Genomic DNA, 55636 nt, shown 5'->3' on the forward strand with positions numbered 1-55636 from the left:
CCACACCCCCGCGGCGATGACGACGGTGCCGGCCTCGATGTCGCCGCCGCTCGTCCGCACCCGGGTGATGCGCCGACGCCCGTGGGGTGCCTCCTCGGTGTCGAGGCCGATCACCTCGACCGTGGGGACGACGGTCAGCTCACCGGTCGCGAGCGCCTGCTCGCGCATGATGGTGCCGGCCCGCAGCGAGTCGACGACCCCGACGCCGGGCGTCCAGAACGCGCCGATGAACTGGTCGGTCTCGATGAAGGGGACCTTCTCCTTCACGAAGTCCGGGTCCACCAGCTCGGCCTCGATCCCCCAGGCCTTGGCGCTCGACATCCGGCGACGCAGCTCCTCCATGCGCTCCTCGGTGCGGGCGATCTCGAAGCCGCCTGACTGGGTGAACACGCCCATCTCCTGGTACTGGCGCACCGAGTCGAGGGTGAGGTCGGTGATCTCGCGGGAGTGGTCCACGGTGAAGATGAAGTTGGACGCGTGACCCGTCGAGCCGCCCGGGTTGGGGAGCGCTCCCTTGTCGATCTGGACCACGTTGCGCCAGCCGAGTCGCGTCAGGTGGTGGACGAGGCTGTTGCCCACGATCCCCGCTCCGATGACGACGACGTCGGCGGTTGCCGGAACCTCTGCCATGGCCTACTCCTGTTGCGTAATGCGCAACGTGTTGCGCTATGTGCGTCCCCGTGAAATGTACGCCGTCGTCCCCGGCCGGTGTCAAGGAGCCGGGGACGACGGTGCGGGTCGGATCAGGCGCGGGCCTCGGGCTCCTCCGGCGCCTCCTCGATCGGGGCCGGGTCCGCGCCGAGGGTGGCCAGGGCCACCGTCTGGTGCTCGACCAGGTCGTACTTCTGCGCGTGCAGCACCGCCCGGCGTACGCGCGTGGGCAGCGTGGACTCGTAGGGCTCCTCGCGCAGGGACTTCATCAGGGACACGCACATCGCCACGATGACCAGCATGAACGGCCCGGCCACGATGATCACCAGGGTCTGCAGGGCGCTGAGCCCTCCGGACCACAGCAGGATCGATGCAACCGCTCCCTGGGCGACGCCCCAGAAGACGACCAGCCGGCGCATCGGATCCTCCTCACCGTGCTGGCTCAGCATCCCCATCACGATCGAGGCGGAGTCCGCGCCGGTGATGAAGAAGATCGCGATGAGGAACACCGCCAGGACCACGGTGACCGACGAGAGGGGGTACTCGCGGAGCATCGTGAACAGCGCGCTCTCGGTGCCCTCCGAGACCAGCACCGCCCCCAGGTCGTCGGCCCCGCTCAGCTGCACGTCGAACGCCGACCCGGCCATGATCGAGAACCACACGAACGACACCAGGCTCGGCACCGCGATCACGTAGACCACGAACTGGCGGATCGTGCGGCCCTTGGAGATCCGGGCGATGAACATGCCGACGAACGGCGTCCACGAGATCCACCAGGCCCAGTAGAAGATCGTCCAGCTGCTGATGAACGCGTCACCGCCGAAGGCCCCGGTGCGGAACGACATGGCCGGGAGGTGCGTGAGGTAGCCACCCAGCGACTCGGTGAAGGTGCTCATGATGAACACCGTCGGACCGACGACGAAGAGGAAGAACACCAGCAGCAGGGCGGCGATGGCGTTGGCGTTGGAGAGGAACTGGACCCCCTTCTCGACGCCGGTCACCGCGGAGGCCACGAAGCAGGCGGTCAGGACCGCGATGACCGCGACGGTGACCCAGTTGGACTCCCCCGAGCCGAACACGTCGTCCAGGCCGCCCGTGATCTGCAGCGCGCCGAGGCCCAGCGAGGTGGCGGAGCCGAAGAGGGTGGCGAAGATCGCGATCACGTCGATCGCCTTGCCCGGCCCCTGGCTGGCACGCCGGCCCAGCAGCGGCCCGAACGCGCCGGACACCAGGTTGCCCGATCCCTTGCGGTAGGCGAAGTAGCCGATGGCCAGTCCGATGACGGCGTACATCGACCACGGGTGCAGGCCCCAGTGGAAGAAGGCGTACTCCATGGCGGTGCGGGCGGCCTCGGGGGTGCCGGCGGCTGCGCGCCCGGGCGGGATGCTGCCCTCGTCGGTCGCGGTGAGGTAGGTCAGCGGCTCCGCGACGCCCCAGAACATGAGCCCGATGCCCATGCCGGTCGCGAACATCATCGACACCCACGAGAAGGTCGAGAACTCCGGCGTGGAGTCGTCGGGCCCGAGCTTGATGTTGCCGTAGCGCGTCGTCGCCAGGTAGACGGAGAAGATCAGGAACGCCGCGCTGACCAGGACGAACATCCAGCCGAAGCTCTCGGTGAGCCATTTGAGCACCTCGCCGGTGCCCGACGTCATGCCCTCGGAGTCCACCGCCCCCCAGAGCAGGAAGGCCGCCACCAGGGCCGCGGCGACCCCGAAGGTGACCTTGTCCAGCGGAAGGTGTCCATCGTGCCGAGGATGCTCGTCGCCGCGTCCCGGCGGTGCCTCACGGATGGTCTGCGCCATGTCGCACTCCTTTGCGCCAAGCCCGGGGGGTTGCGCCCTCCGCAACAAAAGTGCGGAGGACGCAACCACTGTGGCCTGTGATGCAGATCACGTCAAGACTCGCCGGGCTCAGGCGAGCCAGGCGTCGACCTTGTCCTTGTTCTCCTCGACCCACTTCTTGGCGGCGTCGTCCGGCGTCATACCGTCCTGGCCGATGTAGCTGGCGACCAGGTTCTGGTCCTCGTTGGTCCACTCGAAGTTCTTGACCAGGTCGACCGCCGGCGAGTCGGAGCCGGCGAACGTGGTCGAGATCAGCTTGTTGAGGTCGTACGGCGGGTAGTCGCACGCCACCTTGGCCGGATCGGCGTCGCAGCCCTTGGTGTAGGCCGGCAGCTCCACGTGCGCGATCTGCACCGGGTCCTTGACCCCCGGCGTGGCCTGGCCGTCGACCTCCGCGTACCACTGCGGCGTGTAGAAGTAGGCCAGCAGCGGGGTCTTGTTCTTCTCGGCGTTCTTGAAGCTCGTCAGCAGCGCAGCCTCGCTCCCGCCGACGACGACCTGGTAGTCCAGGTCGAGGTTGTTGACCAGGGCCTCGTCGTTGGTGACGTAGGACGGGTCGCCGTCGAGCAGCTGGCCCTTCCCACCGGACTCGGAGGTCTTGAACATGTCGGCGTACTTGTTGAGGTTCTCCCAGTTGGTGATGTCCGGGTACTCCTCGGCCATCCACTGCGGCACGAACCACCCGATCAGTCCCTGGTTGCCGGTGAGCCCGGCGTCCTCGACCGTGCCCTGCTCGTCGATGTACTTCTTGATCAGGTCGTCGTGGCCCCAGTTCTCCACGATCGTGTCGATGGAGCCGTCGGCCATGCCCTGCCAGCCGACCTCCTCCTTCACCTCGGGGTAGGTCACGTTGCACCCGAGCTCCGTCTGGGCGACGTACCCGATCACGTGGGCGTTGGCGACGTACCCGGTCCACGGGTTGATCGCGATCCGGAGGTCCCCACAGTCACTGCTGCTGGCTGCGGTGTCCTTGATGTCGCCGCCACCGCAGGCGGCGAGGCAGAGGCCCACGACCGCGGCAACAGCGACCAGCCGGGTTCGGCGTAGTCCTCGTCCCATGCGTCTTCCTTTCCTAGGCTCCGCGACCGCTCGCGAAGAAGTCTTGGTCATCGCCCGTACCTCGCCGCGGCGTAGCGCGCGATCCGGTCGAGCATCACGCCCATGGCCGTGATGGCGATGCCGGCCGCCAGGCCCTTGCCGAACAGCTGGTCCTGGGAGAAGCCGGACACCACGATGTAGCCGAGGCTGCCGCCGCCGACCATGCCGCCGATGACGACCATCGACAAGACGTAGAGGATGCCCTGGTTGGTCGCGAGCACCAGGGCCTCGCGGGCCATCGGCAGCTGGACCTTGGAGATCATCTGCCACGAGGTGCTGCCGCTCGCCCGGGCGGCCTCGACCGTCGTCGGCGCGACTCCGCGGATGCCGTCGGCGACGAGCTTGGTGGCGATCGGTACGGCGTAGGCCGTCGCCGCGACGATCGCGGTGAACCGGCTGGGGCCGAACAGGGCCAGGGCAGGCACCAGGTAGACGAACGGCGGGATGGTCTGGAAGGCGTCGAGGAACGGGCGGATGCCGACGTCGGCCCTGCGGTTGCGACCCATCGCGACGCCCAGCACCACGGCGATGACCATCACCAGCACCGTCGCGACGAGGGTCATGGTCAGCGTGATCATCGAGTCGTTCCACAGGCCGGTGGCGTAGATGACGCCGAGGCAGACGCCGGTGACGGCGGTCGGTCGCCACCCTCCGAGCAGGAAGGCCACCGCCAGCAGCACGAAGGCCATCAGCCACCACGGGGAGTCGGCCATCAGCGACTGGAGCGGATTGATGACGTAGTTGGACACCGCGTCCTTGAGCGCGATGGTGTACGAGCCGACCGCATCCACGACCGTCTCGTTGATGTCGTTGATGACCCTCGTCAGGTTCGGGCCCGACAGGTACTTCAGGACCGGCACGTCCTCGACGTTCGGGAACGCGGCGAGGTTGAGCCGTTGGCGCGACAGCCAGACGGCGACCGCCACCGGGACGAGCAGGAGCCCTTGGAGCAGCCAGCGCCCGGCCCGCGTCAGCCGAGGGCGGCGGGCACCCTTGCCCGCCGACTCGCTCGCCCACCGAGGCAGGCGCTCGATCATGACGCCGGTGAGCATGACGCCCGGGCCGCTGACCGAGGCCAGGCTGGACCTTCCCTGGGCCTCGGACCGCTCGCTGGCGGCGGTGGTGGTCCGGTCGAGCATGATGGCCATCAGCACGATCGCGAGCCCAGCCACCGAGGCGGCACCGACGTTCTGGATCTGCAGGGCGGCCACGACGTTCCTGCCGAGCCCGGGCCCGTTGACCAGGGCTGCGATGGTGGCCATCGACAGGGCGGCCATCGTGCACTGGTTGACGCCGACCACGATGGTGCGCCGCGCCATCGGCAGCTGCACCCGGCGCAGCATCTGCCCCTGGGTGAGGCCCATCGACCGGGCGGCCTCCACGGTGGTGTCCGAGACGGACCGGATCCCGTGCTCGGTGATCCTGACGACCGGAGGCAGCGCGTAGATGAAGGTCAGCACGACCGCGACTGCGGGACCGATGCCGAAGAACAGCGCCAGCGGGGCGAGGTAGCAGAAGGCGGGCATCGTCTGCATGACGTCGAGCACGGGCGTGACCGCTGCGGAGACCGCTCTGCGGCGCGCCATCGCGATGCCGAGCGGGATGCCGCTCAGCACGCAGAACACCACCGCGGTCAGCGTGATGATGAGGGTGTCCATGCTCTCGGGCCAGAGACCGACGACGCCGAAGAGGAACAGCGAGACGACCACGAGGAGGGTCGAACGGAGCCCGGCCACCACGAACACGAACCACGCCGCCAACGCGATGACGCCGAGCCAGCCGATCTCGGGGACCGGGCGGGGCACGGCGGGGATGCTGACCAGCTCCTGGAGGAACCGGATCAGCGAGTCGAGGAAGTCGCCGATGCTGCCGAGGACGCCCCCGAAGAACCAGTTGTCCTGGCCCTCGAGCTGGATCCAGTCCCGGACGTCGTTGAGCCACTTGTGGAAGTCGTTGGTGTCCTGGAACCCCAGGGCCAGGGTCTGCTGGCCCTTGAACGCCGCCCAGCCGACGAGCCAGATCGCCAGCACGCCGAGGAGCTTCGGACCGGTGTGACGCTCCTTGCCGGCCGCGACGTACGGCATCTGCTCCTTGGGCTCGACGCGTGTCGGACTCTCCGTGGTGGTCATGACACCGGCTCCTCCGCCACCACGACCCGGAGGATGTCCTCGTCGTCGACGACCCCGACGAGGCGGTCGCCGTCCATCACCCGGCAGGGGCCGTCATGGTCGAGCACGACCCGGGCGGCGTCCCGCACGACCTGGTTGACCGACAGGGCAGGACCCTCGAGCCCCTCGGTGCCGTCCGGCGGGCGCATCACCCACTTCAACGTCAGGACGTGTGAGCGGGGCACCTCGCTGGTGAAGTCGCGCACGTAGTCGTCGGCCGGGGCGCCGACCACCTCGTCCGGCGTCCCGATCTGGACGATCTCGCCGTCGCGCATGATCAGGATCCGGTCGCCGAGCTTCAGCGCCTCCGCGAGGTCGTGGGTGATGAACACCATCGTCTTGCCGACCTCCTCGTGGAGCCGGATCACCTCGTTCTGCATGTCGCGCCGGATCAACGGGTCGAGCGCAGAGAAGGGCTCGTCGAACATCATCACCGCGGGGTCGGCGGCCAGCGCGCGGGCGAGCCCGACCCGTTGCTGCATCCCGCCCGAGAGCTGGTCGGGGTAGTTGTTCTCGTAGCCGCTCAGCCCGACCAGGTCGACCATCTCCTGGGCCCGGTTGCGACGGTCGCCCTTGCCCTCGCCCCGCACCTCGAGTCCGAAGGCCACGTTGTCCACGACCTTGCGGTGGGGCAGCAGCCCGAAGTGCTGGAAGACCATCGAGACCTTGCGGCGGCGCGTGTCGAGCAGCGCCTTGTCCGACATCGCCGTGATGTCCTCGCCGTAGAGCTCGACGGTGCCGGCGGTCGGCTCGATCAGCCGGGTGAGCAGTCGCACCAGCGTGGACTTGCCCGAGCCGGAGAGCCCCATCACCACGAAGACCTCGCCCGGGGCGACGTCGAAGCTGACGTCGCGGATCCCGACGACGTGGCCGGTCTTCTCCTGCAGCTCCTTGCGGGAGAGGCGGGCGTCGGGGGTGTCGATGATCTTGTCGGCGCGGGGGCCGAAGATCTTCCACAGGTTGCGCACGGACAGGGCGACCTCGGAGCTGGTCTGCACTGCGGGCGATTGCGGTTCGGTGATGGCAGTCATGGCTTCTCCTCGTGCTCGGCGACGACGTTGCGTCGATCGCCCGGCGGGTACAGCGGTGTGCCGTCGCGCGCGTGCGCAACCCGGACGCTGGTGCCGAGGTCGGCGGACAGCCGATCGGCGAGCGCGCACCCGGCGGAGCCACCACCCACGATGACGACGTCGTACCGGTCTGCGCCCATGGTCGTCGCCTACTCCTCGGACCAGTGCTGCACGGCAGGGGAGCTGTCGTGCCGTACGTGCTCGGCCTCGCGACACGCGTCGAGCGGGGCCGCACCGCGCGCGCCCGCCCACGCCCCGTCCACGAAGAGATCCGGCACTGGTTCCCACCCTCGGCTGATTCTGTTGCGCATGTCGCAACCGGATGCTCCGAGCGCAACCAGCAGACACATCCGAGAATGATGGGACGACACCCGGTCGTCAAGGGTGACCGAACCAGCGTGACCTAGCGGTGACCCCAGCCCAACCGGTGCGAGACCTCGACAGCCGCCTCGGTGACGAGGCGGACGACCTCGTCGAGGCGTTCGGTCGGCAGTCGGAACGAGGGTCCCGAGACGCTCATCGAGGCGACCACGTCGCCGTGCGCGTTGCGGATCGGCGCGGCCACGGCGGTGAGCCCGACCTCGAGCTCGTCGACGGCCAGGGCGTAGCCCTGCGCGCGGACCCGGTCGAGCTCCTCGCGCAGCTCGGCACGGCGGGTGATCGTCTGAGGTGTGTACGCCGCGAGGGTGCCGAGCAACGTGTCCAGGACCGTGTCGAGCGACGCGTCGTCGAGCCCGCTCAGCAGCACCTTGCCGTTGCTCGTGGCGTGCAGCGGGATGTGCTGGCCCACCCAGTTGTGGGGCTGGAGGGCGGACGAGCCGGCGACCTGGTCGAGGTAGAGCGCCGAGCTCTCGGAGAGGACGGCGACGTTGACCGTCTCCCCGGTGTCCGAGGCCAGCTGGCGCGAGAGGGGGCGGGCCTCCTGGACGAGGTCGAGGCGCGCCGTGGTGGCGCCCGCGAGCCGCAGGACGCCGACCCCGAGGCGGTAGCGCCCGCGGTCGACGGTCTGCTCGACCAGCCGGTGGGCCTCCAACGTGGCGACCAGGCGGAACGCGGTGCTCTTGTGGACGCCCAGCTCGGCGGCGATCTCGGTGACCCCGGCCTCGCCGACGCGGGCCAGGACCTCCAGGATCGCGAGGGCCCGGTCGACGGACTGGACGCCCTGGCCAGTGACGGCCGAGGTGGTCTCGGGGGCCGCGCCCGCGACCTCCAGGTCGACCCGGCCGTCGACCTCGCCCGCGATCGGGGCAGCCTTGCTCATCCTCGGAGACTAGCGCACCTGCTGTTGCGTATCGCAGACTGCGTTCCGTCGAGCGCAACAACCGCGTCGACCCCCGACCCGCCCCGAGGAGCCCCGATGGTGCAGGCACCGAGCGACTACGTGCTCGTCCTCTCCTGCCCGGACCGGCCGGGCATCGTGCACGCCGTCTCCGGGTTCCTCGTCGAGCACGGCGGCAACATCGTGGAGAGCCAGCAGTTCGGGGACCGGTTGACCGACCGCTTCTTCATGCGCATCGACTTCGCGGTGGACGGCCCGGCCACCGCCGACTCGCTGCGCGACGCCTTCGCCGGCGTGGCCGGACGCTTCGACATGACCTTCGAGCTGTGGGGCTCCACGGCGCCGTACCGCACGCTCATCATGGTCTCCAAGCACCTGCACTGCCTCAACGACCTGCTCTTCCGGGCCAGCACCGGCGCCCTGCAGGTGGAGATCCCGGCCGTGGTGTCCAACCACCGCGACGCGGAGGCGCTGGTGCGCTCGTACGGCCTCGACTTCCACCACGTCCCGGTCACGCCCGACACCAAGGCCGACGCGGAGCAGCGCCTGATGGAGCTGGTGGACGCGACCGGGACGCACCTGGTCGTGCTGGCCCGCTACATGCAGGTCCTCTCCGACGACCTGTGCCGCCAGCTCTCCGGCCGGGCGATCAACATCCACCACTCGTTCCTGCCCAGCTTCAAGGGCGCCCGCCCCTACCACCAGGCCTTCGACCGGGGCGTCAAGCTCGTCGGCGCGACCGCCCACTACGTCACCGGGGACCTCGACGAGGGCCCGATCATCGAGCAGGACGTGATCCGCGTCGACCACACCCACGACCAGGACCAGCTGGTGGCCGCGGGGCGTGACGTCGAGGCGCAGGTGCTCTCGCGCGCGGTGCGCTGGCACGCGCAGTCGCGGGTCCTGCTCAACGGGGACCGCACCGTCGTCTTCCGCTGAGCGGCGGGCACCGACCGAAACCACCAGGCACCACCGAGGAGGACGACCACATGCTGTCGGACATCGAGATCGCCAACGCCGCCACCCTGCAGCCGATCCGGGACGTGGCTGCCCAGACCCTCGGGATCCCCGAGGAGCACCTCGTGCCCTACGGCCACCACAAGGCCAAGGTCGACCTCGCCTACCTCGCGTCGCTGGCCGACCGGCCCCTGGGACGGCTGGTCCTGGTGACGGCCCTCTCCCCCACCCCGCCCGGCGAGGGCAAGACCACCACGACCGTCGGCCTCACCGACGCCCTGCACGGGCTCGGCCACCGGACCGTCGCCTGCCTGCGCGAGCCGTCCATGGGCCCGGTGTTCGGCATGAAGGGCGGCGCCGCCGGGGGCGGCTACAGCCAGGTGGTCCCGATGACCGAGATCAACCTGCACTTCACGGGCGACTTCGCCGCGATCGCGGCCGCCAACAACCTGCTCGCCGCCCTCATCGACAACCACGTGCACCACGGCAACGAGCTCGACATCGACGTGCGCAGCGTGACCTGGAAGCGGGTGCTGGACACCAACGACCGGGCGCTGCGCGAGGTGACCGTGGGGCTCGGCGGCCACGCCAACGGCTTCCCCCGCGAGGACGGCTTCGACATCGTGGTCGCCTCGGAGCTCATGGCGATCTTCTGCCTGACCGAGTCCTGGGCCGACCTCAAGAAGCGGATCGGCGACATCGTGATCGGCTACACCCGGGCCATGGTCCCGGTGACCGCGCGCCAGCTCGGCGCCGACGGGGCGATGGCCGTGCTGCTCCGCGACGCCCTGGCACCCAACCTGGTGCAGACCCTCGAGGGCGCACCGGCCTTCGTGCACGGCGGCCCCTTCGCCAACATCGCCCACGGGTGCAGCTCGGTCACCGCGACCCGCGCCGGCCTGCGGCTGGCCGACATCGTCGTCACGGAGGCCGGGTTCGGTGCGGACCTGGGCGCCGAGAAGTTCGTCGACATCAAGTGCCGCAAGTCCGGCCTGCGCCCGGACGTCGCCGTGGTCGTGGCCACCGTCCGCGCCCTGAAGTACCACGGCGGCGTGGCCCTGGCCGACCTCGGCACGGAGGACGTCGGTGCGCTCGAGGCCGGGATGGTCAACCTGCGCCGCCACCTCGACAACGTCCGTGACGTCTACGGCATCCCGTGCGTCGTCGCGGTCAACCGCTTCCCCACCGACACCGACCTCGAGGTGGCCACGGTGGTCGAGATGGTCGCGGCCGAGGGGGTGGCCGCCTTCCCGGCGACCCACTTCGCCGACGGCGGAAGCGGCGCGCAGGACCTCGCCAAGGGCGTCCTGGCCGCCTTCGACGAGCCCTCGCCGTACGAGTTCTCGTTCACCTACCCCGACGACCTCTCGCTCACGGCGAAGGTCGAGGCGATCGCCACCCGGCTGTACGGCGCCGGACAGGTCACCTGGGACGCCAAGGCACGGCGTCGCCTGGACCGCATCGAGCGCGACGGGTACGGCGACCTGCCGGTGTGCGTGGCGAAGACCCAGTACTCCTTCTCCACCGACCCCAGGTCGCTGGGCGCCCCGTCGGGCCACGAGCTGCACGTCCGCGAGGTCCGGCTCTCGGCCGGCGCCGGCTTCGTCGTGGTGGTGTGCGGCGACATGATGACGATGCCCGGCCTGCCGCGCGACCCGTCGGCGTCCCGGATCGACCTCGCGGACGACGGGACGATCAGCGGCCTGTCCTGACGGCGGTCAGTCGCCGAGCTCGGCACGCCGCCGGACGACGTACTCCTCGAGCTCCTCGCGGACCGCGTCGTCGAGCGCCGGCTGCTCGAACTCGTCGAGCTTGGTCCGGTAGATCTCCGAGGCCCGGTCGTTGGCGTCGCGGCCACCGTTGCGCATCCACTTCTCGTAGTTGTCCGACGAGGACAGCATCGGGCGGTAGAAGCAGGTGCGGAAGCGCTCCATGGTGTGCATGGCCCCGAGGAAGTGCCCACCGTGACCCACCTCCTCGTGGGCGCCGAACGCCATCGACGCCTCGTCGATCTCCATCGGCGTGAACTCGTGGCGCAGCATCTGGAGCAGCTCGACGTCCACGATGAACTTCTCGTAGCCGGCCACCAGCCCGCCCTCGAGCCAGCCGGCGGAGTGCATCACCCAGTTGGCGCCGGCCAGGAAGGTCGGCATCAGGGTCATCAGCGCCTCGTAGCCGGCCTGAGCGTCGGCCACCTGCGAGGACGTGAGCCCGCCGCCGGTGCGGAACGGCAGCCCGAAGTGGCGGGCGATCTGGCCGGTGCACAGCAGGCCGATCCCCGACTCGGGCGTGCCGAAGGTCGGCGAGCCGGACTGCATGTCGATGTTGGAGAGGAACGACCCGAAGATCACCGGGGTCCCGGGCCGGATCAGCTGGGACAGCGCGATGCCGGACAGCGCCTCGACGATCTGCTGCACCAGCGCGGCCGGGATGGTCACCGGCGACATCGCCCCCATCAGGATGAACGGGGTCAGCACCACCGGCTGGCCGGCGCCGGAGTACTCGAACTGCGCCTCCAGCATCCGGTCGTCCCAGCGCAGCGGCGAGTTGCAGTTGATCAGTGAGATCGTCGCCGGGGTCTCCTCGATCGCCTCGCGGGAGCCGAACAGGATCGAGGTCATGGCCAGGGTGTCCGCGGCGTTGACCCCCGAGACGACGTTGCCCATGTAGACCTTGTCGGTCAGCGTCTGGAGCGCGTAGGTCATGTCGAGGTGCCGACTGTCGAGCGGGGTGTCGTTCGGCTCGCAGATCACGCCGCCCGCCGAGTCCAGCACCGGGAACGTCTGGGCGAGCTTGGTGAAGCTGCGGAAGTCCTCCATCGTCGCGTCGCGGCGTACGTCGCCCTGACGCACGAAGGGCGGCCCGTAGACGGCGCCGAAGGCCATCGAGTCCCCGCCGATGTGGAGGTCGTGCTCGTGGTTGCGCGCCTGCACGTCGAACTCGCGGGGCGCCTTGGCGACCTGGGCGAGCACGAAGTCGGGGTCGAGGAAGACCGTGTTGCCCTCCACCCGCTGCCCCGCCTTGCGGAAGAGCTCGAGCGCGCGCTCGTCCATGAACTCCACGCCGATCTCGGTCATCAGCCTGCGCCAGCCCTTGTCGAGCGTGGCCATGGCGTCCTCGGACAGCACCTCGTAACGCGGCATCGTGTTGCGGAACACGGGTCCTCCTGGGTGTGGACGGGGCCGGACGACTGCGGACAGGTGCTTGACCCGACCGCGCGGCGGCTCCTAACCTCATGATGTGGAACTACGGTTCCACATCATGGAACTCGTGGGAACCCCCACCGCGATCCCGATTGCCGCACCCAGCCGACGCAAGGAGCTCCACGTGACCGAGCCGGTCGCCCACGGCGGAGCCAGCGGCACCCGTGCCGTCGACCGCGCCGCCGACCTCGTGGCCACGGTGGTGCGCGCCGACGAGCCGTTGACGTTCGCCGACCTCCAGGACGCGAGCGGCCTGGCCAAGTCCACGACCTCGCGGATGCTCACCGCGCTCGAGCGCTCGGGGCTGCTGGAGCGGGACGCCGCCGGGTCCTACGTCGCCGGCCGCCTCTTCTGGCTCTACGCCGCGCGCCACGACCCGTGGGACGAGCTGGTCCGGCTGGCGCGGCCCGCGATGGAGGCGATCGGCGAGGAGACCGGCGAGACCATCCACCTGAGCGTGACCCGCGGCGACCGCGTCGTGCAGGTCGCGCAGGTCGACTCGACGTACCTCCTCGGCACCCGCGACTGGACCGAGGTCGAGGTGCCGGCCCACTGCTCGGCGCTCGGCAAGGTGTTCCTCGCCTGGGGCGCGCTGGCGTTGCCCGAGGGCACCCTGGAGCGGCCGACCCCCCGGACGGTCGCCGACCGCGAGGCCCTGCGTCGCGACGGGGTCGACACCCGTGAGCGCGGCTGGGCCCTCACGGCCGACGAGCTGGAGATCGGCCTCACCGGCATCGCGGTCCCCGTCTTCGGCGTGCACGACGACGTCGTCGCCGCCGTCGGCATCTCCGGGCCCACGCCCCGGCTGGAGGAGCGGCTCGACGAGCTCGGCCTGCGGCTGCTGGAGCACGCCACCGGGCTCTCCGCCCTGCTGCGCGGCAGCACCCCCGTCAACACCACCGCAGCACACCGCACGTCACACAACCAGGAGGAGGTGGTCGCATGACTCCCGAGGAGATCCTGCTGACTCCCGAGCAGATCCTGCAAGGCCTGTACGACGAGACGCTGGTCGGCAACGCCCCCCGTGTCCTCGAGCTGACCAACGAGGGCCTCCGCATCGACATGGAGCCGCAGACGCTCCTGTTCGACGCCTTGATCCCGTCCCTGGAGGAGGTGGGTGCGCGCTTCGAGCGGGGTGACTTCTTCGTCCCCGAGATGCTCATCGCCGGTCGGGCGATGGCGGGTGCCATGGAGCGGCTGCGCCCGCTGCTGGCCGAGACCGGCGTGCAGACCATCGGCAAGTTCCTGATGGGCACGGTCAAGGGCGACGTCCACGACATCGGCAAGAACCTCGTCAACATCATGCTCGAGGGCGCCGGCTTCGAGGTGATCGACCTCGGCGTGCAGGTCGCCCCGGAGAAGTTCGTGGAGGCCATCGACCTGCACCAGCCCGACATCGTCGGCATGTCCGCGTTCCTCACCACCACGATGCCGATGTTCAAGGCCAACATGAACGCCCTGGAGAAGGCCGGCATCCGCGACAGCGTCATCGTCATGGTCGGTGGTGCCCCGGTCACCCAGGAGTACGCCGATGCCGTCGGCGCCGACGGCTATGCCGCCGACGCGTCGCAGACCGTCAAGCGGGCCAAGAGACTGCTCGAGGAGAAGCGCTCGAAGGTGCCCGCCTGATGTCCGCTCCCCGCCTCGAGACGGTCCTCCGCTCGGCCACCCAGCAGGTCGTCATCGGCCACGACACCCGCTTCTGCCTGATCGGCGAGCGGATCAACCCGACCGGGCGCCGCATCTTCCAGGAGCAGCTGCGCGCCGGCGACCTCTCCGCGATCGAGCGCGACGTGATTGCCCAGGTCGAGGGCGGCGCCGACGTGCTCGACATCAACATGGGCGTGCCGCTGACCGACGAGGCCGAGCTGCTGGCCAAGGCCATCACCATGGTCCAGGCCCTCACCGACAAGCCCATCTGCATCGACTCCTCGGTCGTGGAGGCGCTGGAGGCCGGGCTCTCGGTGTACCAGGGTCGTGCCCTGGTCAACTCGATCACCGCCGAGGACGAGCGGATGGAGCAGATCCTGCCGCTGGTCAAGAAGTACGACGCGGCCGTCATCGCACTGCCCAACGATGCCGACGAGATCCCGATGGAGGTCGAGAAGCGGATCGTGCTGACCCGCAAGATCATCGAGGTCGCCACGACGGAGTACGGCATCGCGGCGGCCGACATCGTCATCGACCCGCTGGCCATGCCCATCGGCGCCGACCAGGAGGTCGTCAACACGACGCTGGAGACGATGCGCCGGATCCGCGAGGAGTTCGGGGTCAACATGACCTGTGGCGCCTCCAACGTCTCCTTCGGCATGCCGTCGCGCCACAGCCTGGGCGCCGCGTTCCTGCCGATGGCCATGACCGCGGGCCTGACCTCCGCGATCATGGACACCCGCACGCCGCAGATCGTCGAGGCCGTCAGGGCCGCCGACCTGCTGCTGGGGCACGACGAGTGGGGCGGCAGCTGGATCGCCGCGCACCGGGCGCGCCAGGCGAGGGAAGCCGCAGCGGCCCAGTGACCCGGGACCGGTGAGGACTCCGTGACCGACGAGCCCGACTTCTCCCTCGCGGACGTGGCCCGTGAGGGCCTCATCGAGCGTCCCGGCACCGACCCCGTGCCACACGACGGCACCGGCCGGGTCGACCTCGCCTTCACGGTGCACACGCTGGCCGAGGACGGCGCGGCGCTGCCGCCCACCCAGCGGGGGGTCCGGGTGCCCCCCGGGGTGACGGTGTTCGACGCGGCGTCCTGGAACGGCATCGCCGTCGACTCGACGTGCGGCGGCCACGGCACCTGCCACAAGTGCAAGGTGCGGGTCGAGGGCGGCGACGTGCCCGTCACGCGACACGACGTACGCACGTTCAGCGGCGACCAGATCGCGGCCGGATGGCGCCTCGGCTGCCTCGTGCAGGCCACCAGGGACCTGGCCGTCGAAGTCCCGCCGCTCACGACCCGGCCCAAGGCCGCCACGGTCGGCATCGGGCGCCAGGTGATCCTGCGCCCCGCGATCCAGAAGAGGTACGTCGAGCTCACCGAGGCCACGCTGGCCGACCAGCGCACCGACCTGGTCCGCCTCACCGACGCCATCGACGACCTCGAGCTGAGCGCCGACCTCCACGTCCTGCGCCGCCTGTCGACGGTGCTGCGCGCGGCGGACTTCAAGGTGACCGCGGTGATCATCGACGAGGACCTCATCGACGTGGAGCCCGGCGACACCACGGCGTCGCGCTACGCGATCGCCTTCGACCTCGGCACCACCACCGTGGTCGGCACCCTGCTGGACGTCGGCACCGGCACCCCGCTCGCGGTGGCGTCCGTGCTCAACGCCCAGCAGCCGTTCGGGGGCGACGTCATCACCCGGATCAGCGCGACCATGATGGATCCGCAGGCCCTCGGGCGCCTCCAGCACGCCGCCGGGTCGACACTGGCAGACCTGGCCGCCCGAGTCTGCCGCGAGGCGGGCATCGACCCTGCACAGGTCTACGAGGTGGCGGTCGCCGGCAACGCCACCATGACCGCGCTGGCCCTCGGCATCGATCCCGAGCCGCTGGGCGTGGCGCCGTTCGTCATGTCGTCCGCCCAGCCGCCCTCGGTCCTTGCCGCCGAGGTCGGGCTGTCGCTGCACCCCCGCGCCCGGGCCTACTTCTTCCCGGCCCTGGGCGCCTACGTCGGCGGCGACATCGTCGCGGGCATGCTCGCCACCGGCATGGACCGCGACAAGCGGACGCGACTCTTCATCGACGTCGGCACCAACTGCGAGATCGTCCTCAGCGACGGCGAGACGATCCTGTCCACCGCCGCCCCGGCGGGCCCGGCGTTCGAGGGCGGCGCCATCCGTTGCGGCATGCGGGCCGCGGACGGCGCCATCGAGGTGATCAAGGTCGACCCCCACGCCACGGGCGACGACCCGGCGGTGACGCTCGGCGTCATCGGCGACGTGGAGCCTCGCGGACTGTGCGGATCCGGCCTGGTGGACGCGGTCGCCGAGCTGGTGCGCGTGGGCCTGCTCGACTCCACGGGGCGCCTGGTCCCGGACGAGGCGGCACACGAGATCGCTCCCGCCCTGGCCGACCGGATGTCGCGCATCGGGGAGGAACGCGTCTTCCTGCTGCACCGACCCACACCGGACGCCGAGCCGGTCGAGTGCGTCTACCTGTCCCAGCGCGACGTCCGCGAGCTCCAGTTCGCCAAGGCCGCCATCTCGACCGGCTGGTCGCTCCTGCTGGAGCAGCTCGGCCTCGAGCACCGCGACGTCCAGCAGGTGCTGCTCGCCGGGTCCTTCGGCAGCTACCTCTCCCCCGCGTCGGCCGTCCGCATCGGGCTGGTGCCCCAGCTGCCGGTCCTGCGCATCGTGGCCGCCGGCAACGTGGCCGGCGAGGGCGCCAAGATGGCCCTGCTGTCGGTCCGCGAGCGGGCCGGTGCCCTGGCCCTGCTGGAGGAGGTGACGTATGTCGAGCTCTCCGACCGCCCCGACTTCAACGACGCCTTCGTCGCGCAGCTCGCCTTCTGAGCGCAGCGGACGCGTCGCCCTGATCGCCTGCGGCGCCCTCGCCCAGCCGGCGGCCGCCGTCGTCGCCCGCCGCGGCTGGCCGGTCGACGTGCACCCGCTCAACCCGCTGCTGCACAACCACCCGGAGCGGATCGCCGACGAGGTCCGGACCCTGGCCCGGCGTCTCGGCGCGTCGTACCCACGGGTGGTCATCGGGTACGCCGACTGCGGGACCTACGGCGCCCTCGACGACGTCTGCCGCGAGCTCGCGCTGCCCCGGCTGCCGGGCCTGCACTGCTACGACGTGTACGCCGGCGCCTCCCGGCTCGAGCGCTTCTTCGACGAGCAGCCCGGCACCTACCTGCTCACCGACTTCCTGGCCCGGTCGTTCGCCCGCACGGTGCTCCAGGAGCTCGGGCTCGACCGCTACCCGGAGCTGCGCGACACCTACTTCGGCCACTACACGCGGATGGTCTGGCTTGCCCAGGACCCCGACGAGGAGCTCCGCGACCTCGCCGAGCGCGCGGCGGCGAGCATCGGGCTGCCCCTCACCGTCGTGGAGACCGGCGACCACGGCCTCGAGCAGGCGCTGGCCGTCCTCGTCGGCTAGCGGCGTTCGTCGAGCTGCGCGAGGAGCTCGACGCGCCAGGCCTCGGTCTCCGCGATCTGGTTGAACGTGAAGACGTGCAGGCCCTCGACCAGCGCGCCGTCGGCCCCGAGCGCGGGCGCACACTTCTCCAGGAAGGTCTCACCTGTGAAGCCGCCGGGGGCCGCGAGGCGCGCGAAGATGCCCTTGTTCTTGGCGAGGAACCTGGTCGACTCCCCGACCCCGATCTTGGTGGCCATCCCGAGCAGCTTGGCGCGCTCGACCGGACCCGGGATGCCGAGCAGCAGCGGCATCGTCACGCCCCGCGCGCGCAGCCGGTGCAGCCAGTCGCGCACGACCGCCGCGTCGAAGGTCAGGTTGCTGACGATGTGCGTGGCGTGGCGGCGCTTGTCCCACATCGACTGCACGGTCAGGTCGTCGTGGATGGAGGGGTGCGACTCCGGGTAGCCGGTGATCCCGACGTGCGCGAACGGCCTGCCCAGCAGGGCCAGGTCCTCGAGCAGCGCCAGCGCGTCGAGGTAGTCGCCCGCGGGCTCGGCGTCGCCGCCCGGCACGAAGATCTGCGAGACGCCCTTGCCGGTGAGCCGCTCGACGATCTCCTCGAGCTCGCTCCGCCCGGTGATCATCCGGGCCGCGAGATGGGGCACGACGACGTACCCGTGGCCGGCCAGCCGCTCGGCGAGGTCGAGGGTGGCCTCGAGGCCCTTGCCGGGCGAGGCGGTGACCGTGACGGCCACGTCGCGGGGGACGTGCGCGAGCACCTTGTCCTCGGTCGAGGCCGTGGGCAGCACCTCGTAGCGAGCGTTGCGGAGCAGGCGGGTCATCGTCTCGCCGGTTCGCTTGTTGCGCATGAAGCAACTCATTTCGTGATGCGCATCAGAGTTCCCCACTCTAGCGGCTCGCGCGACCCGGGTACAGGGTCGGGAAACGCCTCAGGGCGGCCACCCGGAGGGTGACCGCCCTGAGGACGGGGTGCGGCCTGGGGCCGCGAGTGGTGCCGATCAGGCCGGCACCGGGTGCGTCACTTGACGGAGACCGTGGCGCCGGCGGCCTCGAGGGCCTCCTTCGCCTTGTCGGCCGCAGCCTTGTCGACCTTCTCGAGGATCGCCTTGGGGGCGGCCTCGACGAGGTCCTTGGCCTCCTTCAGGCCGAGGCTCGTGAGGGCGCGCACCTCCTTGATGACGTTGATCTTCTTGTCGCCGGCGGCCTCGAGGACGACGTCGAACTCGTCCTGCGCAGCGGCCTCGTCGGCACCGGCGGCGGCGCCACCGGCAGCGGGGGCGGCGGCAGCGGCAACGGGAGCGGCGGCGGTGACGCCGAAGGTCTCCTCGAACTGCTTCACGAACTCGGAGAGCTCGATGAGGGTCATTTCCTTGAACGCGTCGAGCAGCTCGTCGGTGGTGAGCTTCGCCATGGTGGCGTTTCCTTCCGTTGGATGGGCGGCAGCGTGGCGCGGAGCGACACGCTCACCCGATGGGTGCTGTAGGTGGTGTACGTCGGCCCGGTCAGGCGTCGGTGGACTCGGTCGCCTCGTCGGCGACCGGGGTCGCCTCGTCTGCGGCCGGGGTCTCCTCGGCAGCGGCCGGCGTGCCGGCACCACCTGCGAGGATGGAGGGGTCCTCGGTCGCCTTCGCCTCCAGGGCGCCGGCGAGCCGGGCAGCCTGGGCGAGCGGGGCGTTGAGGAGGTAGACGGCCTGGGACAGCGACGCGAGCAGACCGCCCGCAAGCTTGCCCAGCAGGACCTCACGCGACTCGAGGTCAGCCAGCTTGGCGACCTCCGCAGCGTCGAGGGACTTGCCGTCCAGGACACCGCCCTTGATGACGAGGGCGGGGTTTGCCTTGGCAAAGTCACGCAGACCCTTGGCTGCCTCGACCACGTCTCCATTGATGAAGGCGATGGCCGTGGGGCCCTTGAGCAGGTCGTCGAAGCCTTCGATGCCCACCTCGGTGGCGGCAATCTTGGCAAGCGTGTTCTTGACCACGGCGTAGCTGGCGTTCTCGCCGAGGGAGCGCCGCAGGTCCTGCAGCTGCTTCACGGTGAGCCCGCGGTACTCGGTCAGCACAGCACCGGCGGAATCGTTGAACGAGTCGACGATCTCCGCAACGGCGGCAGTCTTTTCTGGCCGCGCCATGGGTCTCCTTCCGATGTGACCACCGGTGAAGGGCCCGTACGACGACAAACGCCCCGAGCACAGGCTCGGGGCGTGAACCCGCATTGCTGCGGATCGTGCTCCCACCTGCGCTGGCCGTCCGCTGTGTGCGGAACCTTCGATCTCGGGGCTGATGCCCGTCGACAACCGGCGGTCTCTGGTTTCAGGAACCAACACTAGGGGGCGAGACGGGGTCGGACAAATCGGCGATCGCCCACGCCCGGGCCTCGCAGTTGGTTGCATGGTCTCGTGGACGACGAGCTCAGCACCATCGGCGCGACCCTGGCACACACCGAGGACCGGATGCGGGGCGTCGGCAACGCGCCCCCGCGCCTGTGGCCCACCGGCTTCGGGGGCCTCGACCCCCTCATCGGCGGAGGTCTGCGCGCCGGCTCACTGGTGCTCCTCGCCGGGCCGCAGGGACTCGGCAAGACGACCTTCGCGGTGCAGGCCTGCCGCACCGTCGCACGCACGGGACGCCCGGTCGTCTACTTCTCCTTCGAGCACGAGGCCGAGGACCTGCTCCTCAAGCTGATCGCGCTCGAGGCGGGCGAGAAGGACGACTCGCACCAGGTCCGCCTGACCGCCGTCCGGGAGGCGTTCGACGCCGCCGGCACCGGGCCGCTCGAGGAGCGGCTCGCCGGCGTGCCGGGTGCCCCGCAGGCGCTCGCGGCCGTGCGTGAGTACGCCGACATGCTCTTCGTGCACCGGTCGACCGGCAGCCGCACCGACCTCGCCGCGATCCGCGCGCGCATCGACGACGTGCGCCGGGCCACCGGCACGACGCCATTGGTGGTCGTCGACTACCTCCAGAAGGTGCTGGTCCCCGGCGGGACGGCGGACGAGACCGAACGCAGCACCACGGTCGTGGAGGGACTCAAGGACCTGGCCATCGACGTCGCGGCCCCGGTCCTGGCCGTCGTCGCCGCCGACAAGCAGGCGCTGCGCACCGGCATGCGCATGCGCAGCCACCACCTGCGCGGCTCCTCGGCCCTCGCCTACGAGGCCGACGTCATCCTGGTGCTCAGCAGCAAGTTCGACGTCGTCGCCCGGCACCACCTCACCTACGACATCGGCAACGCCGAGCGCTTCCGCCAGTGGGCCGTGCTGAGCGTCGAGAAGAACCGGTTCGGCCGCGACGACGTCGACCTGGAGTACCGCAAGCGATTCGACCAGGGTCGCTTCGAGGCCGACGGGCGTGTGGTCACCGAGCAGCTGATCGACGACCGCATCTTCGTCGAGTAGCCGCCCGGTGACCGGTCACATGCCCGGGATCTTGTCGGCGACCTCGGAGGCGGGCGGCGCCTCGATGGTGACGTCGGTGCCGTAGTCGGAGTACGTGCCCTCGGTGGTGGTGGTGCTGTCGCTCGTCTGCCCGGCCAGCGACGTCGAGATGTCGAGCTCCTGGCGGAACTGGCGCGGCAGGTTGTCCGCGTCCACCCACATCTCGACCGCGATGTCGTCGGGCATGGAGGTGGCCAGCTCGGCCGGCATCTCCATCGCCTTCATGTAGGCGGCGGTGTCCATGACGACCTCGTAGTGGTTGGTCTCGACGCCGTCGACCTCCTCGGTGCCGAGCAGCTCGAACTCCTTGGGCTCCTCCATCGCCTTGAACATCGTCTCGGGGTCGGTGGACTTGCCGAGCATCCCGAACAGGCTGTCGGGGTCGCTCAGGTCGATCTTGAACCACTTCTTGCCGCCGAGGTCCATGCCCATTCCCGACATGTACAGGACCTTGTCGAGCATGACCATCTCGAGGGCCTGGTCGTCCTGGGCCGTGCCGGTGGCCTGCATGTCGATGCCGCCGTCGTCGTAGCGCATGACGCCCTGCATCTCCATGCTGGAGGCGGCGGTGCCCTCGGTGGTGGAGCTCGTCGTGAACGCGAACGTCCCGGCATCCTTGAGCGCACCCATCACCGCGGGGTAGAACTCGGCAGCGTCGAGCTCCTCGAGGTCACCGGACGCCTCGGGCGACTCCTCGCTCGACGAGTCCTCGCTCGCCGCGCTCGTGTCGGTGCCACTGGACGCCTCGGAGCCGCTGTCGCTGCCGCACGCGGCGGTGGACAGGGCGAGGGTCGTCAGCAGGGTGGCGGCGCCGAGGCGTCGGGCGAGGGTGGGGCGGGCCATGAGGGCTCCTTCGTGGTGGTGGCGAGGAGGTGTCTACCCGGCCGTCCCCGTGACAGACCCGGCGTGCCGACACCCACGCACCCCGCCATCCTCCCACCCGGTCCCGGCAGACGACGACGCCCCGACCGTCACGAGGATGGCCGGGGCGTCGGTGGAGCGGGTCGGGCTGGATCAGGCCTGGGCCTCGTCCTCGACCGCGACGTTCTTCGTGCGGTTGGGGTCGACCTGGACGCCGGGGCCCATGGTCGTGGAGACCGTGACCTTCTTGATGTAGCGGCCCTTGGAGCTGGCCGGCTTGAGACGCAGCACCTCCTCGAGGGCAGCGGCGTAGTTCTCCGCGAGCTGGGCCTCGGAGAAGGACGCCTTGCCGATGATGAAGTGCAGGTTGGCGTGACGGTCGACGCGGAACTCGATCTTGCCGCCCTTGATGTCCGTGACGGCCTTGGCGACGTCGGGGGTCACCGTGCCGGTCTTCGGGTTGGGCATCAGCGAGCGGGGGCCGAGGACGCGACCGAGGCGACCGACCTTGCCCATCATGTCCGGCGTCGCGACGACGGCGTCGAAGTCGAGCCAGCCACCGTTGACCTTCTCGATGAGCTCGTCGCCACCGACGAAGTCGGCGCCGGCCTCACGGGCGGCCTCGGCCTTGTCGGCGTTCGCGAACACCAGGACGCGGGCGGTCTTGCCGGTCCCGTGGGGCAGGTTGACGGTGCCGCGCACCATCTGGTCGGCCTTGCGCGGGTCGACGCCGAGACGCATGACGACGTCGAGGGTCTCGTCGAACTTCTTCTTCGAGCCGGCCTTGGCCAGCTTGATGGCGGTCAGCGGGGCGTGGAGCTCGTCCTTGTCGAACTGCTCCGCCGCTGCGCGGTAGGTCTTGCTGCGCTGCATGTCTGTCTCTTTTCGTCAGTTGTGGTCAGTGGACCAGCGCGGTCCTGCCACGGGGTGTCGGCTCAGGAGCCGGGATGTCCGTCGGCGCCGCGGGACGGCGTCTCGGGGGTGATCAGTCGGTGGTGACGCCCATGGAGCGGGCGGTGCCCTCGACGATCTTCATCGCGGCGTCGATGTCGTTGGCGTTGAGGTCGGGGAGCTTGGTCGTCGCGATCTCGCGGACCTGGTCCTTGCTCAGCTTGCCGACCTTCTCCTTGTGCGGGACGCCGGAGCCCTTCGACAGGCCGGCGGCCTTCTTGATGAGCTCGGCGGCCGGAGGAGTCTTGGTGATGAACTCGAACGAGCGGTCCTCGTAGATCGTGATCTCGACGGGGATCACGTTGCCGCGCATCGACTCGGTCTGCGCGTTGTAGGCCTTGCAGAACTCCATGATGTTGACGCCGTGCGGGCCCAGCGCGGTACCGACCGGCGGGGCCGGCGTCGCGGCACCGGCCTGGAGCTGCACCTTGACCAGCGCAGCGATCTTCTTCTTGGGAGGCATGTTCTCTTCCTGTTCTCTGTGGTCCTGACGAGGGCGGGTGCCCCCTGCCACGGGTGTTGCGGGTGGAGCGTCAGACCTTCTGGATCTGGCTGAAGCTCAGCTCGACCGGGGTCTCCCGGCCGAAGATCTCGACGAGGGCCTTGACCCTCTGGGACTCGGCGTTGATCTCGGTGATCGTCGCGTGCAGCGTGGCGAACGGACCGTCGACCACCATGACCGAGTCGGACACGTCGAAGTCGGCGACCTCGACGGGCTTCTTCGCCGCGGCGGCCGCGGCGGGCCTGTCACCGGCAGCGGCAGCGGCCTCGGCCTCGGCGACGGCGACCACGGCGGGAGCGAGCATGTCCTCGACCTCGGTCATGCTCAGCGGCACGGGCTGGTGGCTGTGACCGACGAAGCCGGTGACCGACGGCGTGTGGCGCACGGCCGACCACGACTCGTCGGTGAGGTCCATGCGGACCAGGACGTAGCCGGGCAGGACGGTGCGGGTGACCATCTTGCGCTGGCCGTTCTTGATCTCGGCGACCTCTTCGGTGGGGACCACGATCTCGTGGATGTAGTCCTCCATGTTGAGGGAGATGATGCGGTTCTCGAGGTTCTGCTTGACCCGCTTCTCCATGCCGGAGTAGGTGTGCACGACGAACCAGTCGCCGGGCTTGGCCCACAGCTCGCGGCGGAAGTTCTCGAGGGGGTCGTTCTCGTCGACGGCCTCGTCGTCAGGGGCGTCGGCGGACTCGTCGGCGGAGGCGTCCTCGTCGCTCGGGGCGGGCTCCTCGGCGTCGGTGAGCGCCTCGGTGGTGAGCGACACGTCGACGGTCTGGACGCCGGACGGCACCGACTCGTCGGTCACCAGGTCGTCGACGGAGGTGGCGTCCTGCGACGCGACCTCGGAGGTCTCGTCGGTGGACGCCTCGGCGTCGTACTGGTCCGGGGAGTCGTTCTGGTCGGACACGGCTTGCTCCGTCACGTCGGTGTACTGGGGTCCCGGCCGGATGGTGGGCCGGGGTGGATGAGGACTGTGCGCCGGACGGGCCGGCGCCGGGTCACTGGTCGGAGTTGCCCGTGAACATCGCGAAGATGAGCTTGCCGAAGGCCAGGTCCAGCACCGACACGAAGGCCATCATCACGATCACGAACACCATCACCACGAGGAAGTAGGTGGTCAGCTGCTCCTGCGTCGGCCACACGACCTTGCGGAGCTCGGCGACCACCTGGCGGTAGAAGGTGGCCGGACTCGTGCGCTTGCGATCGTGACCGCGCGATTCCTCACGCGGCTCGTGCACAGCCGGGGAGTCCGACACGCCAGCCACCTCTCACTCGTTGATCCGTTGTCCTTGCAGTGTTGTTTCGCAGGGCACGAGGGACTTGAACCCCCAACCTTCGGTTTTGGAGACCGATGCTCTGCCAGTTGAGCTAGTGCCCTCCGACGGACCTCCCCGCGACTGCCGCACCCGGTGACGGGCATGGCGAAGCATGCGGGGAATCCACCAAACGGGAATCATACGGGCCCGGCCCAGCCGCGTCGAACCGACGTCGCTCCCCCTACGATCGCCGGCATGGGTCACGGCGGGGACGACGGCGACAACGCGGCAGACGCACGCCGCGACGTGCGGGCGCTGCCCAAGGCACACCTGCACCTCCACTTCACCGGCTCGATGCGGCACGAGACGCTCCTCGAGCTCGCCGAGCGGGACGGGATCGCGCTGCCGGACTCCCTGGTCGAGGACTGGCCGCCCGAGCTCTCGGCGGCCGACGAGAAGGGCTGGTTCCGCTTCCAGAGGCTCTACGACGTGGCGCGGTCGGTGCTGCGCACGCCCGACGACGTCCGGCGACTGGTCCGCGAGGCCGCCGAGGACGACGTCGCCGACGGTGGCCGCTGGCTGGAGATCCAGGTCGACCCGAGCGGGTACGCCGCCCGCTTCGGCGGCATCACCGCCTTCACCGACCTCGTGCTCGACTGCGTGCGCGACGCAACAGCGCGCACCGGCCTGCCGATGGCCGTGGTGGTCGCCGCCAACCGGACACGGCATCCCCTCGACGCCCGCACCCTGGCCCGCCTGGCCGCGCAGTACGCCGGTCGGGGCGTGGTGGGGTTCGGTCTCTCCAACGACGAGCGCCGCGGCACCACTGCCGACTTCGCACCGGCCTTCGCGATCGCCGAGCGGGCCGGGCTGCTGCTGGCCCCGCACGGGGGCGAGCTGCGCGGCCCCGACCACATCCGGCTGTGCCTCGACGAGCTGCACGCCGACCGGCTCGGCCACGGCGTGCGCGCCGCGGAGGACCCCGCCCTGCTCGAGGAGATCGTCGAGGCCGGGGTGGCGCTCGAGGTCTGTCCGGTCTCCAACGTCGCGCTCGGCGTCTACTCCGACCTCACCTCCGTGCCGCTCCCCCAGCTGATGGCCGCCGGGGCCACCGTCGCGCTCGGCGCCGACGACCCGCTGCTCTTCGGCTCCCGGCTGTCCGGGCAGTACGCCACCATGCGGGCCGCCCACGAGCTCACCGACGCCGACCTGGCCTCGTTGGCCCGCTCGTCGTTCGAGGCCTCCCGCGCCCCCGACGACGTACGCCGCAGCGCCCTGGCCGAGGTGGACGCGTGGCTCGCCGGTGCGGACCACCTGCGGGAACCCGTCCCGGCTGGGAGGATGTCCTCGTGAGCAACCAGGACCAGCCCGGCCAGCAGCCGGATCCGGAGCACCGTCCCGAGGACGACCTGCACACGAACCCGGACGGGTCGCAGACGCCGCAGTACCCCGGGCAGGGGTCCGAGCCCGCGACCAACCCCTACGGGTCCGCGGACACCTCGTCGTACGGCACGCCGCCGACGCACACCACCTATGGCGGCCAGCCGGCCCCGCCCACCCAGCCGTACACCGCCCAGCCGCCCTACGGGCAGGACCCGTACACGCAGCCCTACGGCCAGGACCCGTACGCCCAGCAGGGCGCCTACGGACAGCCGGGCCCGTACGGCGGTTACGCGCAGCCGGGCCCGATGGCCCCTCCGCACCCCTCGGCCACCACCGCGATGGTGCTGGGCCTGGTGTCGCTCATCGGGCTCTTCGTGTGCCTGGTCCCGATCGTGATGGCGCCCTTCGCGTGGCGGACCGGAAGCCGGGTCGTCAAGGAGATCGACGCCCAGCCGGGCCGCTGGAGCGGCCGCGAGCAGGCCCAGGCCGGCCGGATCATGGGCATCATCGGCACCGTGCTCCTGGTGCTCGGGATCCTGGCGATCGTGGGCCTGGTCGCGCTGCTGTTCGCCGCGTCCCCGGAGATCACCCAGGTGGACACGTCGACGCCCGGGGGCGCGAACCTCTAGAGGCCGTCGCAGCCGACGAGCACCGGCTCGTTGACGAGCCGCACGCCGTACGCCGCCTCGACGCCGTCGCGGACCTCGCGGGCCAGGGCCAGCAGGTCGTCGGTGCTCGCACCCCCGCGGTTGGTGAGGGCCAGGGTGTGCTTGGTGGAGAGGCTGGCGCGCCCGCCGCGGAGGTCCAGCCCGTAGCCCTTGCCGAACCCGGCGCGCTCGATGAGCCAGGCCGCGCTGGACTTGGTGCGGCCGTCGGGCTGCGCCCAGCGGGGGGCGTCGTCGGGCAGGGACGCCGCCTGCTCGGCGGTGAGGAACGGGTTGGTGAAGAACGAGCCCGCGCTCCACGTGTCGTGGTCCGCGTCGTCGAGGACCATCCCCTTGCCGGCCCGCAGACCCAGCACGGCCTGACGCACGGCCGACAGCGGCGCCCTACCGTTCAGGTCGACGCCCAGGGTGCGGGCCAGCTCGGCGTACGTCACGGGGGCGCCCAGCGAGCCGGTCCGGAGCTGGAGGTCGACCGACAGCACCACGTGCCGGCCGGGGTCGGCCTTGAAGCGGGAGTGGCGGTAGCCGAAGTCGCAGTCGGCGGCCGCGAAGGTGCGCACGCCGCGCAGTGTCCGGTCCCAGACACGCACCGAGGCGACGGTCTGGCTCACCTCCTGGCCGTAGGCGCCGACGTTCTGGATCGGGGTCGCACCCACGCTGCCGGGGATGCCGGACAGCGCCTCGACACCGACCCAGCCCCGCTCGACCGCGGTGGCCACCAGGTCGTCCCACCCCTCGCCGGCGGCGACGCGGACCACGACGCCGCCGCACGTCGCACCCTGGTCGTCGTCCTCGACGTCGGGGCTGATGCCGCGGGTCGCGACCTCGACCACCCGGCCGTCGAAGCCGGCGTCGGCGACGACGACGTTGGAGCCCCCGCCGAGGACGAGCACCGGCGTGCCGGCGTCGTCGGCCTCGGTGACGGCCGCGACGACCTCCTCCTCGCTCGCCGCCCGCACCCACTCGCGCGCGGGCCCGCCCAGGCGCAGGGTGGTGTGGTCACGGAGCAGGACGGGGGCCTCAGCCACGGACGACGGCCTTGGGCATGCCCAGCACCTTGGTGCCCCCGGAGGTGACCTCGAGGGCCAGCGTCACCAGGCCGTCGGCGACCGTCTTGACGGTGCCGGCGACCACGACCTCGGCGGCACCCTCCGCGGGCACCACGACGGGCTGGGTGAACTTGCAGCCGAGCTCGACGACCTCGGCCCCGTCGGTCCACTCCTCGACCGCGCGGCCGACCAGCCCGAGGGTGAGCATCCCGTGGGCGATGACGCCGGGCAGCCCGACGCTGCGGGCGACCTCCTCGTCCTGGTGGATCGGGTTGGGGTCACCGGCCGCCTCGGCGTAGGCGACGAGGTCGGCACGGGTGATCGCGAAGGTGCGTGCGGGGAGGGTGTCGCCGGGGTTCATGCCGTCTCCTGCTCGTGCGACTGGTCGTCGGACTCGTCGGCGCCGGAGTGGACCAGCGTGGCCCGACCGGTGCACACGAGGGCGCCGTCGGCGTCGGTGATGGCGCTGCTGGTGCCGATGATGTCGGCGCCGCCGATCTGGCGGAGGCTGACGACGCTCAGCGTCGCGGTCAGCACGTCACCGATGCGGACCGGCCGCTCGTAGGCGAAGCGCTGCTCGCCGTGCACGATGCGGAACAGGTCGATCCGCTCGGCGTCCAGGAAGGCCTGCATGGCGTCGAAGGCCAGCACGATCGGGTACGTCGGGGGCACCGCAGGTGGCACTGCGGGGCCGGCAGTGGCGCCGAGGGACCGGGCGAAGGCGGCGACGCGCTCCTCGGTCACCTCGAGCGGGGCGGTCGGTGGGAACTCACGCCCCACGAGGGACTGGTCGACAGGCATGCCCCGACCCTAAGTGACACCGGCGAAATGACACCGACCCGTCGAGGATCTCGACGGGTCGGTGGTGAAGAGGGGGAACCGCTCAGCGGGTCTCGCGGTGCGCGGTGTGCGTGCGGCAACGCGGGCAGAACTTCTTCAGCTCGATGCGGTCCGGGTCGTTGCGGCGGTTCTTCTTGGTGATGTAGTTCCGCTCCTTGCAATCGACGCACGCGAGCGTGATCTTGGGGCGAACGTCAGAGCTCTTGCTGGCCACGGGAAGTCCTTCGTCGGTGTGCGTGATGCGGGCTGCGCCTGGATGCTGCTGGTCTTGGTGGTAGCGGGGGCGGGACTCGAACCCGCGACACCACGATTATGAGCCGTGTGCTCTAACCACCTGAGCTACCCCGCCGCCGGGAGGGGCGACCGCCGAAGTCTACGACGGTGCTCCAACCAGAGCCCCTTTACGGAATCGAACCGTAGACCTTCTCCTTACCATGGAGACGCTCTGCCGACTGAGCTAAAGGGGCAACAGCGGAAGAGAATACACACGGCTGAGGGCATACGAGAAATCGCCCTCGATACGTGGTCACGACCCGCTCATCCGGCCTGGATCCGGGGCCACGGAGCGGCTTCCTCGAGCTCGAGCGCCAGCTCCAGGAGACGGGCCTCGCGACCGGCTCCGGCGCCCAGCATCATGCCCTGCGGGAGACCTTCTGCGGTGGTCGCCAGGGGCAGCGAGATCGCCGGCTCACCGGTGGCGTTCTGCAGCGGGGTGAAGGCCACCCACTCCCTCAGCCGGTCCATCACCTGGTCGTAGTCGGCGGTCGGGTCGAGGTGGCCGACCCGGGGCGTGGAGGTGGCCAGCGTGGGCGTCAGCGTCACGTCGTACGTCGCGTGGTGCCGCGCCGCGCGGTGCCGGCTGGCGCCCACCGCGGCGATGGCCATGGGCAGCCGGTGCAGGTGGCGGCGGCAGTGCCGGTCGAGCCCGAGAGTGAGGTTGTCGAGCCGTGCGGGGTCCCACGTCGGGCCGAACGTGCGTCGGCCGGTGCGGACGATGCCCATGGCCAGCATCGACCAGTAGAGGACGAAGTGGTCGGCGAACGAGCTCGGCACCGGCGGGTCGATCTCCTCGACCCGGTGGCCCAGTGACTCCAGCAGTGCGGCCGTCCCCAGCGTGAGCGCGGCGACCTCCGGGCTGGCGTCGTGACCGATCCCGCGGGTCACGACCGCCACCCTGAGCCGGCTGCGGCCCGGCCTGGTGATGTCGCCCACCGGGGCCAGTCGCGGGTCGCGGTAGACCTTCTCGGCCTCGCGGTAGAACGCCGCCGTGTCGCGCACCGAGCGGGTCAGCACGCCGTCGGAGACGATCCGCACCGGCATCTGCCGCATCGCCCGGTCCTGGGCCAGCCGGCCGCGCGTGGGCTTGAGGCCGACCAGCCCGTTGACCGACGCCGGGATCCGGATCGAGCCACCCCCGTCGTTGGCGTGGGCGATCGGGACCACGCCGGTCGCGACGAACGCCGCGGACCCGGCCGACGACGCCCCGGCGTAGTGCTCGGGGTTCCAGGGCGTGCGCACCGGGCCGAGGCGCGGGTGGTCGACGGCGCCGCTGAAGCCGAACTCGCTGAGCCTCGTCTTGCCGAGGGGAAGCAGCCCGATGTCGCGGTACATCCGGGCGAAGTCGCCGTCCTCGCGGGCCGGGCGGGCGACGTAGGCGTCGGTGCCGTTCTGGGTGGGCATGCCGGCGACGTCGACGTTGTCCTTGACGAAGGTCGGCACCCCCGAGAAGTAGCCGGGAGCCGGGACGCGGGCCGCGGACCGCGCCTCGTCGAAGGCCTCGTGGGCCAGCGCCCCGAGCTGGTCGTCGACCGCCTCGGCCCGGGCGATGGCCGCCTCCACCACGTCGGCCACCGAGAGCCCGTCGCGGTAGGCCTCGACGAGGCCGACCGCGTCGAGGTCCTGCAGGGGGTCGTCGCCGAAGGCGTGCACGCGAGCCATGGCGGGCAACCTAGGCCACGCCCGCCCACCCGGGGAAGGGCGTTCAGCGAGCCCGGGCGAGCAGCGCGTCCACCGCGCGCGGGGAGAGCACCGAGTCGAGGGCCAGCCGGACGCAGCCCACGAGCCCGGCCCGCTCGCCGTACGTCGCGGGGAGCACCTGGAGGTCGCGTCCCGCCAGCGCCGTGGTGCCGGGGAAGAGCGTGTCGCGCAGGCCGGCGGCGAAGGTGTCGAAGGCGCCGGCCATGTCGCCGCCGACCACGACGGCGCGGGGGTTGAGCACGGTGACGGTGGCCGCCAGCGCCTCACCCACCCGACGTCCGGACTCGCGCACGATCGCGCGCGCCTCGCCGTGACCGAGCACCGCCTGGGCCACCAGGTCGCGGACGTGGTGGACCTCGCGGCCGCTCTCGCGGAGCCGCTCGACGAGCGCCCAGCCCCCGGCGACCGCCTCGAGGCAGCCGGTGTCGCCGCAGCGGCACAGCAGGCCGGCGGCGGCGGGGACCTTCACGTGGCCCAGCTCGCCGGCCGCGCCGCTGTGTCCGCGCAGCAGGTGACCGCCGGCGACGATGCCGAGCCCGAGGCCGGTGGAGGCCTTGAGGACCAGGACGTCGTCGTGGTCGAGCAGGTGGCCGCCGCGCTCCGAGGCCGCCATCACGTTGCAGTCGTTGTCGACCACGAGCGGCGCCGCGGTCACCTCGCGGAGGTACGCCGCCAACGGGACCCCGTCCCACCCGGACAGCGCCGGCGAGTCCACGCTGACGCCGCGGTCACGATCGACCGTCCCGGCCAGCGACAGGCCGACGCCGCGGACCTCGTCGCCCGAGCGACCCAGGTCGGTGAGCATCCCCGCGAGGTGGCCGGCCACGACGGGCATGAGCACGTCGGGCCCCAGGCCGACCTCCTGGTCGTGGCTCACCGCGGCCAGCTCGGTGCCGTCCAGGGAGCACACGGACATCTGGGAGCGGCTGCGACCGATCGCCACCGCGAGCACCAGGCCCGCGTCGCGGTCGAGGACCAGCGTCGAGGCGGGACGACCGCCCGTCGCGGACTCCTCCTCACCCTCCAGCACCAGCCCTGCGGCGGCCAGCGAGGCCAGCCTGGTGCTGACCGCGGTCCGCGACAGCCCGGTGACGCGCCCCAGCTCACCGCGGGTCGTCGCCCGTCCGGTGCGGATCAGCTCGAGCAGGTCCCCGGCGGTCGCGCCGGGCGCGGGCAGGTTCAGGGGCACGGTCATGGTGCTCGGCATTCAAGCATTCTCCTTCTTACGTCCGATAAAAGCCGAACTTCGGTTGCCGAGGGCCCTAATGCTCCGTACCGTGGTCTTCCATGAACGGAACAACGGCTGCCACCCCCGTGGAGCCCTGCGACTTCACCGTCTTCGGCGGCACCGGTGACCTCGCCCTGCGCAAGCTCCTGCCCGCCCTCTACCTCCGCGACCGCGACGGCCAGCTGCCCGACGGCTTCCGGATCATCGGCGTCTCCCGGGCCGAGGTCGACGACGACGGCTACCGCGCCATGGTCGAGGGGGCCCTGACCGAGCACGTCACCGGCGACGAGCTCGACCCAGACGTCGTACGACGGCTCCTCCACCGCCTGCACCACGTCACCCTCGACGTCGAGGACGTCGGCGACTGGCACCGCCTGCACGACCGGCTCAAGGACGGCGCCGCGAACGAGGACGTCATCCGCGTCTTCTACCTCGCCGTCGCCCCCGCGCTCTTCGGGGCGATCTGCGAGCACCTGGACCAGGTCGGCCTGGCCACCGACCGCTCCCGGGTCGTGCTCGAGAAGCCCATCGGCACCGACCTCGCCACCGCCCAGACGATCAACGAGGCCGTGGGCCGGGTCTTCGACGAGTCGCACATCTTCCGCATCGACCACTACCTCGGCAAGGAGAGCGTCCAGAACCTCCTCGTCACCCGCTTCGCCAACACGTTCCTCGAGCCGCTGTGGAACAGCCACTGGGTCGACCACGTCCAGATCACCGTCTCGGAGTCGCTCGGCGTGGGCGAGCGCGGCTCCTACTACGACCGCTCGGGCGCGCTGCGCGACATGGTGCAGAACCACCTGCTCCAGCTGGTCTGCCTCGTCGCCATGGAGCCCCCGACGTACGTCGACCGCGAGACGGTCCGCGACGAGAAGCTCAAGGTCCTCCAGGCCCTGCGCCCGCTGACCCCCGAGCTGGTCGACCGCGACGTGGTCGCCGGCCAGTACGCCGCCGGCCTCAGCGGTGGGGTCCTGGCCCCGTCGTACGCCGACGAGGTCGGCCAGGACAGCAGCACCGAGACCTTCGTCGCGCTGCGCACCGAGGTGCAGAACTGGCGCTGGGCGGGTGTGCCGTTCTACCTGCGCACCGGCAAGCGGATGGCGGACCGGGTCTCGGAGATCGTGGTGGTCTTCAAGGAGCCGCCGCACCCGATGTTCCCCCACAGCGAGGGGCCCACCGAGCCCAACCGGCTGCACATCCGGGTCCAGCCCGACGAGGGCATGCGGTTGCACATGACCGCCAAGGAGCCCGGCCCCGGCGGCATCCGGCTGCGCCCGGTCTCGCTCGACCTGAGCTATGCGGCCGCCTTCGGCGGTCGCTCCCCCGACGCCTACGAGCGGCTGCTCATGGACGTCGTCCGCGGCAACACCACCTTGTTCATGCGCCGCGACGAGGTCGAGGCGGCCTGGGCCTGGGTGGCCCCGATCCTCGACCGCTGGTCACAGCCCACCCACCGCCCGCGGCGCTACCCCGCCGGCACGCACGGACCCGTCGCCGCCGACACGCTCCTCACGCGTGACGGCCGATCCTGGCAGGAGACCGAATGACCACCCAGAGCATCCACCCCGTCGTCGCGGAGGTGACCGCGCGCATCGCGCAGCGCAGCGCCGCGACCCGCACCGCCTACCTCGCCCGCATCGATGCCGCCGCCGACAAGGGCCCGGCCCGCGGCAAGCTGGCCTGCGCCAACCTCGCGCACGGCTTCGCCGCCTCCGACGAGCCGGTGAAGTCCGGTCTCCGCTCGGGCCGCAAGCCCAACGTGGCCATCGTGTCGTCGTACAACGACATGCTCTCGGCCCACCAGCCCTTCCGCGACGTCCCGGAGGTGCTCAAGAAGTCCATCATCCGTGCCGGTGGCCTGGCCCAGTTCGCCGGTGGCGTCCCCGCCATGTGCGACGGCATCACCCAGGGCCGCGCCGGCATGGAGCTCTCGCTCTTCAGCCGCGACCTGATCGCGATGTCGACCGCCGTCGCGCTCTCGCACGACATGTTCGACGCGACGATGCTGCTCGGCGTCTGCGACAAGATCGTCCCCGGGCTGCTCATCGGGGCGCTGTCCTTCGGCCACCTGCCCACGGTCTTCGTGCCGGCCGGGCCGATGACGTCGGGGCTGCCCAACGGCGAGAAGGCGCGCGTGCGCCAGCTGTACGCCGAGGGCAAGGTCGGGCGCGAGGAGCTGCTCGAGGCCGAGTCGCAGTCCTACCACTCGAAGGGCACGTGCACGTTCTACGGCACCGCCAACAGCAACCAGATGCTGATGGAGGTGATGGGCCTGCACCTGCCCGACGCGACCTTCGTCAACCCCGGTACCCCGCTGCGGGCGGCGCTGGACCGCGCGGCCGGCGAGCGCGCCGTGGCGATCACGGCCGCCGGCGGCGAGCCCACCCCCGTCGGGCACCTCGTCGACGAGAAGGCGATCGTCAACGCCTGCGTGGCCCTGCTCGCCACCGGCGGCTCGACGAACCACACGATGCACCTCGTCGCGATGGCGGCGGCCGCCGGCATCACGCTCACGTGGGACGACCTCTCGGACCTGTCGGCCGCCGTGCCGCTGTTGACGCGGATCTACCCGAACGGCACCGCGGACATCAACCACTTCGTGGCAGCCGGCGGTACGCCGTTCCTCATCCACACCCTGCTCAAGCACGGCTACCTCCACGACGACGTGCTCACCGTGTCGGGTCGCGGTCTGTGGCGACACACCCGCGAGGCCCGGCTCGACGGTGACACGGTGGTGTGGGAGGAGGGCCCGAAGTCCTCGCTCGACACCTCCGTCCTGCGTCCGGCCGACGACCCCTTCGCGCCCGACGGTGGCCTGCGGATGCTCTCGGGGCGCCTGGGCCGCGCGGTCATCAAGACCTCTGCGGTCAAGCCCGAGCACCGGGTCGTCACCGCCCCGGCGCTGGTCTTCGACGACCAGGCCGACTTCCTCGCCGCCTTCGCCGAGGGACGCCTCGACGGCCGCGACCTGGTCGCCGTGGTGCGCTACCAGGGACCGGCGGCCAACGGCATGCCCGAGCTGCACAAGCTGATGCCCGCCCTCGGCGTCCTGCAGGACCGGGGGCAGCACGTCGCCATCGTCACCGACGGCCGGATGTCCGGCGCGTCCGGCAAGGTGCCCGCCGCCATCCACGTGACCCCGGAGGCCGCCCTCGGCGGGCCGCTGGCCCGGGTGCGCGACGGCGACCTGGTCACCGTCGACGCGGAGACCGGGCTGCTCGAGGTCGACGTCACGGACGCCGACTTCGACCGCCGCGAGGCCACCGGTCGCGCACCGCACGACGTCGAGTGGGCCGGCACCGGACGGGAGCTGTTCTCCGGCTTCCGGGCCATCGTCGGCACCGCCGAGACCGGCGCCAGCGTCATCCGCCCTCTGCCCGCCCCCACCGAGGAGGCCCCCCTTGTCCAGCACGTCTGAGTCCCTGCTGTCCCTGGTCCCGGTCGTCCCGGTCGTCGTCATCGAGGACCTGGACCATGCGGTCCCGGTCGCCCGGGCCCTCGTCGAGGGCGGGCTGCCGGTGATCGAGCTGACGCTGCGTACGCCGGTCGCGCTCGACGCCATCGCGGCGATCGCCGCCGAGGTGCCCGAGATCCTCGTCGGGGCCGGCACGATCGTGACGCCTGGCCAGGCCAGGCAGACCGCCGACGCGGGCGCGCAGTTCCTCGTCTCCCCCGGCTCGACCCCCGCCCTGCTCACGGCGATGGCCGACTCCGGACTGCCGTTCCTGCCCGGCACGGCCACGGTCTCGGAGGCCCTCGCCGTGCTGGAGGCGGGCTTCACCGAGATGAAGTTCTTCCCCGCCGAGGCGTCGGGGGGCGCGGCCTACCTGAAGGCGATCTCCTCCCCGCTGCCGGCGGCGCGCTTCTGCCCCACCGGCGGCATCACGGCGGCCACGGCGCCGTCGTACCTCGCGCTCCCCAACGTCGGCTGCGTCGGCGGCTCGTGGCTCACCCCGGCCGACGTGCTCGCGGCCGGTGACTGGGACCGGGTCAGCGCGCTCGCGGCCGCGGCCGCCGCGCTGGGCTGAGCGCTCCCGCTGGGGACGGCTCAGGCCCAGACGCCGCTGGCGCTTCTGCGGTGGCAGCCGACCAGGTGGTCGTCGACCAGGCCGATCGCCTCCATCAGGGCATACATCGTGGTCGGCCCGACATGGGCGAACCCGGCCTTCTTGAGCGCCTTGGACAGCGACAGGGACTCGGGCGAGGTGGTCGCCATCTCGCCCGTGTCGACGGGCGCCGGGGTCGTGGCCGGACGGAACGAGGCGATGAAGGCCTCCAGCCCGCCCTGCTCACGCAGGGCCACCGTCGCCCTCGCGTTGGTGATCGCGGCCTCGACCTTGCGTCGGTTGCGCACGATCCGCGGCTCGGCCATCAGTCGCTCCACGTCCGAGGCGTCGTAGGCCGCGACGACGTCGGCGTCGAAGCCGGCGAAGACCTCGCGGAACGCCTCCCGCTTGTTGAGGATGGTGAGCCACGACAGACCGGACTGGAACGCCTCGAGGGTGAGCCGCTCCAGGTGCGCCGCCTCGCCCACGACCCGCAGGCCCCACTCGGTGTCGTGGTAGGCCCGGTTGACCGGGTCGCCCGCCGCCCAGGGGCAGCGCGCCAGTCCGTCGTCGCCGATCACGGGTGCGCCCATGGCGTCATCCTCGCGCACGGCACCGACACGCGCGCGCGGCGCGACCTGAGTCGGCCCGTGACTCAGCTCCCAGCGGAGCGCACGGGACCACCTCCCCGCGCGCGATGCGACCTGAGTCAGCCGCTGACTCAGGTGCCAGCGGACCTCAGGCTCGGTACTCGGGATTCTCGAAGTCGAACCGCGACCCGGCGTCCCAGGCCTTGCGGCTGTTGCCTCCCGCCGGGAACCCGCCACCGAGGAGCCGCGCGGCGTGCATGAGGTTCCACGTCATGAACGTGGTGTTGCGGTTGGTGAAGTCGTTCTCGGGGCCGCCGCTGCCCTCGTCGAGGTACGACGGGCCCGGCCCGGCCTCGCCGATCCAGCCCGCGTCCGCGTTGGGCGGGATCGTGCACCCGAGGTGCTGCAGGCTGTAGAGGAGGTTGCTCGCGCAGTGCTTGATGCCGTCCTCGTTGCCGGTGATGAGGCAGCCGCCGACCTTGCCGTAGTAGCCGTACTGGCCCCGGTCGTTGAGCTCCCCGGACATCGCGTACAGCCGCTCCACGACACGCTTGGTGACACTGGAGTTGTCGCCGAGCCAGATGGGGCCGGCCAGCACGATGATGTCGGCCGCCCTCACGATCTCCCACAGCCGGGGCCAGTCGTCCGTCGCGGCGCCGTGCTGCGTCATGTCGGGGTAGACGCCCGGGGCGATGTCGTGGTCGACGGCACGGACCACGTCGACGTGCACCCCGTGCTTGCGCATGATGGCGGCGCTCACCTCGATGAGGCCGTCGGTGTGGCTCGGGGACGGGCTCGGCTTGAGGGTGCCGTTGAGGTACACCGCCCGGAGTCCGCTGAAGTCCTGGTCGAACTGATCGTCGCTCATGTGTCGAGAGTAGTTTCGTCGGCATCGCGGTGACTACCGCCGAGGATGGGGAGGACACGACGTGATCGAGCTGACCGAGGGCCAGGAGATGGCGCTGGCCACCGAGCAGGGAGCGCCCCTGGTCCGACTGCAGATGGGCGTCGGCTGGGAGCACGTGCACACGGGCGGCTTCGCGGGATCGGGGGCGGCCCCGGTCGACCTGGACGCGTCCGCGGTCCAGTTCGCGGGGGGTGCGCTGTTCGACCTGGCGTTCTTCAACCACCTCGCCACGCGCGACGGCTCGGTGGTGCACCTGGGCGACAACACGACCGGGCGGGGCGAGGGTGACGACGAGGTGATCACCGTCGACCTCTCCAAGGTCTACGGCAAGGTCGACTCGATCGTCTTCGTGGTCAGCAGCTACCAGGGCCACACCCTCGAGTTCATCCGGAACGCCTACTGCCGTCTTGTCGACGACGCGGGCACCGAGCTGGCCCGCTTCACCCTCACCCTCGGGGTGCGGGAGACCGGGCTGGTGATGGCTCGCCTCGTGCGCAGCGGCGAGGGTTGGACCCTGCACGCGATCGGCGCCGGCGTGCCGCTCAAGACGCCCACGGACGACATCGCGGCCCTGCTCCCCTACGCCTGAGGGCTCAACGCCGCTCGCGCAGCCTCGCGTTGGGCAGCGCCGGGGCCGGGATCGGGGCGAGGTGGTCGCCGACCACGACGCCGTAGCGACCCGGTCGGACGTCCTGACCGTCGGTGACGCCGTCGACCTGGGCCTGCCACTCCTCGCGGAAGGCGACGACCTCCTCGTGGATGCGGCCCACGAAGTTCCACCACATGACGATCGACTCGCCGAACGGCGGTCCGCCCAGCAGCAGCGCGCGCACCTCCTCGTGCGCCTCGACGGTGAGGGTGTCGCGGCCTGGGGCGGCGTAGACGAGCTCGCCGGGCTTGCCCTCCTGCCCGTCCACCGTGGCGACGCCGCGGTCCAGCAGCAGCCCGTGCTCGAAGTCGGAGGCCACGTCGAGGACCAGTGTGGTCCCCGCGGCGAGGACCAGCTCGGCCCCGAGGAGCGGGGTGTGCGTCGACACCGGGGAGGTGACGCCGACGAGGGTGCCGAGGAAGACCCGAGCCTCCCACCCGTCGCCGGCGACCGGGTCGGGGACGTGGTGCTCGAAGGCCGGCTCCACGTCGCGGGACTCCCCGGGCAGCGCCACCCACAGCTGGGCGCCGTGCAGCTGCGTCGTGCCTGGTGTGGAGACCTCCGAGTGGCTGATGCCGTGACCGGCCGTCATCAGGTTGACCTCGCCCGGACGCACCAGGGCGTGGTGGCCGGCGGAGTCGCGGTGCTCGATCTCCCCGGTGAACAGCCAGCTCACCGTCTGGAGGCCCGTGTGCGGGTGCGGCGCGACCTTCATCCCGCCGGTGTCGGACACCAGGTCGGGACCGTAGTGGTCCACGAAGCACCACGCGCCGATCAGCGAGCGGCCGCGCTGCGGCAGCGTCCGACGTACGGTCATCGCCCGCGGCCCGCCGAGCGGGACCTCCCGCGGGGCCAGCACCTCGACACCGCAGGAGGTGTCTCCGGCGGTGAGGGCCAGCTCGTCGGGGTCCCGCTCGGGGTTGGTCATCGTCGGCTACGCCAAGTGGTGCGGCTCGTCGGTGCGTCGCGAGCCCGTGCCCTGGCCGGCCGAGCCGTGCGAGGTCCCGGATGCCGGGCCCGAGTCCGAGTCGGGGCGGTCGAGCCGGACCACGATCGACTTGTAGACCGGCTGGTTGCTCTTCTCCGCGGTGGAGTCGAGGGGCACGAGCGGATTGGCCTCCGGGTAGTAGGCGGCCACGCAGCCCCGCGGCTGGTCGTAGGGCACGACCCGGAAGGACAGCGCCACGCGCTCGACGCCGTCCTTCCACTCGCTCACCAGGTCGACGAGGTCACCCTCGGCGTAGCCGAGGTCGCGGATGTCGTCAGGGTGCACGAACACGACCCGACGCCCGCCCTTGACCCCGCGGTAGCGGTCGTCCAGGCCGTAGATCGTGGTGTTGAACTGGTCGTGCGACCGCATGGTCTGCAGCAGGAAGCGCCCCTCGGGCACGTCCAGCACCTCGACCGGGGTGGAGGTGATGACCGCCTTGCCGCTCTCGGTCTCGAAGATCCGGTTGTCGCGCGGCGGGTGCGGCAGCACGAAGCCGCCGGGCTGGTCGACCTTCTCGTCGTACGACGCACAGCCGGGCACCACGCGCGCGATGCGGCGGCGGATCTCGGAGTAGTCGTCGCGGAAGGCGGCCCACGGGACGGGCGAGTCCGCGCCGAGGGTGGCCAGGGCCAGCGAGCAGACGATGTCGACCTCGGAGCGCAGGTGCTCCGAGGCCGGCTCGAGCGGACCGTGGGAGGCGTGCACGGCCGACATGGAGTCCTCGACGGTGACGCGCTGGACGCGGCCGCCGGTGAGGTCCTTCTCGCTGCGACCGAGGACGGGCAGGATCAGCGCCTCGCCGCCGTGCACGATGTGCGAGCGGTTGAGCTTGGTGGAGACGTGCACCGTCAGGGCCGCGTTGCGCATGGCCGCCTCGGTCGCCTCGGTGTCGGGGGCGGCGCCGACGAAGTTGCCGCCCATCCCCATGAACACCCGGGCCTTGCCGTCCCGCAGGGCCTGGATGGCGGCGACCGTGTCGTAGCCGTGCTCGCGCGGCGGCTCGAAGCCGAACTCGTCGCGGATGGCGTCGAGGAAGTGGTCGGGGACGCGCTCCCAGATGCCCATCGTCCGGTCGCCCTGGACGTTGGAGTGGCCGCGAACGGGGCACACGCCGGCGCCCGGCTTGCCGATGTCGCCGCGCAGCAGGGCGACGTTGACGATCTCCTTGATGGTCGCCACCGCGTTGTGGTGCTGAGTGATGCCCATCGCCCAGCAGGTGATCGTCGCCGGGGAGTCGGCGAACATCCGGGCGGCCTCGGTGACCTGCGCGCGGGTCAGGCCCGTGGAGGCCTCGACCTTGGCCCAGTCGAGGCCGGCGACGTGGGCGGCGTACTCGGTGAAGCCGGTCGTGTACTCGCCGAGGAAGTCGTGGTCGACGGCGTCCCACTCCACCAGCAGCGAGCCGATGGCCTGGAAGAGGGCCAGGTCGCCGTTGAGCCGGACCGGCAGGTGCAGGTCGGCCATCCCGGTCCCGACCGTGAGCCCCTTGGCGTTCTGCGGGTTCTTGAAGCGGACCAGTCCCGCCTCCTGCAGCGGGTTGACGGCGATGATCTTCGCGCCGCGCTGCTTGGCGATCTCCAGCGCCGAGAGCATCCGCGGGTGGTTGGTGCCGGGGTTCTGGCCCACCACCACGATGAGCTTGGCCTGGTGGATGTCCTCGAGGCTGACCGAGCCCTTGCCGATGCCGATGGTCTCGCTCAGCGCCGAGCCCGATGACTCGTGGCACATGTTGGAGCAGTCGGGCAGGTTGTTGGTCCCCAGGGCGCGCACGAAGAGCTGATAGACGAACGCGGCCTCGTTGGAGGTCTTCCCGGAGGTGTAGAAGACCGCCTGGTCGGGGTCGTCGAGCCGGCGCAGGTGGCCCGCCATCGTGGTGAACGCGTCGTCCCACGAGATCGGGGTGTAGTGGGTGGCGCCGGGGCGCAGCACCATCGGCTCGGTGATCCGACCCTGCTTGCCGAGCCAGTACTCGCTGCGCTCCGCGAGGTCGGCCACGGAGTGGGTCTCGAAGAACGCGCGGTCCAGCTTCTGGCGGGTGGCCTCCTCGGCGACGGCCTTGGCGCCGTTCTCGCAGAACTCCGCCGCGTGCCGGTGACCGGCCTCCGGGTCGGGCCACGCGCAGCCCTGGCAGTCGAAGCCGTCGACCTGGTTGAGCCGGGTCAGCGTCGACGCCGTCCGGCGCACGCCCATCTGGCCGATGGCCCGGCGCATGGCCACGGCGACCGCTGTCGCGCCGGCGGCGGCGTGGGAGGTCGAGTCGACCTCGACCTCCGTCTCGTCGATGTCGCGGGTGGGGACCTGGCGGGACTCGTTGCGGAGTCGGGCCGGCACGTCTCGCAGCTGGGAGAGGAGGCTCACGGGACCATCCTGCCTCCCCGTCCCGCACGGCACACCGCCCGCAGGGGTCGCATCGGGGAATTCGGCCGCCGGGCCGCCCGTTGGGCCGACCGTGACCGAACTCGCTCGTACCCATCTCTTCAGCCCCCTGGACCTCGGCGCCGTCACGGCCGCCAACCGCGTCTTCATGGCCCCGCTCACCCGGCAGCGGGCCGAGCAGCCCGGCGACCTGCCGTCGCGGCACGCGGTCGACTACTACCGCCAGCGCGCCAGCGCCGGCCTTGTCATCACCGAGGGCACCCAGATCTCCCCCGAGGGCATGGGGTACGCCGACACCCCCGGCATCCACAGCCCCGAACAGGTCGAGGGGTGGCGCACGGTCACCGACGCCGTGCACGAGGAGGGCGGACTCATCGCCGCCCAGCTGTGGCACACCGGCCGCGTCGACCACGCGTCGCTGCACGACGGTGCCCTGCCCGTCTCCGCGACCGACCAGCCGTTCCGGTCGCGCACCAGCCTGGTCGACCCCGACGGCGCCGTCTTCCGCGCCGACTGCCCGACGCCGCGCGCACTCGACACCGACGAGCTGCCGCGGCTGGTCGAGGACTACGCGGAGGCGACCCGCAACGCCCGCGACGCCGGCTTCGACCTGGTCGAGATCCACGGCGCCCACGGCTACCTGCTCCACCAGTTCCTGAGCTCGACGGTCAACACCCGCACCGACGGGTGGGGCGGCGACCTGGCCGGCCGGCTCCGGCTGCCGCTCGCGGTCGTCGACGCGGTCTCCGAGGCCTGGTCCCCCGACCGGGTCGGCATCCGCATCTCCCCGATCGGCGCCTTCAACGGCCTCGAGGACCCGGACGGCGACGTCACCGGGCTCGCCCTGGCCCGCGAGCTCTCCTCCCGCGGGCTCGCCTTCCTGCACCTCTCCGAGCCCGACTGGGCCGGGGGCGAACCGCTCACCGACGTGTTCCGCGACGAGCTGCGCGCGGCGTACGACGGCGTCATCGTGGGCGCCGGCGCGTACGACAGGGACAAGGCCGAGGAGATGCTGCGGCGCGGGTGGATCGACGCCGCGGCGTTCGGGAGGACCTTCATCGCCAACCCGGACCTGCCGCGCCGGCTCCAGGAGTCACTGCCGCTCAACGAGCAGGACCGCTCGACCTTCTACGGCGGCGGCGCGGCCGGCTACGTCGACTACCCGGCGTACGCCTGATCAGCTGTTGCTGACCGGCATCGACTTCAGCTGTTGCTGACCGGCATCGATCGGTCAGCTGTTGCTGACCGGCATCGATCGGTCAGCTGTTGCTGAACACTGCCGGCCCTCCGTCGGTGCCGTCTGCGTCGGGACCCCGTCCCGCCCACGTCCAGGCGTAGGCGGGGTCCTCGACGGCGCGACCGCCCTCACCGAGCTCGAGCGGCGCGAAGGTGTCGACCATGACCGCCGACTCCTCGAAGTAGTCAGCGCCGAGGGAGGCCTCGATCGCCGAGGGCTGCGGGCCGTGGGCGTAGCCGCCCGGGTGCAGGGAGATCGAGCCCAGGTTGATGCCCGACCCCTTGCGCGCCTCGTAGTCGCCGCCGACGTAGAACATGACCTCGTCGCTGTCGACGTTCGAGTGGTAGTAGGGCACCGGCACCGCGAGCTCGTGGTAGTCGACCTTGCGGGGCAGGAAGTTGCAGATCACGAAGTTCCAGCCCTCGAAGACCTGGTGCACCGGCGGCGGCTGGTGCACCTTGCCGGTGATGGGCATGAAGTCGTCGATGTTGAACGTGTAGGGGTAGAGGCAGCCGTCCCAGCCGACGACGTCGAACGGGTGCGTTGCGTACGTCATCCGGGTGCCGACGATCCCGGCGCTGGTGCGGTGCTTGACCAGCACGTCGACGTCGGTGAGGTCGTGGCTGCGGTCGACGAGGGCGTCGAGGTCGACCGGCCCGTGCAGGTCGCGCTCGCAGTACGGCGCGTGCTCGAGGAGCTGGCCGAAGCGCGACAGGTAGCGCTTGGGCGGGTGGATGTGGCTGTTGGCCTCGATGGCGTAGAGCCGGCTCGGCTCGGCCGGCACCCAGCGGTGCGTGGTCGCCCGCGGGACGATGACGTAGTCGCCGGTGCGGTAGGCCACGACGCCGAAGACGGTCTCGACCGTCCCGCTTCCCTCCTCGACGTAGACGCACTCGTCCCCGATGGCGTTGCGGTAGAGCGGCGACGGGTCGGTGCCGGTGAGCACGTAGGCGATGCGGACGTCGTTGTTGCCGAGCACCAGGCGGCGCCCCTCGACGGGGCAGGCGCCGGTCTCGAGGTCGTGCAGCCGCAGGTGCCGCGCCTTGAGCGGGTGGTTGGGCGTGCGGGACTGGTCCGAGAGCTCCCACACCTGACTGTCGACCAGGGCCGACGGCACGCCGCGGTGGTAGAGCAGGGACGAGTCGGAGGAGAAGCCCTCCTCCCCCATCAGCTCCTCGAAGTAGAGCCTTCCGGCGGCGTCGCGGTGCTGGGTGTGCCGCTTCTGGGGGATCGTGCCCGTGCTCCGGTAGTGCGCCATCGTCGTCCGCCTCGCGCTCGATCGTCATCTGTCCGATAAACGGACATAGTCGTCCGTTATGTGATTCGTCGCTACAGTAGCGCCGTGCCCGACTCCCGACCAGTCATGTCCTCGCCCGCGTGGTCCGGCCTGCTCGACGACGCCGCGACCTTCCCGCCCGGCGACGTCCCGCTGCCCGAGGCCACCGCCGCCCACGGCGCACACCGCGACGCGTCGTACGGCGACCTGCTCGGGTCGTTCGTCCTCAAGGACACCGACCTGCCGCTGGTCCGCGGCGTCGCGCACCCGTTGTCGGTGGTCGTCACCGGCGGGGCCGGCCAGGTGGCCGGACCGCTGGGGGCGGCAGCCAGGCTGGGCCTGCACGTGGCGGGACTCGAGATCGCGCTGCGGGACCTCGACGACCTGCCCGGCAACGCCCGTCGCGTGGTCGCCGCGGTCGACCACGCCCGCGCCGACGGCGTGCTCGCCGAGGACGTCCCGGTCCACGTCGAGCTCCCGCAGACCGACGTGACCCACGGCTGGGAGGCGGCGGCCGACGAGGTCGCGGCCGCCGAGCTGCGGCTCAAGCTGCGCACCGGCGGGGTGGAGGCTCACCTGTTCCCCACGGCGGGCCGCCTGGCCGCGTGGACCGACGCGGCGCTCGACCGCGAGGTGGCCTTCAAGTGCACCGCGGGCCTGCACCACGCCGTACGCCACACGTCGCCCGAGGGCTTCGAGCAGCACGGCTTCCTCAACGTCCTCGTCGCCACGCTCGCCGCCTTCGACGGTGCCTCCCGCGAGGAGACGGTCGCGCTCCTCGAGGAGCGCGACGCCGAGCGGCTCGAGGTCACCGAGGAGGTGGTCACCCGCGCCCGACGCTGGTTCACCTCCTTCGGCACCTGCTCGATCCAGGACCCGGTCGCCGACCTCCGCGCCCTCGGACTCATCCCCCTCGACCCCTCTTCCCCCGACGCGACGGAGCAGCCCCGATGACCGGCCCCAGCACCCCCCTCACGACCTGGGTGGACGGCGCCGCCGGCTCCCTCTTCGACCTCGACAACCTGCCGTACGGCGTCTTCTCGCTCGAGGGCGACGACCCCCGCGTGGGGGTGCGGATCGGCGACCACGTGCTCGACCTGGCCCCCGTCGCCGAGATCGGCGACCCGGCCTCCGCGCTCGCGGCGGCATGGCGTGCGCCGAGCCTCAACGCCTTCATGTCGATGGGTCCCGAGCAGTGGGCCATCGCCCGGGAGTGGATCACCGAGGTGCTCGGCCATGACGTGCACGAGGCCCGCACGGCCCCGCACGTGCACCCGCTGTCGGCCGTCACCCTGCACCTGCCGATCGAGGTGGGCGACTACGTGGACTTCTACGCCTCCGAGCACCACGCCTCCAACGTGGGGCGCATCTTCCGGCCCGACCAGGAGCCGCTGCTCGCCAACTGGAAGCACCTGCCGGTCGGCTACCACGGCCGCTCGGGCACGGTCGTGGCGTCGGGGACCGACATCGTGCGTCCGTGCGGCCAGCGCAAGGCGCCCGCCGAGGACGCCCCGACCTACGGCCCCAGCCGCCGCCTCGACATCGAGGCCGAGCTCGGCTTCGTGGTCGGCGTCCCGACGCTGCTCGGCGAGCGGGTGTCCACCGCCGACTTCGCCACCCACACGTTCGGGGTCGTGGGCCTCAACGACTGGTCGGCGCGCGACGTGCAGGCCTGGGAGTACGTCCCCCTCGGCCCCTTCCTCGGCAAGTCGTTCGCGACCTCGATCAGCCACTGGGTCACCCCGCTGGCGGCGCTGGACGCCGCGTGGACCGAGCTGCCGGGCCAGGATCCCCAGCCGCTGGACTACCTGCGGGTCGACGCTCCGGCGGGGCTCGACATCGCGATCGAGGTGGTGCTCGACGGCGAGGTGGTCTCCCGCCCGCCGTACGCCTCGATGTACTGGTCGCCGGCCCAGATGCTCGCCCACACCACCGTCAACGGGGCCACGGTCCGCACCGGGGACCTGTGGGGCTCCGGCACGGTCTCGGGCCCCGACGCCGACCAGCGCGGCTCCCTGCTGGAGCTGTCCTGGGGCGGGACCGAACCCTTCACGGCGGGCGGGCGCGAGCGCACCTTCCTCGAGGACGGCGACGTGGTCACCCTGCGCTACACCGCCCCCGGCGCGTCGGGTGGCCGGATCGCGCTGGGCGAGGTCACCGGACGGATCGTGCCGGCCCGCTGAGGCGCCCCGACCCACGCAGTCAGGTGCTTGGCAGGTAGGGCCACCCACGCTGTCCGGCATGACGACGAGCATGCAGGCCGGACGCCGCGGACGAGTGATGTTGAACAAGGTGCCCGAGGTCACCGCCTACTTCTGGATCATCAAGATCCTGTGCACGACGGTGGGCGAGAGCTTCGCCGACTACGTCAACGAGACCCTCGGCTTCGGGCTGACCAACACGACCCTGGCCTTCAGCGCCGCCCTCGTCGCCGTGATGGTGGTGCAGTTCCGGCTCGACCGGTACGTGCCGTCCGCCTACTGGCTGGCCGTCGTGCTGATCAGCGTGGTCGGCACGTTGCTGACCGACAACCTCACCGATGCCCGCGGCGTTCCCCTGGGGGTCAGCTCGGTGGTCTTCGCCGTGCTCCTGGCGGGCGTGTTCGGCACCTGGTACGCCCGCGAGCGGACGCTGTCGATCCACTCCATCGTCACCCTCCCGCGGGAGGCGTTCTACTGGCTCACGGTCCTGGTCACCTTCGCCCTGGGGACCGCCGTCGGCGACTGGACGCTCGAGCTCACCGGCTGGTCGCCCGGCGTCGCCGTCCTGCTCCCGCTCGGGCTCATCCTCGCCGTGCTCGTGGCGTGGCGCCTGGGTGCCGGGCCGGTGCTGTCGTTCTGGCTGGCCTACATCCTGACCCGACCGCTCGGCGCGAACATCGGCGACTTCCTCGCCGCGCCCCGGGACGAGGGCGGCCTCGGCCTCGGCACGCTGGTCACCAGCGTGATCTTCCTGGGCACCATCCTCGCGGTCGTCGTCTACCTGACGGTGACGGACAAGGACCGGACCGAGGCCGTCGGAGCCTCCGGTCCTGACCGGGCCGCGGGCCAGGCACCCCGTGACGCGCTGGAAGGGAACCCCTCATGACGACACCTCGTGCTCGACGGGTGCTGGTGGTCACCGACAGGACACACCCCACACCGGCGCTGCTGGCCGCCGTGCGGGAGCGGGCCGCGGCCGGGAACGTCCAGTTCCGTCTCACCGTCCTGAATCCCGCCCGGGTCGAGATCCACCTGCTCCACCCCGAGCGCCACGACAAGGCCGCGGAGGCCGAGGACAGCCTCCGCCGGGCTCTGCCCGAGATCGAGGAGGCAGCCGCGGGGCCGGTCATCGGGTCCGTCTCGGTGCGACACGACCCCATGGACGCGATCGAGGAGTCACTCTTCAGCGAACCGATCGACGAGATCATGGTGTCGGTCCCCGAGCACCACCTGTCGACCTGGCTGCACCAGGACCTCGAGCACCGGCTCGCACACCTCCACGTGCCGGTCTCGGTGGTGCGGGAGGAGCCCGGCGCTGCCCACCCCGACGTCCATGACCTCGACTAGCGTGTGGGCGTGAAGCAGCTCGGCCAGCACCCACCGCCCCGCCACACCGTCGCGCACCTGTCCGACCCGCACCTGCTGGCGCAGGGACGGCTGCAGTTCGGCGCCGTCGACACGGAGGCCGGGCTCGCGCGGGCCCTGGAGCGGCTCGCCGCCGTCGACCCCGCGCCGCAGGCACTCGTCCTCACCGGCGACCTCGCGGACAAGGCAGAGCCTGCGGCCTACGAGCGCCTGCGGGCCCTCGTCGAGCCGGCCGCCGCGGCCATGGGCGCCGTCGTGGTCTGGACGATGGGCAACCACGACGAGCGGACGCCGTACGCCCGGGGGTTGTTCGGCTCCGACGACGACGGCCCCCAGGACCGGGTGCACGACGTGGACGGGCTGCGGATCGTGGCGCTGGACACCAGCGTCCCCGGCTACCACCACGGCGACCTGACCGACGCGCAGCTGGCATGGCTGGCCGACGTGCTCGCGACGCCTGCCCCCCACGGCACCCTGCTCGCCATGCACCACCCGCCGGTCCCGCTGCCGATGCTGCGCGCGGCCGAGCTCATCGAGCTGCACGAGCAGGACCGCCTGGCGGCCGTCGTCGAGGGCACCGACGTGCGGGGCATCCTGGCCGGGCACCTGCACTTCTCGACGTGGTCGACCTTCGCCGGCGTCCCCGTCTCGGTGGCATCGGCGTCCTGCTACACCTCCGACCCGGCCCCGGTGGGCCGCTTCGTGTCCGGGGTCGACGGCGGGCAGTCCTTCACCATGGTCCACGCGTACGACGACCGCCTGGTGCACACGATCGTGCCCCTCGTGGCGGGTCCGGAGGTCACCGGCCTCGGACTCGACATCCGTGACGCGCTGGAGTCGCTCGACCTCGCGGAGGCCGTGGAGATGGCCTCCGGGAAGGCGTCGCCGTTCAACACGGGCGACGGGGCGTAGGCCCCCGCCCACGCCCCGCCACCCGTGGGTCTCAGGGGCGGTCGCTCGAGTCGCCGGTCACCACGACGTAGAAGCGCTTGCGGTTGTCGGAGGTGGTCACGCTGCCGTCGCTGAGGCGCGGGCTCACCACGAGGTGGCTGGTGTTGCCGGTGCCGGGGGGCGCGCAGTTGACCACGCCGGGCTGGCACATGGCGGCCGAGATCTCGCCGGAGAACTCCGGGTTGGCGTCGGCGCCGGTGGCGCGGCCGTTGGTGACGGTGTCGCCGTTCTGGTCGACGGTGTTCTGGAGCGCGACGACGGCCAGGACGCCGTTGTTGCCGAGGTCCTCGCCGGCGTTGATGTAGACGTTGCCGTTGGCGCGCAGGCCGTTCACGTCGGCACCCATCGGGGCGAGCGTCGGGTAGGCCGCAGTCACGGTGAACCCTCCGGACTGGGCCACGATGGCGCCGGCCGCGTCCACGAGCGCCCAGCGGCCGACGCCGGCGGGACCCTGCGCCCCGGCGGGGAGCTGGCCGTCCGCGAAGTCACGCGACTTCAGCGACTTGTCCCGGATGTCCATGGAGCCCAGCGAGCCGTTCTTGACGTCGCGGCCCTTGAGGTTGTTGTCCTTCACGTCGACCGACTTGACCGAGTCGTTCCTGATGCCGTCGGAGCCGATCAGCCCGGCGGCGTACGACGTGCCGGTGGAGGCGACCACGAGGGCCAGGACGGAGACGGCCATCGACGGCGAGGGACGGCGCATGGAGGGAAGACGCATGGAGGGAAGACGCATGGTGGAACCCTTCTTCGGCGGACACCGTCGCTCGACGGTTACGCCTACTTCGGAGTGACTTGCACCACCGGATTGGTCTGGTTCCCACGCAAAAGTCAGACGCCCTCGGTCCCGATGCCGGGGTGCACGAACGGGCGCCCGGCCTTCATCTGCTCGGTGGCTCCCGGGTGCACGCGCGCGAGGTGGGCCAGCCCCCGGCGCCGGTAGCGGAGGATCTGCACGACCCCGAACCCCCAGAAGAGGTACTGCACCGACAGCGCGAGGCGGTAGTCGTCGAGCGTGTAGGCGTCCATGCCGCCGGGTTCGGCGACGTCGAGCACGACACCGATCAGGGCCATCGTCAGCAGCGAGGCGGTGAAACCCCCGACGTTGACCAGACCGTTGGCGCGGCCGATGGCCTGCACGGGGGTGAAGGTGCGGGCGAGGTCGAAGCCGACCATCGCGGCAGGACCGCCGGTCGCGGTCGCGCACGCCATGACGACCACGACCCAGCTGGGCGCGACACCGGGCCAGAGCAGCACCGCCGTCCAGGGGATCACCATCCCCGCGACGACCCCGATGACGATCCACGACCGCCAGTACGGCAGCCGGCCGACCAGGCGGGCCAGCGCCAGGCCGCTCACCACCGCCCACGCCGTCATGCCCATCAGCAGCGTGCTCGCGGCGGCCTCGGACCAGCCGAGTCCCTGCACCAGGAACGGGTAGCCCCACAGCAGGGTGAAGACCGTGGCGCCGAACTGCGAGGTGAAGTGCGACCACATGCCCAGGCGGGTCCCGGGGTTGCCCCAGAGGATGCGCACCGACTGTGCCAGGGCCCGGAGCTTGACCTGGACGACCTCGTCACGCCGGTACGGCGAGTCCTTGACGAGCATGGCCACGGCGACGAGCAGCACGATCCCCAGGCTCGAGACGAGCCCGAAGGCGCCCGTCCAGCCCAGCCGGTCCAGCAGGAAGGCCAGCGGCGCGGCGGCGACGATCGCCCCCATCTGGCCGACGAGCCCGGTGAGCTGGGTGATCATCGGGGCCTGCCGCACGAGGAACCACACGGTGACCAGCCGGATCACGCTGACGAAGATCATCGCGTCCCCGGCCCCGAGCACGGCCCGCGCCAGGACCGCGCCTCCGAAGGAGGTGGTGAAGGCGAAGACCAGCTGGCCGACGGTCATCATCGCCAGCCCCACGAGGAGCATCGCCCGCGAGCCGTAACGGTCGAGCATGACGCCCACCGGCACCTGCATCGCGGCGTACACGACGAGCTGGAGGACGGTGAAGGTCGCCAGGCTCGTGGCGTTGACGTGGAAGCGCTCGGCGGCCAACAGGCCGGCCACGCCCAGCGAGCTGCGGTGGAGCACCGCGAGCACGTAGACCGACAGCGCGACCAGCCAGATGGACCACGCCCGGCGGCGGCCGATGTCGTGGATCTGGAGGCTGCTCACGGGCGCCAGTCTGCCCCGCGTGCCCGGGCCACACGCGAGGCGGTCCGATGTGTGAGGAGGCCACATTGTCGCCACGTGACGTCGGTCACAGGGTGGAGAACATGACTCCTCTTCCGCATCTCCTCGCCCGGGCCACCGCCCTCGTCGTGCTCGTCGGAGGCACGCTGGCCGGCGGCGTGGCCGGCACCGCCGCCCACGCCGGCACGGCCGATCGTCCACCTCACCCCGACCCCACCGGACCGGGCTGGTGCGCGGACCACGACGCCCTGACCGTCAAGGGCGCCGAGCTGCAGGTGTCGGCCTGCCTCGACGACCTCACGACGGCCGGCACGGTCGCCTCCGGCCACACCAACCAGGCCGACTGGAACGGCCTGCACGCCGCCGGCACCGTCAACCCCAGCGGCGTGCCGGGCATCCAGGTGGACGGCTACTTCCCCGACACCTCGACCAGCAACACCAACCACGGCTGGAACCACGACTCCCAGTTCGTCATCCGTCTCCCGGAGGAGTGGAACGGCGGGATCGTCGTCACCGGCGCTCCCGGCGTGCGCGCCCAGTACGCCAACGACTTCATCATCAGTGACTGGGTGCTGAGCAAGGGCTACGCCTTCGCCTCGACCGACAAGGGCAACACCGGGGCGGCCTTCTACCGCGACGGCTCGACCCCCGGCGGCTCGATCCGCGAGTGGCACCAGCGGGTCACCCAGCTCACCCGTGCCACGAAGCGCGTGGTGCGCCAGGCGTACGGCACCCAGCCCGAGCGCACCTACATGGCCGGCATCTCCAACGGCGGCTACCTGACGCGCTGGCAGCTGGAGAACAACCCGCAGCTCTTCGACGGCGGCCTCGACTGGGAGGGCACCCTCTTCCGCGCCGAGGGCCCGAACCTGTTCACCTTCCTCCCGACGGCACTCAAGAACTACCCGGCGTACGCCGCGACCGGGGACCAGGCCGCCCACGACGCGATCATCGGCGCCGGCTTCGCGCCCGGGTCGGAGTTCCTCTGGGCGTTCCACCACTCCTACTACTGGGACCTGACCCAGCGGATCTACCGCGAGGAGCTCGACCCCACGTGGGACGGCGCGCTGGACGCCGGGGTGCCGTTCTGCGCCAGCGGGACGCCGTCGTGCGACGCGGACTACGACTACGCGTCGCGTCCGCAGTCGGTGAAGGACGCCATGCGGTCGATCTCGCTCACCGGCCGCATCCGGCGGCCGATGATCACCGTGCACGGCTCCCTGGACACGCTGCTCCCCCCGGCCGTGGACTCCGACGTGTACGACGCGCTGGTCGACCGGGCCGGCAGCGGCCGGCTGCACCGCTACTACCTGGTCGAGGACGGCACGCACACCGACGGCCTCTACACCGCCTATCCCGACCGGCTGCGGCCGCTGCTCCCCTGCGCCCGGGACGCGTTCGACCTCCTGACCGCCTGGGTGGAGGACGGGGTGGCACCGCCTGCCGACGGCTTCCGGCCGCGACCCGCCGACGGCGACCTGCTCAACACCTGCACCCTCTGACCCGCGTCCCTGACGCGGCACGCAACGCAGAACGGCCGGACCCTGCGGGTCCGGCCGTTCGTGTGTGGCAGATGAAGGATTCGAACCTTCGAAGGCATAAGCCGACGGATTTACAGTCCGTTCCCATTGGCCGCTCGGGCAATCTGCCAGTGCGTCACCCCTGTGGGGATCAACAGCACGAGAGGATAGCGTCTGTCGCACCTACAGGAGAAACCGGAGGGACCCATGGCCGACTCGAGCTTCGACATCGTGAGCAAGCTGGACCGTCAGGAGGTCGACAACGCGCTGGGACAGGCGGCGCGGGAGATCGCGACCCGCTTCGACTTCAAGGGCACGGGCGCCACCATCGAGTGGCAGGGAGAGCAGGCGATCGAGATCACGGCGTCGGCCGACGACCGCGCGACCGCGGTGCTCGACGTCTTCAAGGACAAGCTGATCAAGCGCAACCAGAGCCTGAAGATCCTCGACGCGTCGGAGCCGCGCGCGTCCGGCCAGCAGTCCAAGATCTCCATCGCGCTCAAGGAGGGGATCACCTCCGAGGACGCCAAGAAGATCGGCAAGCTGATCCGCGACGAGGGGCCCAAGGGCGTCAAGGCGCAGGTCCAGGGCGACGAGCTGCGGGTGTCGTCGAAGAAGCGGGACGACCTCCAGGCCGTGCAGGCGCTGGTGAAGGCGCAGGACTACGACTTCGCGGTCCAGTTCACCAACTACCGCTGATCCACGCCCAGAAGCGAGCCAGGGCCCTCCCAGAGTCCGTCCTCAGGCGCTGTCCGGTCCGACGCGGACCACGAGGGACGCTGGCTGTACCACGAAGCGCAGCCGGCCCACCGCGGTCAGGACGTCGCCGTCGACCTCGCACAGCTGTGGCGGGTCGACCCGCACGGTGAGGTCACGGCCCCGGTGTCGCTGGAGCGAGGGCCCGTCGCCGCGGTTGGTCAGCACTCGGGCGGCTACCCCGATCCACTGGGTCAGGCTCTCGGGGCTGACGATGGCCACGTCCAGCTGGGCGTCATCGACCTCGGCATCGGGCAGCAGCACCATGCCTCCGGTGAGCTCGCCGCAGTTGCCGACCACGACCGTGCGGGCCGTGCAGGGATCGGCCGCGCGCCCGTCCACGACCAGGTCGAGCTCGAACGGGTCGTCGCCCAGGTGCTTGCCACCGCTGGTGACGTAGGCCGCCCAGCCGACCTTGTCCTTCACGCCCTCGGGGGCGTCATCCATGGTCTGGGCGTCGAAGCCGACTCCGGCCATGACGGTGAAGCAGTGGACGTTGTCGGCGCCGGTGCGCAGGTCGCCACTGCGTTGGCTCTGGTCGGGGTCGACGACCATCCATCCGACATCGATCGTGCGGTCCTGGCCGGAGAACGCCGCGGCGGCCGCGGTGTCCAGGGAGTCGACCGGGAGCCCGAGGTTGCGGGCCAACAGGTTCCCGGTACCGCCCGGGAGCAGACCCAACGCGACGCCGGTGCCCACGAGCTCCTGCGCCACCGCCCGCACCGTGCCGTCGCCCCCGAGGACGCACACCATGCCGGCGCCGTCGCGCACGGCCTGCCGGGCCTGACCGAAGCCGGGGTCCTCCTCGGTCGTCTCGACCAGTGTCAGCGCCCCGATGCCGGCCGCGGTGGCGGCGTCCTCGAGAACCGTTCGGACTTCAGCGAGCGCGACCTTCATCGGGTTGACGATGACGGTGATTGAAGAACCTGTGGCATTCACGCGCGTACCCTGTCACGGCGCCTGCGATGCTTCGCGGCGGTGGTCCGGTGAAGACCGGTGGGCGAGGGAGAAATCATGAACAGCATCAGCGATCGAGCCGGCGACGTGGGCGGGTCCGCGAACAAGGCAGCAGAGAAGACCGGTGACCATCCCGTGGTCGAGTGGGGAGCACGCGTCGGCTACGGCGCAAGCGGCGTCCTGCACCTGCTGCTGGCCTACCTGACCGCAGACATCGCTGTGGGCGGGGCCAGCAGGCAGGCGAGCCAGTCCGGGGCGCTGGCGACACTCGCGCAGGAACCGTTCGGGCAGGTCCTGCTCTGGGTGATCGCGGTCGGGTTCGCCCTGCTCGCCGTGTGGCAGCTGACCGAGCTCATCACCCGGCACAAGGCGTTCGACAAGGCGAAGGCCGGCGGCAAGCTCGTCCTGTACGCCGCGCTCGCCTGGACCTCTGGCGTCTTCGCCTCCGGCGGTCACACGTCGAGCAACAAGCAGACCAAGGACTTCACGGTCACCCTGATGGAGGCGCCGGCAGGGCGGTTCCTCGTCGGTCTGGTCGGGGTCGCCATCATCGGCATCGCCGGCTACCACGTGTACAAGGGCTGGCAGGAGAAGTTCCTCGGGGACCTGCAGGAGCACCCGGGCAGGGCCGTGGTCGTCGTCGCCAAGGTCGGCTACATCGGCAAGGGCATCGCGCTTGCGGCCGTGGGCGTCCTCTTCATCACGGCTGCGATCAAGCAGCAGGCGGGGGAGGTCACCGGCATGGACGGCGCGCTCCGATCGATGCAGGACCTTCCGGCCGGCATGGTCATCCTGCTCGGCATCGCGCTCGGCCTGGCGGCCTACGGCGTGTACTCCTTCGCGCGCGCCCGCTACGCGCGCGTCTGACCCACGGCATCCGCCTCGGTGTCGGTACCGGCATCGGTACCGGCGCCGCGGCGCAACCAGCACCACGCGAGTCCGACCGCGACCACGCCGTTGACCATGGCCACGATCACGTCGCTGACATGGTGCATGCCGCGATAGAGCCGCGCCGTGCCGACGAGGAACGGGATCGCCAGACACACGCCGACGACCACCCTGCGAAGCACCGGGTTCGGGATCCGCAGCGCCATCAGCGCCAACGTGAAGTACAACCCGGTCGCGGCACCGGTGTGCCCGCTCGGGAAGCTCGAGGTCGGCGGGGAGTCGTCCAGCTTCTCGACATGGGGCCGCTCGCGGTCGATGAGGAGCGTGGTGAAGAAGAAGACCAGCGCCTGGAGGCTGATCGCGATGAGGGGTACGACCGCGTACCACCACTGCTTGGTCCGCCACCAGACCAGCGCGACCACGACCAGGCACACGCCGACGATGCTGACCGTCGCGCCGGTCCACGAGAAGAAGAGCGTGACAGCGTCCCAGAACGCCGTACGTGACGACTCCAGGCTCTTGTTGACGCTCTCCTCGGAGGAGCCCAGGTCCTTGAGCGGGCCTTCTGTGAGCAGCCAGCCCAGGGAGAGCACGACCAGCCACCACACGACCATGGGGGCCAGGGCGCGGACCGCCAGGTCACGGCCGGCCTGCTTGGCGGTGGGTCGGGACGTGTCGTCCTGCCAGCGGGTGAGGAACGCCATCAGTGTGAACCTTTCGTCGTGCTGTCGGTGGGGTCGGGTGGAGTCCAGCCCATGTAGCCCGCGTAGGACGCGAGCGTCAGCCCGCAGCCGAGCAGCACGCCGGCCGTGACGTCGGACAGGAAGTGGGCACCCGCATAGAGCCTGTCGGCACAGGTCACGATCACCCAGGCCGCACCGAGGCCGATCAGCAGCCCTCGTAGGCGGGTACCGACGAGATGCCAGACCAGCAGGACGACCACGGTGACGACGATCGCGTTGTTGGTGGCGTGACCGGAGGGAAACGAGAATCCGGCGTGCGGGGCGATCGGGTGGTCGATCTCGGGACGCGCACGGCGTACGAAGAGCTTGAGCACGACCGCCACAGCCCAGCCGGCAGTCATCGTCGCCAGCGCCCACCAGGCCCGCGTCCTCAGGTGCTTGCCGAACCAGACGTAGAGGCTCACCGGCAGACCCACGAACACGTACATCACCCACGGCTGGCTGACCGTCTCCCAGGTCTCGACGACGGACCCGAACCGT

Annotated in this window: 55 protein-coding genes and 4 tRNA genes (1 of these 59 cut by a window edge); 23 read left to right on the forward strand and 36 right to left on the reverse strand. The window is 71.1% G+C overall.

Annotated features, from left to right (window positions below; genetic code table 11):
- The 7 genes from AC1DQF_RS03850 to AC1DQF_RS03880 form a co-directional block, all read right to left on the reverse strand.
- On the reverse strand, positions 1–630 hold a 630-nt coding region (locus tag AC1DQF_RS03850; RefSeq protein ID WP_477523888.1), incomplete at its 3' end, for an NAD(P)/FAD-dependent oxidoreductase.
- Positions 631–743: 113 nt separating this feature from the next.
- Entirely contained in the window at positions 744–2456 is a 1713-nt protein-coding gene (locus tag AC1DQF_RS03855) for a BCCT family transporter (RefSeq protein ID WP_477523889.1), read from the reverse strand.
- Between the two features lie 108 nt (positions 2457–2564).
- Positions 2565–3554: an ABC transporter substrate-binding protein gene (locus AC1DQF_RS03860; protein ID WP_477523890.1), complete on the reverse strand. Its 990-nt coding sequence runs from the start codon at positions 3552–3554 to the stop codon at positions 2565–2567.
- Between the two features lie 47 nt (positions 3555–3601).
- Positions 3602–5722: an ABC transporter permease gene (locus tag AC1DQF_RS03865; RefSeq protein WP_477523891.1), complete on the reverse strand. Its 2121-nt coding sequence runs from the start codon at positions 5720–5722 to the stop codon at positions 3602–3604.
- Positions 5719–6792, reverse strand: coding sequence for a quaternary amine ABC transporter ATP-binding protein (locus tag AC1DQF_RS03870; protein WP_477523892.1), 1074 nt, complete (start codon positions 6790–6792; stop codon positions 5719–5721). The genes AC1DQF_RS03865 and AC1DQF_RS03870 overlap by 4 nt, the downstream gene beginning before the upstream one ends.
- A complete protein-coding gene (locus AC1DQF_RS03875; RefSeq protein WP_477523893.1) occupies positions 6789–6971 on the reverse strand; it encodes a lycopene cyclase family protein in 183 nt (60 codons plus the stop codon). The genes AC1DQF_RS03870 and AC1DQF_RS03875 overlap by 4 nt, the downstream gene beginning before the upstream one ends.
- A 263-nt stretch (positions 6972–7234) precedes the next feature.
- A complete protein-coding gene (locus AC1DQF_RS03880; protein ID WP_477523894.1) occupies positions 7235–8092 on the reverse strand; it encodes an IclR family transcriptional regulator in 858 nt (285 codons plus the stop codon).
- 96 nt (positions 8093–8188) lie between these two features.
- Here AC1DQF_RS03880 and purU point away from each other — a divergent pair, with 96 nt between their 5' ends.
- Entirely contained in the window at positions 8189–9049 is an 861-nt protein-coding gene (gene purU, locus AC1DQF_RS03885; RefSeq protein WP_477523895.1) for a formyltetrahydrofolate deformylase, read from the forward strand.
- Positions 9050–9099: 50 nt separating this feature from the next.
- On the forward strand, positions 9100–10779 hold the full coding sequence (locus AC1DQF_RS03890) for a formate--tetrahydrofolate ligase (protein WP_477523896.1): 1680 nt from the start codon (positions 9100–9102) through the stop codon (positions 10777–10779).
- A gap of 6 nt (positions 10780–10785) precedes the next feature.
- On the opposite strand, the gene AC1DQF_RS03895 is transcribed toward AC1DQF_RS03890, so the two are convergent.
- Positions 10786–12267 carry a trimethylamine methyltransferase family protein gene (locus tag AC1DQF_RS03895; protein ID WP_477523946.1) on the reverse strand — a complete coding sequence of 494 codons (1482 nt, stop codon included), beginning with the start codon at positions 12265–12267 and terminating at the stop codon, positions 10786–10788.
- A 61-nt stretch (positions 12268–12328) separates the two neighbouring features.
- Between AC1DQF_RS03895 and AC1DQF_RS03900 the strand changes: the two genes are divergently transcribed.
- From AC1DQF_RS03900 to AC1DQF_RS03920, 5 genes are read left to right on the forward strand one after another with little or no spacing between them, the layout of a single operon-like run.
- Complete coding sequence (locus AC1DQF_RS03900) at positions 12329–13216, forward strand: IclR family transcriptional regulator (RefSeq protein WP_477523897.1); 888 nt, start codon at positions 12329–12331, stop codon at positions 13214–13216.
- Positions 13213–13899 carry a corrinoid protein gene (locus AC1DQF_RS03905; protein WP_477523898.1) on the forward strand — a complete coding sequence of 229 codons (687 nt, stop codon included), beginning with the start codon at positions 13213–13215 and terminating at the stop codon, positions 13897–13899. The genes AC1DQF_RS03900 and AC1DQF_RS03905 overlap by 4 nt, the downstream gene beginning before the upstream one ends.
- Positions 13899–14786 (forward strand): dihydropteroate synthase, encoded by an 888-nt coding sequence (locus AC1DQF_RS03910; protein ID WP_477523899.1) that lies wholly within the window; start codon positions 13899–13901, stop codon positions 14784–14786. Before AC1DQF_RS03905 ends, AC1DQF_RS03910 begins: the two co-directional genes overlap by 1 nt.
- Before the next feature lie 21 nt (positions 14787–14807).
- A complete protein-coding gene (locus tag AC1DQF_RS03915; RefSeq protein WP_477523900.1) occupies positions 14808–16778 on the forward strand; it encodes an ASKHA domain-containing protein in 1971 nt (656 codons plus the stop codon).
- Positions 16717–17367, forward strand: a complete 651-nt coding sequence (locus tag AC1DQF_RS03920) for a DUF1638 domain-containing protein (protein ID WP_477523901.1) — start codon at positions 16717–16719, stop codon at positions 17365–17367. Before AC1DQF_RS03915 ends, AC1DQF_RS03920 begins: the two co-directional genes overlap by 62 nt.
- On the opposite strand, the gene AC1DQF_RS03925 is transcribed toward AC1DQF_RS03920, so the two are convergent.
- From AC1DQF_RS03925 to rplJ, 3 genes are all read right to left on the reverse strand, one after another.
- Positions 17364–18215 carry a methylenetetrahydrofolate reductase gene (locus AC1DQF_RS03925; protein WP_477523902.1) on the reverse strand — a complete coding sequence of 284 codons (852 nt, stop codon included), beginning with the start codon at positions 18213–18215 and terminating at the stop codon, positions 17364–17366. The genes AC1DQF_RS03920 and AC1DQF_RS03925 overlap by 4 nt on opposite strands.
- A gap of 170 nt (positions 18216–18385) precedes the next feature.
- A complete protein-coding gene (gene rplL, locus AC1DQF_RS03930; RefSeq protein ID WP_477523903.1) occupies positions 18386–18778 on the reverse strand; it encodes a 50S ribosomal protein L7/L12 in 393 nt (130 codons plus the stop codon).
- Positions 18779–18869: 91 nt separating this feature from the next.
- Complete coding sequence (rplJ, locus tag AC1DQF_RS03935; protein WP_477523904.1) at positions 18870–19496, reverse strand: 50S ribosomal protein L10; 627 nt, start codon at positions 19494–19496, stop codon at positions 18870–18872.
- Positions 19497–19763: 267 nt separating this feature from the next.
- Here rplJ and AC1DQF_RS03940 point away from each other — a divergent pair, with 267 nt between their 5' ends.
- Positions 19764–20759 (forward strand): DnaB-like helicase C-terminal domain-containing protein, encoded by a 996-nt coding sequence (locus tag AC1DQF_RS03940; protein ID WP_477523905.1) that lies wholly within the window; start codon positions 19764–19766, stop codon positions 20757–20759.
- 15 nt (positions 20760–20774) lie between these two features.
- On the opposite strand, the gene AC1DQF_RS03945 is transcribed toward AC1DQF_RS03940, so the two are convergent.
- From AC1DQF_RS03945 to AC1DQF_RS03970, 6 genes are all read right to left on the reverse strand, one after another.
- Positions 20775–21641 carry an SCO4651 family lipoprotein gene (locus tag AC1DQF_RS03945; protein WP_477523906.1) on the reverse strand — a complete coding sequence of 289 codons (867 nt, stop codon included), beginning with the start codon at positions 21639–21641 and terminating at the stop codon, positions 20775–20777.
- A gap of 171 nt (positions 21642–21812) precedes the next feature.
- Positions 21813–22532: a 50S ribosomal protein L1 gene (rplA, locus tag AC1DQF_RS03950; protein WP_477523907.1), complete on the reverse strand. Its 720-nt coding sequence runs from the start codon at positions 22530–22532 to the stop codon at positions 21813–21815.
- A 112-nt stretch (positions 22533–22644) separates the two neighbouring features.
- Positions 22645–23073 carry a 50S ribosomal protein L11 gene (gene rplK / locus AC1DQF_RS03955; RefSeq protein WP_457205366.1) on the reverse strand — a complete coding sequence of 143 codons (429 nt, stop codon included), beginning with the start codon at positions 23071–23073 and terminating at the stop codon, positions 22645–22647.
- 70 nt (positions 23074–23143) lie between these two features.
- The gene (gene nusG, locus AC1DQF_RS03960) at positions 23144–24025 is read right to left on the reverse strand and encodes a transcription termination/antitermination protein NusG (RefSeq protein WP_477523908.1); all 882 of its coding nucleotides are present in this window, start codon (positions 24023–24025) and stop codon (positions 23144–23146) included.
- 91 nt (positions 24026–24116) lie between these two features.
- Positions 24117–24374, reverse strand: a complete 258-nt coding sequence (gene secE, locus AC1DQF_RS03965) for a preprotein translocase subunit SecE (RefSeq protein WP_477523909.1) — start codon at positions 24372–24374, stop codon at positions 24117–24119.
- Positions 24375–24423: 49 nt separating this feature from the next.
- A tRNA-Trp gene (locus AC1DQF_RS03970) sits at positions 24424–24496 on the reverse strand.
- A 133-nt stretch (positions 24497–24629) separates the two neighbouring features.
- Between AC1DQF_RS03970 and AC1DQF_RS03975 the strand changes: the two genes are divergently transcribed.
- Positions 24630–25727, forward strand: coding sequence for an adenosine deaminase (locus AC1DQF_RS03975; RefSeq protein WP_477523910.1), 1098 nt, complete (start codon positions 24630–24632; stop codon positions 25725–25727).
- A complete protein-coding gene (locus AC1DQF_RS03980) occupies positions 25724–26386 on the forward strand; it encodes a DUF4190 domain-containing protein (protein WP_477523911.1) in 663 nt (220 codons plus the stop codon). Before AC1DQF_RS03975 ends, AC1DQF_RS03980 begins: the two co-directional genes overlap by 4 nt.
- On the opposite strand, the gene AC1DQF_RS03985 is transcribed toward AC1DQF_RS03980, so the two are convergent.
- The 8 genes from AC1DQF_RS03985 to AC1DQF_RS04020 form a co-directional block, all read right to left on the reverse strand.
- On the reverse strand, positions 26383–27450 hold the full coding sequence (locus tag AC1DQF_RS03985) for a UDP-N-acetylmuramate dehydrogenase (RefSeq protein ID WP_477523912.1): 1068 nt from the start codon (positions 27448–27450) through the stop codon (positions 26383–26385). The genes AC1DQF_RS03980 and AC1DQF_RS03985 overlap by 4 nt on opposite strands.
- Positions 27443–27832, reverse strand: a complete 390-nt coding sequence (locus AC1DQF_RS03990; RefSeq protein ID WP_477523913.1) for a MaoC/PaaZ C-terminal domain-containing protein — start codon at positions 27830–27832, stop codon at positions 27443–27445. The genes AC1DQF_RS03985 and AC1DQF_RS03990 overlap by 8 nt, the downstream gene beginning before the upstream one ends.
- Complete coding sequence (locus AC1DQF_RS03995; protein ID WP_477523914.1) at positions 27829–28272, reverse strand: FAS1-like dehydratase domain-containing protein; 444 nt, start codon at positions 28270–28272, stop codon at positions 27829–27831. Before AC1DQF_RS03995 ends, AC1DQF_RS03990 begins: the two co-directional genes overlap by 4 nt.
- Positions 28273–28354: 82 nt before the next feature.
- Complete coding sequence (gene rpmG, locus AC1DQF_RS04000) at positions 28355–28525, reverse strand: 50S ribosomal protein L33 (RefSeq protein ID WP_056887613.1); 171 nt, start codon at positions 28523–28525, stop codon at positions 28355–28357.
- Positions 28526–28583: 58 nt separating this feature from the next.
- Positions 28584–28660, reverse strand: a tRNA-Met gene (locus tag AC1DQF_RS04005).
- A gap of 45 nt (positions 28661–28705) precedes the next feature.
- Positions 28706–28778 (reverse strand) — tRNA-Thr (locus AC1DQF_RS04010).
- Between the two features lie 70 nt (positions 28779–28848).
- Positions 28849–30249, reverse strand: coding sequence for an amidase (locus AC1DQF_RS04015; RefSeq protein ID WP_477523915.1), 1401 nt, complete (start codon positions 30247–30249; stop codon positions 28849–28851).
- Positions 30250–30292: 43 nt separating this feature from the next.
- On the reverse strand, positions 30293–31495 hold the full coding sequence (locus tag AC1DQF_RS04020; protein WP_477523916.1) for an ROK family protein: 1203 nt from the start codon (positions 31493–31495) through the stop codon (positions 30293–30295).
- 80 nt (positions 31496–31575) lie between these two features.
- Between AC1DQF_RS04020 and zwf the strand changes: the two genes are divergently transcribed.
- From zwf to eda, 3 genes are read left to right on the forward strand one after another with little or no spacing between them, the layout of a single operon-like run.
- Entirely contained in the window at positions 31576–33063 is a 1488-nt protein-coding gene (gene zwf, locus AC1DQF_RS04025; RefSeq protein WP_477523917.1) for a glucose-6-phosphate dehydrogenase, read from the forward strand.
- Positions 33060–34934, forward strand: a complete 1875-nt coding sequence (gene edd, locus AC1DQF_RS04030; protein ID WP_477523918.1) for a phosphogluconate dehydratase — start codon at positions 33060–33062, stop codon at positions 34932–34934. Before zwf ends, edd begins: the two co-directional genes overlap by 4 nt.
- Entirely contained in the window at positions 34918–35544 is a 627-nt protein-coding gene (eda, locus tag AC1DQF_RS04035) for a bifunctional 4-hydroxy-2-oxoglutarate aldolase/2-dehydro-3-deoxy-phosphogluconate aldolase (protein ID WP_477523919.1), read from the forward strand. Before edd ends, eda begins: the two co-directional genes overlap by 17 nt.
- Before the next feature lie 20 nt (positions 35545–35564).
- Here the strand turns inward: eda and AC1DQF_RS04040 are convergent, their stop codons facing one another.
- Together AC1DQF_RS04040 and AC1DQF_RS04045 are read right to left on the reverse strand one after the other, a co-directional pair.
- Positions 35565–36155: a DNA-3-methyladenine glycosylase I gene (locus AC1DQF_RS04040; protein WP_477523920.1), complete on the reverse strand. Its 591-nt coding sequence runs from the start codon at positions 36153–36155 to the stop codon at positions 35565–35567.
- Positions 36156–36300: 145 nt separating this feature from the next.
- On the reverse strand, positions 36301–37020 hold the full coding sequence (locus AC1DQF_RS04045) for a flavodoxin family protein (RefSeq protein ID WP_477523921.1): 720 nt from the start codon (positions 37018–37020) through the stop codon (positions 36301–36303).
- Between the two features lie 61 nt (positions 37021–37081).
- Here AC1DQF_RS04045 and AC1DQF_RS04050 point away from each other — a divergent pair, with 61 nt between their 5' ends.
- Complete coding sequence (locus tag AC1DQF_RS04050; RefSeq protein ID WP_477523922.1) at positions 37082–37648, forward strand: TerD family protein; 567 nt, start codon at positions 37082–37084, stop codon at positions 37646–37648.
- A 4-nt stretch (positions 37649–37652) separates the two neighbouring features.
- Here the strand turns inward: AC1DQF_RS04050 and AC1DQF_RS04055 are convergent, their stop codons facing one another.
- A complete protein-coding gene (locus AC1DQF_RS04055) occupies positions 37653–38636 on the reverse strand; it encodes a pirin family protein (protein ID WP_477523923.1) in 984 nt (327 codons plus the stop codon).
- Positions 38637–38642: 6 nt separating this feature from the next.
- Positions 38643–41057 (reverse strand): FdhF/YdeP family oxidoreductase, encoded by a 2415-nt coding sequence (locus AC1DQF_RS04060; protein ID WP_477523924.1) that lies wholly within the window; start codon positions 41055–41057, stop codon positions 38643–38645.
- 91 nt (positions 41058–41148) lie between these two features.
- Between AC1DQF_RS04060 and nemA the strand changes: the two genes are divergently transcribed.
- A complete protein-coding gene (gene nemA, locus AC1DQF_RS04065) occupies positions 41149–42252 on the forward strand; it encodes an N-ethylmaleimide reductase (RefSeq protein ID WP_477523925.1) in 1104 nt (367 codons plus the stop codon).
- Positions 42253–42334: 82 nt separating this feature from the next.
- Here nemA and AC1DQF_RS04070 read toward each other — a convergent pair whose 3' ends face one another.
- Entirely contained in the window at positions 42335–43570 is a 1236-nt protein-coding gene (locus AC1DQF_RS04070; RefSeq protein WP_477523926.1) for a homogentisate 1,2-dioxygenase domain-containing protein, read from the reverse strand.
- A gap of 84 nt (positions 43571–43654) precedes the next feature.
- Here AC1DQF_RS04070 and AC1DQF_RS04075 point away from each other — a divergent pair, with 84 nt between their 5' ends.
- From AC1DQF_RS04075 to AC1DQF_RS04095, 5 genes are read left to right on the forward strand one after another with little or no spacing between them, the layout of a single operon-like run.
- Positions 43655–44542: a hypothetical protein gene (locus tag AC1DQF_RS04075; RefSeq protein WP_477523927.1), complete on the forward strand. Its 888-nt coding sequence runs from the start codon at positions 43655–43657 to the stop codon at positions 44540–44542.
- Positions 44539–45771 (forward strand): fumarylacetoacetase, encoded by a 1233-nt coding sequence (gene fahA, locus AC1DQF_RS04080; protein ID WP_477523928.1) that lies wholly within the window; start codon positions 44539–44541, stop codon positions 45769–45771. Before AC1DQF_RS04075 ends, fahA begins: the two co-directional genes overlap by 4 nt.
- A 58-nt stretch (positions 45772–45829) precedes the next feature.
- Positions 45830–46675 (forward strand): COG4705 family protein, encoded by an 846-nt coding sequence (locus AC1DQF_RS04085; protein WP_477523929.1) that lies wholly within the window; start codon positions 45830–45832, stop codon positions 46673–46675.
- The gene (locus tag AC1DQF_RS04090) at positions 46672–47136 is read left to right on the forward strand and encodes a hypothetical protein (RefSeq protein ID WP_477523930.1); all 465 of its coding nucleotides are present in this window, start codon (positions 46672–46674) and stop codon (positions 47134–47136) included. Before AC1DQF_RS04085 ends, AC1DQF_RS04090 begins: the two co-directional genes overlap by 4 nt.
- A 9-nt stretch (positions 47137–47145) precedes the next feature.
- On the forward strand, positions 47146–48066 hold the full coding sequence (locus tag AC1DQF_RS04095) for a metallophosphoesterase (RefSeq protein ID WP_477523931.1): 921 nt from the start codon (positions 47146–47148) through the stop codon (positions 48064–48066).
- Positions 48067–48097: 31 nt separating this feature from the next.
- Here the strand turns inward: AC1DQF_RS04095 and AC1DQF_RS04100 are convergent, their stop codons facing one another.
- Positions 48098–48838 (reverse strand): hypothetical protein, encoded by a 741-nt coding sequence (locus AC1DQF_RS04100; RefSeq protein ID WP_477523932.1) that lies wholly within the window; start codon positions 48836–48838, stop codon positions 48098–48100.
- A gap of 95 nt (positions 48839–48933) precedes the next feature.
- A complete protein-coding gene (locus tag AC1DQF_RS04105; RefSeq protein WP_477523933.1) occupies positions 48934–50274 on the reverse strand; it encodes an MFS transporter in 1341 nt (446 codons plus the stop codon).
- Positions 50275–50375: 101 nt separating this feature from the next.
- On the opposite strand from AC1DQF_RS04105, the gene AC1DQF_RS04110 reads away from it, so the two are divergent.
- Complete coding sequence (locus tag AC1DQF_RS04110) at positions 50376–51794, forward strand: tannase/feruloyl esterase family alpha/beta hydrolase (RefSeq protein WP_477523934.1); 1419 nt, start codon at positions 50376–50378, stop codon at positions 51792–51794.
- 65 nt (positions 51795–51859) lie between these two features.
- Here AC1DQF_RS04110 and AC1DQF_RS04115 read toward each other — a convergent pair.
- A tRNA-Tyr gene (locus AC1DQF_RS04115) sits at positions 51860–51942 on the reverse strand.
- A gap of 77 nt (positions 51943–52019) precedes the next feature.
- Here AC1DQF_RS04115 and AC1DQF_RS04120 point away from each other — a divergent pair.
- Complete coding sequence (locus AC1DQF_RS04120) at positions 52020–52511, forward strand: YajQ family cyclic di-GMP-binding protein (protein WP_056887594.1); 492 nt, start codon at positions 52020–52022, stop codon at positions 52509–52511.
- Between the two features lie 42 nt (positions 52512–52553).
- On the opposite strand, the gene AC1DQF_RS04125 is transcribed toward AC1DQF_RS04120, so the two are convergent.
- Positions 52554–53507, reverse strand: coding sequence for a diacylglycerol/lipid kinase family protein (locus AC1DQF_RS04125; RefSeq protein WP_477523935.1), 954 nt, complete (start codon positions 53505–53507; stop codon positions 52554–52556).
- A 75-nt stretch (positions 53508–53582) separates the two neighbouring features.
- Here AC1DQF_RS04125 and AC1DQF_RS04130 point away from each other — a divergent pair, with 75 nt between their 5' ends.
- On the forward strand, positions 53583–54392 hold the full coding sequence (locus AC1DQF_RS04130; protein WP_477523936.1) for a DUF1206 domain-containing protein: 810 nt from the start codon (positions 53583–53585) through the stop codon (positions 54390–54392).
- On the opposite strand, the gene AC1DQF_RS04135 is transcribed toward AC1DQF_RS04130, so the two are convergent.
- Both AC1DQF_RS04135 and AC1DQF_RS04140 read right to left on the reverse strand, forming a co-directional pair.
- Positions 54377–55117, reverse strand: a complete 741-nt coding sequence (locus AC1DQF_RS04135; RefSeq protein ID WP_477523937.1) for a phosphatase PAP2 family protein — start codon at positions 55115–55117, stop codon at positions 54377–54379. The two genes, AC1DQF_RS04130 and AC1DQF_RS04135, sit on opposite strands and share 16 nt — an antisense overlap.
- Positions 55117–55636, reverse strand: the 3' portion of a protein-coding gene (locus AC1DQF_RS04140) for a phosphatase PAP2 family protein (RefSeq protein WP_477523938.1). The gene runs 176 nt beyond the window's last position; only the last 520 of its 696 coding nucleotides appear in the window; the start codon falls outside the window, past its right edge; it ends in the stop codon at positions 55117–55119. Before AC1DQF_RS04140 ends, AC1DQF_RS04135 begins: the two co-directional genes overlap by 1 nt.

The sequence above is a fragment of the Nocardioides sp. P4_G4 genome (assembly GCF_056401085.1).

Coding starts and splice junctions, on each gene's coding strand:
- AC1DQF_RS04040 (WP_477523920.1), bottom strand. CDS start 36,155: ATGGGCGCACCCGTGATCGGCGACGACGGACTGGCGCGCTGCCCCTGG.
- AC1DQF_RS03890 (WP_477523896.1), top strand. CDS start 9,100: ATGCTGTCGGACATCGAGATCGCCAACGCCGCCACCCTGCAGCCGATC.
- AC1DQF_RS04055 (WP_477523923.1), bottom strand. CDS start 38,636: ATGACCAACCCCGAGCGGGACCCCGACGAGCTGGCCCTCACCGCCGGA.
- AC1DQF_RS03870 (WP_477523892.1), bottom strand. CDS start 6,792: ATGACTGCCATCACCGAACCGCAATCGCCCGCAGTGCAGACCAGCTCC.
- AC1DQF_RS03855 (WP_477523889.1), bottom strand. CDS start 2,456: ATGGCGCAGACCATCCGTGAGGCACCGCCGGGACGCGGCGACGAGCAT.
- zwf (WP_477523917.1), top strand. CDS start 31,576: ATGAACGGAACAACGGCTGCCACCCCCGTGGAGCCCTGCGACTTCACC.
- AC1DQF_RS03860 (WP_477523890.1), bottom strand. CDS start 3,554: ATGGGACGAGGACTACGCCGAACCCGGCTGGTCGCTGTTGCCGCGGTC.
- rplJ (WP_477523904.1), bottom strand. CDS start 19,496: ATGGCGCGGCCAGAAAAGACTGCCGCCGTTGCGGAGATCGTCGACTCG.
- AC1DQF_RS04135 (WP_477523937.1), bottom strand. CDS start 55,117: ATGGCGTTCCTCACCCGCTGGCAGGACGACACGTCCCGACCCACCGCC.
- purU (WP_477523895.1), top strand. CDS start 8,189: ATGGTGCAGGCACCGAGCGACTACGTGCTCGTCCTCTCCTGCCCGGAC.
- AC1DQF_RS03920 (WP_477523901.1), top strand. CDS start 16,717: ATGTCGAGCTCTCCGACCGCCCCGACTTCAACGACGCCTTCGTCGCGC.
- AC1DQF_RS03925 (WP_477523902.1), bottom strand. CDS start 18,215: ATGCGCAACAAGCGAACCGGCGAGACGATGACCCGCCTGCTCCGCAAC.
- AC1DQF_RS03875 (WP_477523893.1), bottom strand. CDS start 6,971: ATGGGCGCAGACCGGTACGACGTCGTCATCGTGGGTGGTGGCTCCGCC.
- AC1DQF_RS03865 (WP_477523891.1), bottom strand. CDS start 5,722: ATGACCACCACGGAGAGTCCGACACGCGTCGAGCCCAAGGAGCAGATG.
- rplL (WP_477523903.1), bottom strand. CDS start 18,778: ATGGCGAAGCTCACCACCGACGAGCTGCTCGACGCGTTCAAGGAAATG.
- AC1DQF_RS03900 (WP_477523897.1), top strand. CDS start 12,329: ATGGAACTCGTGGGAACCCCCACCGCGATCCCGATTGCCGCACCCAGC.
- AC1DQF_RS03905 (WP_477523898.1), top strand. CDS start 13,213: ATGACTCCCGAGGAGATCCTGCTGACTCCCGAGCAGATCCTGCAAGGC.
- AC1DQF_RS03990 (WP_477523913.1), bottom strand. CDS start 27,832: ATGAACCCCGGCGACACCCTCCCCGCACGCACCTTCGCGATCACCCGT.
- AC1DQF_RS03945 (WP_477523906.1), bottom strand. CDS start 21,641: ATGGCCCGCCCCACCCTCGCCCGACGCCTCGGCGCCGCCACCCTGCTG.
- AC1DQF_RS04100 (WP_477523932.1), bottom strand. CDS start 48,838: ATGCGTCTTCCCTCCATGCGTCTTCCCTCCATGCGCCGTCCCTCGCCG.
- AC1DQF_RS04110 (WP_477523934.1), top strand. CDS start 50,376: ATGACTCCTCTTCCGCATCTCCTCGCCCGGGCCACCGCCCTCGTCGTG.
- AC1DQF_RS04090 (WP_477523930.1), top strand. CDS start 46,672: ATGACGACACCTCGTGCTCGACGGGTGCTGGTGGTCACCGACAGGACA.
- fahA (WP_477523928.1), top strand. CDS start 44,539: ATGACCGGCCCCAGCACCCCCCTCACGACCTGGGTGGACGGCGCCGCC.
- AC1DQF_RS04130 (WP_477523936.1), top strand. CDS start 53,583: ATGAACAGCATCAGCGATCGAGCCGGCGACGTGGGCGGGTCCGCGAAC.
- AC1DQF_RS04085 (WP_477523929.1), top strand. CDS start 45,830: ATGACGACGAGCATGCAGGCCGGACGCCGCGGACGAGTGATGTTGAAC.
- AC1DQF_RS03975 (WP_477523910.1), top strand. CDS start 24,630: ATGGGTCACGGCGGGGACGACGGCGACAACGCGGCAGACGCACGCCGC.
- AC1DQF_RS04020 (WP_477523916.1), bottom strand. CDS start 31,495: ATGCCGAGCACCATGACCGTGCCCCTGAACCTGCCCGCGCCCGGCGCG.
- AC1DQF_RS03995 (WP_477523914.1), bottom strand. CDS start 28,272: ATGCCTGTCGACCAGTCCCTCGTGGGGCGTGAGTTCCCACCGACCGCC.
- AC1DQF_RS03880 (WP_477523894.1), bottom strand. CDS start 8,092: ATGAGCAAGGCTGCCCCGATCGCGGGCGAGGTCGACGGCCGGGTCGAC.
- AC1DQF_RS04015 (WP_477523915.1), bottom strand. CDS start 30,249: ATGGCTCGCGTGCACGCCTTCGGCGACGACCCCCTGCAGGACCTCGAC.
- AC1DQF_RS04045 (WP_477523921.1), bottom strand. CDS start 37,020: ATGAGCGACGATCAGTTCGACCAGGACTTCAGCGGACTCCGGGCGGTG.
- edd (WP_477523918.1), top strand. CDS start 33,060: ATGACCACCCAGAGCATCCACCCCGTCGTCGCGGAGGTGACCGCGCGC.
- rplK (WP_457205366.1), bottom strand. CDS start 23,073: ATGCCTCCCAAGAAGAAGATCGCTGCGCTGGTCAAGGTGCAGCTCCAG.
- rplA (WP_477523907.1), bottom strand. CDS start 22,532: ATGCAGCGCAGCAAGACCTACCGCGCAGCGGCGGAGCAGTTCGACAAG.
- AC1DQF_RS04120 (WP_056887594.1), top strand. CDS start 52,020: ATGGCCGACTCGAGCTTCGACATCGTGAGCAAGCTGGACCGTCAGGAG.
- AC1DQF_RS04070 (WP_477523926.1), bottom strand. CDS start 43,570: ATGGCGCACTACCGGAGCACGGGCACGATCCCCCAGAAGCGGCACACC.
- AC1DQF_RS03910 (WP_477523899.1), top strand. CDS start 13,899: ATGTCCGCTCCCCGCCTCGAGACGGTCCTCCGCTCGGCCACCCAGCAG.